The sequence below is a fragment of the Arthrobacter sp. Dra40 genome (genome assembly GCF_059091905.1).
In genome coordinates this window covers 1-57,671 of sequence record NZ_JBNHHB010000027.1, presented here as the reverse complement: position 1 = coordinate 57,671, position 57,671 = coordinate 1, and the positions used below count along the sequence as shown (strand labels likewise).

The window sequence follows — 57,671 nt, the reverse complement described above, 5'->3', positions numbered from 1 at the left end:
TTGATGCGGTCTTGTCCGCCCAGTACGAGAGCACCCAGTCCCCCGCCGCCGCGGCCATCACCGGCGTGGTGTGCGTGGCACGGCTAACCGTCTCTGGCTCGAACCCGAAGGACGCGCCACTGATCTGCGCTCCGCGGTAGACCGTGACTGCCAGCGAACCACGCATGACCGCAGCGGTGCGCACTGTCACCGTCGCCCCGGCATCCTGGGCGGTGGCAACCTTCGAGTACAGCACGGAGCGCATCGACGTCGTCCCGGCCTCCGCAGCCACGTTCCATCCCGTGGGAGCAGTCATTTCGACTGTGCCCGAGTTCGCCGAGAACGCGGCCACCAACACGTCACCGGGTGCTACTTGCGCCGGCAACTGAACGCTGTGGCTGGTGGTGGACGCTGTATTGGAGCTCGCCACCGAACCCACGAAGCCTACCTTGGCAGTGGGATTCGGTTCCGAGGAACCCGTCACTGTCACAGTCCGGGTCACCGAATTGGTTGCGCCGGCCGCGTCCGTGACAGTCAGCGTCACTCCATAACTTCCCGCCGCAGCGAAGGTGTGCGAAAACACCTCGCCCGTGGCCGAAGGACCACCCGTGACCCTCCAGGCGTATGAGGCGATTGCGCCGTCAGGATCCGTTGAACCGGTCCCATCGAACACGCAGGTCAACCCCTTGCATTCCTGCGTGAACGCCGCCACCGGCGCCCGGTTGGCTGGTGGAGGCGTCGAAGTGCTGGTCCTGGCGATCAGCGACTGCCCGGCCCAGTTCGTGCCGTCCCTGCCCGGGCCGCTGACAACCGTCGTGGATCCGGACACCCTGCCGTCCAGGCCGGCTGATTCGTTCCAGTTCACGGCATTAAGGTTGCCGTTGGCGGAGGCCCAGTAGAGCGTATTTCCGGCCAGGAACATCCCGCGGACGTTGCTCCAGTCCACGCCGCCCACCGGTCCGGTGATGACGTGCTGCTGGGCGCCGACCGTGTCCGTGTCCAGCTCGAAGTAGCGCATGAACAGGTTTGGCTGGCCGGCGACCGTGTAGTACATCCGGCCGTTGGAGTAGAACAGTCCAGTCATACCCTGGAGTTCCTGCCCCAAGTTGGCCAGCTTGTAGCTGGAGGTTTGCCGGCCAAATGCAGCCAAATCCGTCCTGTTCAAGTTCCGCAGGTTGAGTTGCCCAGCCGCCCCGATCTGTGTTCCGTTGAAGGACCGCTTTTGCAGGGTGCCGTCGGACATGGCCAGGAACAGGGAACCGTTGGCCACGAATCCGCCGCGGACGCCGTCCCACCCGACGTTGCCGGAGGGCACGCCAGCGCCGGGGACTGCCCTGGTGCCGTCGAAGTAGAGCTGTTGCACGTTGCCCGGGGCGCTCTTGATCACGTCAACCGGAAGCTGCGGCGCGCTTGCCGTCGCCATTTGATACCCCGACGCCAGCGGGAAGTACGCGATGCGGCCGCGATACTGGCCTCCCGCGATCCGGTCGGTGTCTGATCCGGCCCAGAGGCCGGTGGCGGTGGCCAACAGGTCAAAGACGCCGCGTCCACGGTCGCGGCCCGGGTTCCACGCCAGTGCCATGCCGTTGACGGCATTCAGCACGCCGATGCCTTCCCGGTTTTCCGCACCGGGTCCGGCCGCGTCGCCGACGAACGGGTTGTTGGTCCAGCGGTTGTGTCCTCCGAAGTAGATGTGCGTGCCGACATTTTCCAGGGCGTAGATGCTGTCCCCGCCTACCCAGTTGATCCAGGTCGGATCGAGCTGCTGGCCAGTGGCTTTAGTTTCCCAGCGTGTGATGCTGTCACAGAGGCTGGGCGGTCCCGAGCCGTAACCGCCAAACGTCGAAACGGCCACATGTGATCCGTCCGGGGCGAAGTCCAGGTCGTTCACGTAGTAGGCCCGTTGGAAGTTGCAGCGCGCGTCGTACCGGTCCGTGTGCCACGTTTGGTCCACCGTTGCGCTGGTGCCGCCCAGGTTGATCTTGGCAATCTGGTTCCGGTCCGCTCCATTGACCGTGGCGAAGTGGCCGGTGATGAACATCGAGGCGCCGTCCGGTGTCGTATCGAACTTGTGGACGAAGACGTTGACGCCGGCATCACCGCTGCCGGTGGCGCCGCCGACGAATTCAAAGTTTACGGCCGGGCGCAGCGCCCCTGTCGTTGGGTCCAGTTCGGCGAGTTTGCTGCGCTGCTGGCCGCCGATGCTGTCGAATTCGCCTCCGATGAACAACCTGTTGCGCACCAGTTTCATGTCGTGCACGACCGAGACAATCTGCCCGGGATTGAAGCTGGTGATCCGCGCGCCGTTGTTCAGCGCAAGCCTGGTGACTTTCGTGACGCTGGCTCCGTTCAAGGTTCCAAACTGGCCGCCGACGTACAGCGACTGCCCGTCGGCCGACACCACCAGGCTGCGGACCGTGCTATTGAAGTTCGGGGCAAAGGTGTTGCTGATTGCCCCTGTGTTCTTGTTGAACGCGACGATGCGGTTGCGGGTCAGTTCGGGGCCGCCGGTGCTCGCCTGGACCCGTGTGAACGAGCCGCCGAGGATGATCATGTCCCCCGCTTCCGCGATGGAGAACACGATGCCGTCGAGCACGTGCGGTGTGTAGTTAACGGGATTTGCCCGAACAATCTGGCGGTTGTGGTTGACGTCCGCGGCCGTGGCCGCGCCGGGCGCTGCCAGCCCCATGCCGGCGATCAGCAACAGTCCGGAAAATACCGATAAGAATCTTCGCATTGTTATTCCTGTTCTCCCCCCGTACCGCTATCGCGGCGGAATAGCTGCGGTCCCTCATCGGCGAGCCGGACAAAGAGCTCCGAGACCAAAGAAAAGACCCTAGGCTGGACCAATATTGCCCGGGAATAAAGAGCGGGGAAACACTTGGCGGCGCTGTCCCCATACCAGTTCTTCGTCCGCTCTACTCGGATTCCCCTGACCGGGTACGGGCCGGATACTTGCTCCCCAGCACCCCAGTAACGGCATTGGGGATAACGGGTATTTGAAACCTTTATTCTGCCGCGACTCCCGCCTTACGATCGGGTCAGTTTCGCCGTCGGTACTTTCCGGGGGTCGGTACACGCGTTCTTGAGGTTCATCTGGGGGGAAGCATGAAAAGAACGATTGGCCACGCTTGCGCCGCGCTGGGCTTGGTTTTGGCTATGTCCGCTTGCAGCAGCGATGCTTCCGTCCGCGCGCTGGGAAGCCAGCCAACTACGGACGGCGCGTCCGCCGAAACCTTGCCGGAAGCGGCCGGCTCTGATGCCACAGTCGGCGCAAAAAGCGGAAAGGGCGCCACGGCTGCACCCACCCCCTCCACAGCGCCAAGCGCTGCCGCCCGTCCAACAAACCCTCCTCCATCGAAAGATCCATCGCTGGGGCTGAAGCTCAACCCACACGGCAATCTCCCGGCCAAGGTCGGCCAGGCAGGCGTGCTCGGCGAGTCAACCGGCGACAAGTTCGCCGAGATGGAGGCCCAGGAAATTCAAGCGGACTTCACCTGCACCGCCGACACGGCCCAGCCGAGCATTAACGGCCAATTCGTCGCCATCCATTTTTCCGTGAAAGCGCACCCGGAGTTACCTGAAGCAGGCTGGCCCTATTTCGCGATGTCAGTCCATGATTTCCGCGCATGGGACGGCGACGGCGAGCAGATTGCAGATCCGGTGGGCAACAGCGCCGGCTGTGTGGATGAGACAGAACTCCTGCCCAGTCCGGTGGATCCCGGCGGTGACGCCGAGGGGCTGATCATTTTGGATGTCCCGGAGGGCGACGGCTCAGCGTCGTTCCGGATGGGAGGCTTCGAAGGCGCCTACGGCTGGGAATGGGCCTGGTAGAAACCACATACGGCACGGGGGTGCATTTTGGAGTTGGGGACAAAATACAGGGGCGGGTTGTTGCGCCCCGTCGGCAGTGCAACGTCGAATGGTGTGCGCCGAGGAGGGCTGCCGCCAGACCATTCCTGGCCGTTTGTGCTGTTCTTTGCAGGCTTTCCAATCTGGTGGCTGATGGGCTTCGGGGTGCTTGGCTTCCTGCTGATGGCCGTTCCGCTGTCTTATTACTTATTGCGGCGGCGTGCAATCCAGGTTCCGCACGGCTTTGGGATCTGGTTGTTGTTCCTCGCGGTGCTTGCCATGGGGGTCATCGTGCTGTGGATACCGGTGCCCGGACTCCTGCCGGAATCAGGAGTAGAAAGAATTTTTCCATGGGCTTATCGTCTGGCGTGGTTTGTGGCCGTGACTGCGGTGATGCTCTACATCGGCAACACGACTGAGCGTGAACTCCCGCGCAAGCGCATTGTGCTGCTGATGGCCTGGATGTTCGTCATCACCGTTGCCGGCGGGTACGCCGGAAAGTTCTTGTACGGGTTGGATTTCCCGTCACTTCTGGAAATCGTGTTGCCGAACCAGCTCACCTCGAACACCTTCCTCCACAGCCTCATCAACCCGGGGATGGCCCAGGTGCAGGACATTCTAGGGTTCGACAACCCGCGGCCGAAGGCCCCGTTCGAGTATGCAAACTCCTGGGGAGCCAACTTCGGACTGTTCCTGCCGTTCTTCGTATTGTCCTACACCTATGCGCGCTCCTGGATACAGCGCGCTCTTTGGGCCGCAGTGCTTGTGGCTGCCGTCCCGCCCGTCATTTTTTCGCTGAACCGGGCACTGTGGATGGGGCTTGGCGTCCTGGTGCTGGTGGTGGGTATCCGGCTGCTGCTTTGCAGGAAGCTGATTTATGTGGCTCTGCTGGCAGCTGGCGGGCTTGCTGCCGTGGCGGCGCTGGTGCTGACGCCGTTGGGACGGCTCGTGGTGGCTCGGTTGGACACCCCCCACAGCAACAAGGGCAGGGGCAATTTGGCCGAAATCAGTGTCACAACTGTCCTGGAGAACTCTCCGGTCATCGGTTTCGGTGCCCCGCGGACGCGGCAAAACAACTTCAATTCGATCGCCAGCGGGGCTACCCCGGACTGCAGCCAGTGCTCGCCGCCGCAGCTGGGCACCCAGGGTGCGCTCTGGTACCTCATCGTTTGCACCGGGGTGCTCGGGCTCCTGCTGTTCCTCTGGTTCATCGTGCACCGCTATCTGCCCGCGCTGCGAACGCGCGACAGGGAGTCCGCCGCCATGCTCTACGTCGGCGTGTACTTCCTGTGCGTGCTGCCGTTCTACGACACGATAGCCGCGCCGCTCATGACGCTGATGATCGGCATGGGGCTGCTGTGGCGGCGGGAACTGGATCAGCATCCGTTACTTCCTGCACTGCCCGAAACAGGTCGCAGGACCCCACCGGAAGAGGACCTGTCATGAAGACAACACGCCGCAGCGCGGTGCTGCAGGATCTGGTGACCACCCTGGAGCAGCTGTTCCCTGGCTCGGTGGTCACCGCTGGCCTGGCCAAGGACGGCCAGCGGGCCTTCCGCCTGGTGCCCGGGCCACGCCGTCCGCGCATGCTGGTGCCGGCCGGTTCCCGTGCGGCCGCGGCCGACTCGGTCAACCGGCCGAGTGCACACGACTCGTTCCGTCGGTCGCTTCAGCGGCGAATGCTTTCAACCGCGCTCGGGTCACCACTGGGCGGGGCTCTCATGCCCTTCGGGCTGAACGTGACACCAGAGACCGGTTCAATCAGCGACTATCTGGCGGAAACGCTCGGTGTCCCCGTGGTGCTGTCCCTGATGGTGGGGTCCCGAAGGGCCAATCGCAAACCTGTGTTGAACGTGCACACTGAGGACGGGCTGGAAATCGGATTCGCCAAGGTCGGGATGAACGAATTGACGAACCATCTTGTGGACCACGAACACCATGCGCTGCAGACACTGGCCACCGCCGCGCCAACCGAATTCACCGTGCCCGAAGTCATCCACCACGGCAGGTGGCGCGGCAACGCTGTGCTCTTGATGACCGCGCTACGCCCGGTCGGGAGACGGACACAGCGCGGGGTCCCGCTGGAGGCTGCAGCAGCTATTGCAGCTACCGCGCCGGTGCAAAACTGCGCTGTGGAAGCCAGTGAGTGGTACAACACGCTGCGTCAGGACGTGCTGGTGCTGCACACCACCAGGGAGAGCGCGCTGCCGGAACTTCTTGCAGCCTTCGGTGAGCGCTTCGCCGGCCTTGAGCTGCCGTTCGGCGCGTGGCACGGCGATTTCGGTGCTTGGAACATGGCCGCAACCTCCGGCCCGCCGCTGGTGTGGGACTGGGAACGGTACGGCCAGAGAGTCCCCCTGGGCATTGACGCCGTCCACTACGTAACCCACCCCGCGCTGCGGACCATTGACGATCCGGGCGCCGCGCGCCACAGCCTGGTCCGATGCCGGCCAGCCCTTGCACGGGTGGTCGATGCAGCCGCGGGCCCGGCCCATGCCGGCGACCCTGCCGTACTGGATGCGCTCGTGCTGGGCTACCTCCTGACCATCACCGCCCGGTTCACCCTCGATAGCTTGACCACCGACGGGGCGGCAGTGCGCGCCCTGGCGCGCTGGCACTTGCGGGTCCTGGCCGATCAGATGGGGCAACCTGCCCTGACCTTCCACAATTGAGGAGAGCATCTTGTTGACCGACCAACTCCGCCGAACTGCTCGGGCGGGTGCCCGCACCGCCGCCGCATCAGTGGGCCGGCTCAGCGCCGATTTGCGTATGGACCCGTCCTTCCTCATCGTGGGGGCGCAGCGCTGCGCAACCACCAGCCTGTTCCGGATGCTGGCGCGGCATCCACGGGTTCGGCCACCAATGCTGAACAAAGGCATCCACTACTTCGACACCGCGGACCGGTTTCGGCGTGGACCACGGTTCTACGCGAGCCATTTCCCGTTGCGGCGTGCGGGTGAGCAGGCGATCACCGGAGAAGCCAGCCCGTACTACCTCTTCCATCCGCTTGCCGCCGGGCGGATCGTTGAGCAGTTGGGATCGGTGAAGATTATCGTGCTGCTGCGCGACCCGGCCGAGCGTGCCTATTCGGCCCACAAGCAGGAACAGGGCCGCGGATTCGAGCCCCTTGGCTTCGAAGAGGCACTGGAGGCTGAGCCACAGCGTCTGGCAGGCGAGGAGGAGCGGATCATGAGCGACCCTGCCTACCAGTCATTCGCCCACCAGCACCACGCCTACCAAGCCCGCGGGCGGTACGCGTGGCAGCTGGAACGAATGTTCGCCGCCGTCGGCCGGGAGCAGGTGCTCGTGCTGGACGCCGATGATTTCTTCGTTCCCGGACTTCCACAGTGGGACCGGCTGTTGCACCACCTGGGTCTGCCGGGCTGGCGCCCGCCCGCTACGGTGCACACCAATGCCCGGCCCAGCAAACCCATGCCCGGGCGGCTGCGCCGCCAGCTTCGCGCCGAATTCGCCGACGACGACGAACGACTCGCCGCGCTGCTGGGCGAGACCCCGAGTTGGCGCAGGTAGCGCCATGGCACAGACCCACACGAGCCTGGCTCGCCCCAACTGGCTGACTAGTCTGGCAGTGATAACCGCGTGCCTGGGCATCGGGCTTGGATTCCACTTCGCCAAGGAGCCCGAATACAGCGCGCGCACCGACGTCGTCGTGGTCGCCGTATCCGACCTTGCCCTCAAGGGTGAACGCACCGTCGACGTTTCAATAGACTCTGCGGTTCAGCTGCTGCTGTCCGATCGGGTTCTCGGGCAAACTGCACGCAGCCTGGACTACCCTGGCGGCGCTGCCGGCCTGCGCGAGGATGTGACAGTCTCCCCCATCATCAACTCGCGGATTTTGCGGCTCTTCGTATCCGCACCTGATGCACGCAGCGCCCACCGTGCCGTCTCCGACCTGGCAGACAATTTCCTGCAAATGCGCAGCAATTCGCTCGCTGCCGCGGCCCGGGACCGAGCGGAGGCAATCAAGGCACGGCAGGCAATACTGGAGCGGAGCGTTCAGCCAGGGACTGACATCGACGACGGATCGGACGCCGACCTTGACATCGGCAGGCTCAGCCGCGAGCGCGTCCAGCTCGAAGCCGAGCTGACCGCCCTCAACATTCACGAACCAGATCCCGGTTACATCTCCAAGGCAGCGGTGGTCCCCGAGAACAGCCATCGCGAGGGACTTCCGGTCCATGTCGGCTCCGCTCTGGCTGCCGGCCTGACCGTGGCCGCTGGGCTCGCCGGACTGAAGCAGCACCGAAACGCACCGCGGCACCGCAAGGAGGAAAAGTCAGCGTGAGTACTCAAACCGAAGTGGGGACAGACGCCGCCGTCGATGTCATCATGGCCACGCATAACCGCCCCGAACTGTTGCGCAAAGCGATCGACAGCATCCTGGCCCAGGACTACCCAGGAGATGTCAGGGTGACCGTTGTCCATGATCGCTGCCCGGAGGACCCGGCCTTGGCCCGGACTGAAGCGCGCCGGCAGGTAAGGGTGATGAGCAACCGGCGCACACCGGGCCTGGCTGGTTCACGGAACACCGGACTGCTCGCCGCCCAGGCCCCGCTGGTGGCCTTTTGCGACGACGATGATGCGTGGCGGCCAGAGAAGCTCCGGCGCCAGGTGCAGACGATGGCCGCCCAAAACGCTACCGCCTGCGTGGCGGCCATCGAAGTCCACTACGGAGACAAGCGCCTGGTGCGCAACCCGGGAGTAGAAGAGATCACCCCCGAGCAGCTCTCCGGCAGCCGGCTGACCGGGGCACACCCCTCGACCTACGTGCTGCTGCGGGAACACCTCCTAACTAACGTCGGCCTGGTGGACGAGGATCTGCCGTACGGCTACGGCGAGGACTACGACCTGCTCCTGAGGGCAACCCAGCGGGGCAAAGTAGCCGTGCTACCAGAGGTGGTGGCCGATGTGCTCTGGCACCCCGGCGGCTCGTATTTTTCGACCCGTTGGGAAGCAATGGCCGACGGGCTGGAGTATCTGATGGCCAAGCATCCGGCCATCGTCGCCAACCGCCGCGGCCGGGCCTGGATGCAGGGTCAGCGTGCCTTCGCCTTGGCCGCCTTGGGACACCGGCGCGATGCCGTGCGCACCGCGGCTGATTCTCTCTCAGGCAGCCTGATAGAGCCCCGCGCGTACTTGGCGCTGGCCTTGGTGCTCAACCTCGTCAAGGCCCCCGCGGTCGTCCGGGCGCTCAACGCCCGCGGACGCGGTATTTGAGTGCCGACCAACTGCGTGTTGCAGCATAGGCAGCGCGCAGCGGAGCGCTGAGCACACTGGCGATCCGCCGGTCGCGGGCCGGCATCTGCTGCCGCCAAGCGGCGTCCTGACGGATCGGAAGTACCCCTGTTTGAAAGCGCATCGGATTCCCCGCCACTGTGTGGTGGGCGGCCAGCTCGACCGTGCCGGGACGGATATGCTGCGTCGCAGTGACGTTTTGCGCGCCGGCGAAGCGCAGCACCTCTTCGACTGTTTCCAAGGGCCGGGCCATGAAGTCCTCGTAGTGGACGACCATAACCGGGACGCGCAGCAATGACAGAGCATGGAACAAGACGCCATAGAGTGCCCAGCGGGCAACTGCCGCAGCGGTGGAATACCGAGGCATCAGCGATTCCCCGCCCGCAGTCTCCGGGCGCTTGACGACCTTTGCCCAGGAGTACGCCACGCCGCGCGGATCACGGACCACCAGAACGCATTTGAGCCGGACCTTAGCCGCCCGCAACAGGTACGCATAGGCTGGGTGCTTGCTGGAATCGATAATCAGGTTCCCTTCGCTGACCTCGCTGATGCCCCGATACAGCGACCCCAGCCGATCCAGCAACCGCCGCCGCGCCATCCTCCGGCGCGGCAACGGCACCTTGCAGGCCAATTCCGGCAGGTAGCGGTTGCGAACGACGTGGACGCGGTCTCCCACGGCCTCGGTGGCGTTAACCCGGTCCCAGCCGCCGTAGGCCGCTGCACCCACTTGCAGCCAGAAAGGGCATGCGGAGAAATGCCGGCCGCAGCCGCACAGTTCGTCGTCACGCAGGCCGCGCTCCCACAGATGGAGTACCTCGCCGACGCCGACTGCGCCCTGACACTGGGCCAGGCACCTCTCCAACAGGGTTGAGCCGCTGCGGCCGAATCCGCCGAGCATCAGCACAACCGGACGTTCCCGCGGACCCCTCGAATTACTGCCGTTCCTGCTGGCCCCGGTCCGCGCCTCGGCGTGTCGTGCAAAGCCGCCTTTAACACCGTTGGTCGCAGCCCCCGTCTCCGGGCGCTGGCCAGTCACGTTGATCCCCATTCGAAATTCCCCCATGGCTGCGAGCGGGTCCCGCGACTAAACGCCATTGCGCCCGCCGCTCGCCCCCAGACTTTCCCAATAATCATGGCGGCACGGAAACCTGTCAAGGATTAGATCCCGTTGGCTGACGGAAAAAGATGAAAGCGTTCATTTTTCCGTCCCCGGGCTGTTCCGCCGGCTCCGGTTGTGTGCAAGACTGTGCTGCAGCGCACTGTCTTGGGGATTTCGGCGGGGCGAATTGGGAAAAATCTGGGGGCGCCGCCGGCGAAAGCCGGCTGGCAAATATTGGGGGGGTTACTTGTGGACGATTCATCCACGCGTCCTGCATTTCTGGGCCGGGCTATTCGGCGGCATTGGTTGCTGCTGCTGTCGGTGGTGCTGCTGGGAGCCTTAAGCGCGGCAACGTTCGTCGCCGCCCACGTGCCGAAGTACACGTCGACCAGTGTGGTCTTCCTGCAACCGCTCTCGGGCAATCCATTTTCTCCGACTACGCCGGCGACACGCACTGAGCAGTTGGCGGCCCTGACGACAGAAGCGGGACTTGTCCACACGCAAGCAGTGGTGGAGCTCGCGCGGAAGTCTTCCGGTGAAGCATTGGAAGGCGATGTCCTGCAGCTCATTGATGCCCAGGTGCCGCCGAATTCGCAGGTGTTGAACATTACCTACACAGCATCCGCCCCGGACCAGGCACAGTCCGGCGCGCAGGCACTGGCCGAGGCGTATCTGGCATATCGGAGCAGCCGTGCCGCCGACGTTTCGGCAGCACAGGCGGCGGTGCACGAAGAGCAGATAAAGTCGGCCGAACAGATGCTGGACCAGGCGACGACCGCCCTTGGCACCGCCCGGTCGGCTCAAAATCCGGACCGGGGCGCGATCTTGGAATCGGAGCAGCAGGTGACGCTCTATGCCAACCAGCTGGCCCAGCTCAAGATCGAACAGTCCGACGCCGTGTCCGCCTCCGCAGCGCCTGGGGATATCATCAACCCCGCCAGCCTGCCCGAGGGGGCGGACGGGATGAGCCCGCTGCTGATCGGCGGAGGCATCCTGCTGGTGGCGGCGGCGCTGGCCCTCGGCTTGGCACTGATGCGCGAACACTTCGACCAGCGGATTGTTGACGTGGAAGATCTGCGTGCCTCAGGAACCGGCCCGGTGCTGGGCGAAGTCGAGGCGCTGGCAGCCGACCGGCATGACGAAACCAGCCGGGAAGACTACCGCCGGCTCAGCAACGCGCTGCAGCGCGTGACGTGCCTGCCGAGCAATACGCTGCTTCTGACCGGGGTTTCCGAACATCCCGACAGCGGGGAAATCGCCCGGGCTCTGGCTCACGCCTTGGAGGAGGCCGGCATCCAGACGGTCCTGGTCATGGCGGACCACACGACTGTGACCGACCATCGACCTGGAGCTCTACGGCAGCCTGGACTCACCGACCTGCTGGACGGCAACGAGGCTGCGGCCCAGGCCTCCGGACTGCTGGTGCCGGTATCGGAGCACGTGTCGGTGCTGCCCGTGGGGAACCACGCTGACCGGCTGTCCGCACTGGTTCAGCACAAATCCTTGGGCAGGGTCCTGTCCGAACTGAGCCATCCTTCCCATCTGCTCCTTGTAGCTGGCCCCGCAGCGGGTTCCGCCACCGGGGGCGCACTGATCCGAGCCTGCCGGGAAGCTGTTCTGGTGGCTACGGAGGGCACAGCAACGATGACCGAGGCCTCCAAGGCCAGCGCAGCGGTTGTGGGCGAAGGCGGGGCCGCACTGCTGGGATCCGTGCTCGTGCGACGGGCATCCCGAAAGCGCAGAGCTGCAACGGAAATCTCCGCGCACCGGAAGCAGGATGCCGGCGCACCCGTGCCGGCGGCCACCTCTTTACAGACCGCCGCAGTGAGGCTAAACGCCGGTGACTCAGCCGGGCCGGAGGAATCCCGTACCCGGAAGACGGTTCCAGACCGGGCCGGCGGGGCGGACGCCGACCAGCCCGTGCCGCTCACCAGCAACTAACCGCGGCGGGGGCATGGCCAAGCAAGGAAGCCCGCGCGTTCGCAACGATCACGAGGACGGCCACGCGGCCGTCCGCCGAATAGCCCGCGCGGGAACCGCTAACATCCTGGGCAGCGGCGTCTCAGCCGGCGCCAACTTCCTGCTCATCGTCCTGATTTCCCGGCTCTGGGACCTGGAAACAGCTGGTTCCCTCTTTGCCGTGACATCGCTGTTTCTGATCGCGCTCGCACTGTGTCAGCTCGGCGTGGACCAGGGACTGGTGCGGTTCATCGCTTGGAACAACGCCAGGTCCGAAGGCATGCACAATCGACGGCTGGTCCTCGAAGGCCTCGGTGTCGCGCTGGCGTCGAGCCTGTTGGTCATGGGTGCGGGCATGCTCGTGTCCGGGCCGCTGGGTCAGCTGCTCGGCGGCGTACCGGCGACCCCTGAAGTAATCGTTGTGTTCGCCGCTGCGCTGCCGGTCGCCGCTGCCTACGAGCTTTTGCTGGCCGTCGGCCGGGGGCTGGCACACATGGGACCAACGATCGTCGTCGAACGTCTGCTGCGCCCCGCTGTCCAGGTCACCTGTGTTTTGGTGGCCGGGCTGGCAGGGACCAATGCCGTGGCGCTGGCCTGGGCGTGGACGCTGCCGTATGCGCTCGGGTTGGTCGTGGCCGCGGGGTGGCTGTTCCGGATTTTGCGTGCGAATCCGGGCATTCTCACAGGGTGGGCTCACGAAAATGCCAGCGCCGGAACCTGGTCAGTCCCCGCCAAGGTCGACACCGTCGTCGTGGATCCGAGGCACGTTGACCAGGCACGGACGGCTTTCTGGAAATTCACTGTTCCCCGCGGCCTTTCAAGACTGGCGCAGGTAGGACTTCAGCGGGCAGACATCGCGCTCGTTACCGTGCTCGCCGGCCCGTCGGCCGCAGCGCTCTACACAGCTGTGACTCGGTTCCTGGTACTGGGCCAAATGGTCAACAGCGCAATGCAGCAGGTTAGTGAACCACAACTCGCACGGCTGCTGGCACGCGGACAACTGACTCAGGCCAAGATAGTGGCGCGGAAGATGACGCTCTGGGCCGTAATGATGACGTGGCCGGTGTACCTGTTGACTGCTGCCCATGCGGAGTGGTTACTGCAGATGCTGTTCGGAGCGTCCTTCGCCGCGGCCGCCGGAAGCTTGCAACTGCTGGCTGGCGCCATGCTGTTGGCGGCGGCGATGGGTCCTCTGGACGTCCTCCTGCTGATGGCCGGACGCAGCAGCCTGTCGCTGATCAACGCCGTGGCGGCGCTGGCTGCCGACGTGATGCTGTGCCTGCTGCTCATTCCGGTACTGGATGTCTTGGGTGCGGCAGTGGCTTGGGCATCGGCGATCGTACTCAAGAATGTTCTGTGCCTTGTTCAAGTGCACCGGACGCTCAAGATCGTGCCGACCTCTCGGGAGGTGGTGGCGATGGGTGCTTTCCTGCTGGTGGCCTTCGGTGCCGCCCCGTGGCTAACCAATCATCTGTTGGCTTGGCCGCCGGCTGCCGAAGTGTCGGTGTTGGTGGCCTCTGCCGTCTCCTACGCGGCGGTAGCGTGGCGGCGGCGGGCGGGACTTTTGGCCGGTGCGATGGGCCAGGAAACGCCGCCGGTCGGGGCGGCCAACTCCAAAGCTCTGCGGGACGACCAATGGCAAACAGCCCGCCCGGCACAGCCAGCCACTCAGCCCGAGTAATGTCACGGCTAAGTTTGTGCATGCAGCCTTCAGGAGGGCCCGGATGACACCGCGCGGGCTCATTGCATCCGTCATCGCAATGGTGTTCCTTGCATCCTGCTCCTTGCCCTTACCGCAGGTCGATCGGTGGGCGCAGCCGGGTTGCAACGTGCTCCTCGGCGTTGCACCCAACCCCCTGCCGGATCAGACCTGGGACTCGGCACTTACCGATTTCGAAGCTGCAGTAGGACGACGTGTAGACATGGTGCGCTACTACAAGCGCGGTCAGGAGAAAGTGTTTCCAGACGCATCTGAGCTCGCCCGGGCCAGCGAATCAGGGCACAACAGGACCCTCTTCTACAACTGGAAACCTGAAGGATTAACATGGCGGCAAGTGGCTAAAGGCGCTGCGGACCAATACCTCGTGCAATTGGCTGACCACATAAACGCGCACGTGGATCGGCCGTTCTTCCTATCCTTGAACGCGGAGATGGAAGACGAGGTCAGCACCTCCCGGAAGTCCGGACAAACTGCTGATGATTTCCGACGTTTTTTTCGCCATGTCGTGTCGATACTGCGGACTAACGGTGTGGACAATCTGGTCACAGTGATGAACTACACCGGCGCCGAAAAGTGGTATGCGCAGGAGTGGTTCGGCGACCTGTACCCGGGCGACGATGTCGTCGACTGGATCGCCCAGGATCCGTATGCATACCCGGGGTCCGGCACCACGGACCTGCACGGACTCGTCAACCGCTCCAGCGGCGGGGACTGGCCCGGCTTCTATAACTGGGCAGCAGAGAACTACCCGGACAAACCTCAGATGCTCGCCGAATGGGGAGTTGCGGCAGGAATTCCACCTGCAGACGCGAAAACCGCCTTTTTTCAAAACGCCGCTGAGGACCTGGCGGAGCTGCCGAAGCTGCGCGCGTTGGTTTACTGGAACCATTCCGGCCGGACCGAGGAAGGCGATAGTCCGGTGGGAGACACTTCCATCGATTCCCATCCGAATGAGCTGGCCGCTTTCCGTAACTTTGCGAGTAATCCGGCAGTGCGCTCCCCCGCTGTATGCCGCCTCGCGCACGAGTGAACCGGCGTGCACGTGGCCTAACGCTCCTGGAAACCGCGGCAATGGCCCTCACATCGCGATTCTTTGACTGCCACGGACAGTGAAGTCCACATTCCAGTAGGGACATTGGAAATTACTCTATTTCCGCGTCATTACGACTGCCAGAATAACGTTCCATGGACCAATTAACCATTGTATTTGCTGCCTTCGGGATTGGCATCATTGTTGGGCTGACGGGAATGGGCGGTGGCGCCCTGATGACTCCGATGTTGGTGCTCTTTTTCAATGTGCCACCGCTGACTGCAGTCTCTAGCGATCTTCTTGCCAGTGCAGTAATGAAACCGGTTGGATCTGCAGTCCACCTGAGGCGAAAAACCGTGAATCTACAGCTGGTTAAATGGCTGGCTCTGGGGTCCGTACCGTCGGCTTTTTGCGGCGTCCTGACACTCAAGGCGCTAGGCGATGACGCCCGTGTCCAAGATGGAATCAAGCTCGCCCTGGGTTGCGCTCTGATGCTCACCGCTGCGCTTTTGGTGGTCAGGGCCTACATGCGGCTGATCGAACGAGCCAAGACACGCAACGGGCAAGGCGCTAAGCTGCCGCAGGATCGACCGGAAGTTGCCGCCCGAATCCTACCGACGGTGCTGCTCGGCGTCATCGGTGGTCTGATTGTCGGTATGACGTCCGTGGGGTCAGGTTCGATCATGATCATCGGTCTCATGATGATCTACCCGGGGTTGAAAGCTTCTCAACTGGTGGGCACCGACCTGGTCCAAGCCGTTCCGCTCGTTGTGGCGGCTGCCGTCGGACACATGCTTTTTGGTTCTCTGGACCTGGGCCTCGCCCTTCCACTCATCGTGGGCAGCATTCCGGGCGTCTGGGTAGGAGCACAGATGTCGTCCCGGCTCAGCGGCGGTTTCGTCAGGCGCGCTTTGGCCTTCGTGCTCCTCGCATCGTCGCTGAAGATGCTCGGTGTGGACAACACCTCAACGGGAGTGATCCTGGTCGCAGCACTGCTCATGGCGCCACTGATCTGGATGTTTATCCGCCGCCAGCGGGGTTTCCCTGCCTTGGCCTGGACCGAAAAGCAGGAACGAGCCCGTGCCATGGCAGGCCAACGATCATCCGAGGTGGGGCCGTGACTGACTGGACCGGGTCACTGCACGAGCCGGTTCTCGCGCTGTCCGGCGCCGAACTGGACGAGCTTGAGCTGCTCGTCGGCGGCCTTTACGCTCCGGCTGACGGCTACTGCCTGCCCGGCCAGAACCCGCGTGATTGGCCACGTGAGTTCAGACTGGCTGTTCCCTCCTTTCTTGCCGGCCGAGCGATCGCTGGCCGTGGGCTGCTGCTGTCGGACCAGGAAGGAACCCCGCTGGCCCGGCTCGCGGTTGCACAACATGACAGCGGGCGCTGCCCCGCTGGGCCAAACCAGGCAGGCATGGTTCACTTGGCCGGCACCTTGAAACCGCTGCAACCAGCCGAGCACCCGCCGGCCCGGGAGTTGCGCCTCACCGCTCCCCTGTCCCAGCGCGGCGGGCCATATGTTGTCGCTGCGTTCGCTGCGCCGCCTCACCCGCGCCAGGTTGCCAAGGCGGTAGCGGCAGCCCATGCCGAAGAGTGCCGTCTGGTGCTGGTTGCAGTCGATCGTTCGGCCGCCGGCGGACGGAGTTGCCGGCCGCTCTTGGCCAGCCTGCAGGAATGTGCAATGCAGGTGCCTGGCGCTCTGGTCCGGCTGTTGGTCGTTCCCGACGCGGACGAGGGGACACGGGTGTTCGGGAGTGTTCTCGCAAACCTCGGAGCTGCCGTCATTCTTGATTTCACCGAGGAGGTCGCTGAGATCCTGCAACCGGCCGGCGCTCCAGCGGCACCTGTCGCGCTGTCCCGAGTGCCGCGCGATGGGCTGGTGGTTCTCTTCACCGGGCTGTCCGGCTCCGGCAAATCGACCCTGGCCCGCCGGCTGGTGGAAGAACTGCAAGCCGCTGACCACCGAGAGGTCATCCTGCTTGACGGCGACGAGATGCGCCGGATGCTGTCGGCAGGACTGGGTTTCTCGGCCGCAGACCGGGAGCTGAACGTCCGGCGGATCGGTTGGGTGGCGGCACAGATCTCACGGGCAGGTGGCATAGCCGTTTGCGCCCCGATTGCACCCTTCCAAGCTACACGCAGCGAGTGTGAGACCATGGCCCGGGAGTCGGGCAGCTACTTGCTGATTCACGTCTCGACGCCGTTGGAAGTCTGTGAGGCCCGTGACCGGAAGGGACTGTATGCCAAGGCGAGGGCGGGCCTTGTCCCGGAATTTACCGGGATCAGTTCACCCTATGAGGTGCCGCGGAAGGCCGATTATGTGGTGGATACCTCCCGTGTCGAGGTAGACCACGCTGTGGCGGAGATTCTCACTCGCGTGAGATCCGCGCAGATGCCCGCTGCCGCCGTGGCCGGCGAATAGCCGTCAGCATACTCAACATCCCTCAAGGATCTGTGGCGGAACCTAACAGCCCCACCCGTGGCATGAGCGCACGGGCGGGGCTGTACGGTGCAGGCACGTCGGTCAGGCAGCTCCTACGATCATGCCGGCACCGACCGTCGCATTGGTTGCTTCGTCGATCAGAATGAAGCCGCCAGTGTGCCGGTTTCGCCTGTAGTCGTCGGCAAGCAACGGCGCAGTGGTCCGCAGCCGGATCCGTCCGATTTCGTTGAGGCCCAGCGAGTCCGGGTCGGGATTCCGATGCAGACTGTTGATGTCCAGCCCGTACTGCAATTCCTTAACCAACGCCCGGGCATTGCGGGTAGTGTGCTTGACCGCAAGCTTCTGTCCCCGTTCCAGCGGTTTCTCGCTCATCCAGCACACCATGGCGTCAATGTCTTGGGCCACGGCTGGCTTGTTGTGTGGCCGGCAGATCATATCGCCACGAGAGATGTCCAAATCGTCCTCCAAGCGCACAGTTACCGACATGGGCGCGAAGGCCTCGTCGATTGGTCCGTCAGGGGTATCAATGGCGCAAATCCGCGAAGGCAGGCCGCTGGGCAGGACGATTACGTCGTCGCCAACCCTCATCACGCCGCCGGAAACCTGTCCTGCGTAGCCGCGGTAGTCGTGGTTGCGGTTCTGGTGCGGCCGGATGACGTACTGTACCGGAAAGCGTACGTCCACCAGGTTGCGGTCGCTGGCAATGTGGACGTTCTCAAGATGATGCAGCAGAGACGGCCCCTCGTACCAAGGCATGTTCTCCGACCGGGACACAATGTTGTCGCCCTGCAGCGCTGACACCGGGATCACCGAGAGGTCGGCAATTTCCAACTTGCTGGCGAATCCGCTGAAATCATGCCGGATTTGCTCGAATACTTCCTGCGACCAGTCCACCAGGTCCATCTTGTTGACGGCCAGAATGAGGTGCGGCACGCGCAGCAGCGACACGAGGAAGGCGTGGCGCCTGCTCTGTTCCAAAAGCCCCTTCCGGGCATCGACCAGAACGATCGCGACGTCCGCCGTCGAGGCCCCCGTGACCATGTTGCGGGTGTACTGCAAATGGCCTGGCGTGTCGGCGATAATGAATTTTCGCTTGGGTGTGGCGAAATACCGATAGGCAACGTCAATGGTGATCCCTTGTTCCCGTTCGGCGCGGAGACCGTCGGTCAGCAGCGCCAAGTCCGTGTATTCGTCGCCTCGTTCCCGGCTGGTACGTTCGACGGCCTCCAGCTGGTCGTTGAAGATGGACTTCGAGTCGTAGAGGAGTCGGCCGATCAGGGTGCTCTTTCCGTCGTCGACCGAACCCGCAGTGGCAAAACGCAGCAGATCCATCAGAAATACCCCTCTTTCTTGCGGTCCTCCATGGCCGCCTCGCTTATTTGGTCGTCGCCCCGGGTGGCGCCTCGCTCGGTAATGCGTGTCGCTGCCACCTCCGCGATTACGTCTGCAGCCGTCGAGGCCGTACTTCGAACAGCCGCAGTCAGGGTGGCGTCACCGACGGTCCGGTACCGTACGTGCGCACTGAAGGTCGATTCGTTGTCCTGCGGCTGGCAGAAGCGGTGTACCCCGAAAAGCATGCCTTTGCGTTCAAATACTTCCCGCTCGTGGGCGTAGTAAATCGAGGGGACGTTAATGCCCTCGTGCGCGATGTAGCTCCAGATATCGAGCTCGGTCCAGTTGGAAATCGGGAAGACGCGGATGCTCTCCCCCAGGTGGATCCGCGGATTGTAGAGGCCCCACAGTTCCGGGCGCTGATTCTTCGGGTCCCACTGGCCGAATTCGTCCCGAAACGAGAACACCCGTTCCTTGGCCCGTGCTTTTTCCTCATCGCGGCGTGCCCCGCCCATCAGGGCGTTGAAGCCGTATTTCTCCGCCGTTTCCAGCAACACCGCGGTCTGGATGCGGTTACGGGATCCGTTCGGTTCCTCCTGCACCAGGCCCCGATCAATGGCGTCTTGCACCGAGCCCACCACCAGGTTCACGCCGAGTTCCCTGACCAAGGAGTCACGGAATTGCAGGACCTCGTCGAAATTGTGGCCGGTGTCGATGTGTACTACGGGAAACGGTATCGGTGCCGGGGCGAATGCCCTCGCCGCGAGATGCAGCATGACAATCGAGTCCTTGCCCCCGGAAAACATCAGCGCTGGTTTCTCCAGTTCGGCGGCAACTTCGCGGATAATATAGATCGCTTCCGCCTCAAGGAGCTTCAGGTGGCTGACGCTGTAGCGCGGTTCCGTGTTCGTTTCGTTCATCTCGTTTCTTCCCCCTCTAGTCATGGCCGCGAGTGGGTCGCGGGTTAGATCGGCGACAGCCGGGTGAGCCGCTGCAATAGGTCGTCCGCCAGGTCCGCCCGGCAGACCAACAGGTCGGGCAAGTAAGCGCTGGGCTGGTTGTAGAGCAGTGGTGACCCGTCGAGCCGGCTGGTGTGTAGTCCACGGCTGCGGGCTATCGCGACGGGAGCCGCGGAATCCCACTCATACTGCCCGCCGCTGTGCACGTATGCGTCCACCTCGCCACGAATGACAGCCGCGATTTTGTAGCCGGCGGAGCCCATGGGCAGCACTGCCGCACCCGTCTCCGTCGCCAGTTGGCTGACGACGGCGGGGGGACGGGTCCGCGATACAGCGATCCGCAGTCGGCGGCCCGGAGGAAAACGTGTCTGCTGCAGCCGCACTACGGGGTCAGCCGTGTCCAAGGTCATCGCAAGTGCCGGCAATGCGACGGCGCCGGCCCGCAAGCTGCCCCGGCACCACAAGGCCACGTGGACCGCCCAGTCCCGGCGCCCTTCCGCGAATTCGCGCGTGCCGTCCAGCGGGTCGACGATCCAGACGCGTTCAGCGCTCAAACGGCCCGGATCGTCCTCGCCCTCTTCGGAAAGCACAGGGTCGTGCGGCCGTGACCGCTGCAGCGCTGCGGTCAGCAGCTCATGCGAGCGCGCGTCACCTTCAGCCTTCAGTCGTTCCGCTGTCCAGCCTTGGATCGCAGCGTCCCGCTGTAGCTGCCGCAGCATCGCGCCGGCTCTGCCTGCAAGTTCCGGCGCAAGCGCGGTGTCCGGAACATAGCGTTCCAATTCCAGGCGGTTCAACGCCTGTGTCTCTGCCCCCATCAGTTTCCCCTTCCACTGTTTTAGTTCGGCTGTCCCTTCGGTGTGCCAGCCTTCGGGCAAACACTGACCCCCTGTCAGTACGCGCCCACCGGACGCACCATCACTTTCACCGTGCGCCACATGATCATCAGGTCACCGGTCAGCGACCAGTTCTCCACGTAGTAAAGATCAAGCCGGACGCTTTCGTCCCAGCTCAGGTCGGACCGTCCATTGATTTGCCACAGGCCGGTCAGCCCGGGCTTGATGTACAGCCTGCGACCAACGTGGCCCTCGTAGCCGGCCACTTCGGACGGCAACGGCGGCCGCGGGCCGACCAAGGACATTTCACCCCGCAGGACATTAAGGAACTGCGGAAGTTCGTCCAAAGAGTACTTGCGCATCCAGGCGCCGACCTTGGTGACACGAGGGTCGTCACGGAGCTTGAACAAGGGCCCGCTGCCTTCGTTGTGCGCCTTGAGCCCCTCAAGTTCGGCTTCGGCGTTCACAGTCATGGACCGGAACTTGAACATTTCAAAGGTGTGTCCGCTGCGGCAAACCCGCCGTTGCTTAAAGATGACATTGCCTGGCGTGTCCCAGCGGATCAGGCAGGCGAGCAGAGCGAAGACCGGAAGCAGGACCAACAGTGCTGCGGTCGAGGCGACGATATCGACGAGCCGCTTAAGCAGGTACCGGTATCCGGAAAACTGAGGCAGGTCGACGTGCATCAGCGGCAACCCCTCCACCGGACGCATTTGAATGCGCGGACCTGCGACGTTGGTGAGCGACAGCGCGACCACGAGTTCGGTGGAACTCTCCTCCAGTCGCCAACCGAGTTCCCGGAGGTAGCCGCTGTGCTGCCCCACCTGTCCCGCCACGATGACTGCGTCCGCCCCGAGGATTTCCACGGCACGTTCGACGTCGTCCAAGCCGGCGACCACGGGGACCTGCCGGGCCGCGAGGGCGCCGCTATCGGCCGGAACGCCGTCCAGCGCTGCACCCACCACTTGGTACACCGCCCCCGATTTCTTGGTGATCTGGTCAATCACGTAAACGACGTCGTCATAAGCACCCAAGACGACGACCTTCGAGAGGTAGTGTCCTTTCTCCCGCTGCTTCGTCAGCCACCGCCGCCAGCCCCAGCGACCCGCCAGCAACGCGACCATGCCGACCGGCACCCCCGCCACAAATGATGGTGCCAACTCGTCTGCTTGCAGGATCAGGAGCACGACGGCGAGCATTCCGAAGGCGCCGGAGCCTGCCCTGATCACTTTCTTGTACTCGCTGGCTCCGACACCGATCACACGCAGATCCCGGGTCTTGCCCACGGCGAGAGCACAGGCCATGACGGCTCCGGTGATCAACGCAAAGGCGATACCGGCCCTGGTCAGTTGATTCCCCACGAGCAGCAGCGCCAAGCCCACCGACAGCATGATGATGGCAGTGTCCGTTGCGAGCAGCTTGGCCTGGTAGCGGCGGGCCCACGGTTTGGGCCTGCCGCGACGCGTGCCGAGACGTGGCACCGCCGGTTTCAGGAGCGTCGGTAAAGAAAGTTTCGACGCGGCTGTCTCGAACTGCAGGGTTTCGGTGCCGACGCCAGCCAGGGGAGCCACAGCGCGTCGCAGGTAACCTTCTGTGGACACAGGGACATCATGCATTGCTGGCGCTCCCCTTCATCGACGCGGACATCCGGTTGTGTTCGTTGGCGGGCATCGGCTTGCCAGGTACTAAAAGGAGCCGGCGGCGGCTGGGGTTGGCGCCCAGAGGGGCACCACGCCGCCGGCTCCGCTTTGAGGGTCTCCGGAGTTCTCCGCGCTTTGCGGAGCGGACGGCCGGATGATCCGGCTGGACCGGGTGTGAGCATGCGCACTTCGGAGACGAGTAATGCCTTCTTGTTGCCCTCATGGCGTGTTCAGCAGGGCTGAGGCGGCAGCCAGTCGCTCGAAAGCCGAGCGGTCGGCTCCTTCCCGTACGCCGTGGCCCGCGGTGGTACCTGGCAGTTCCTCAAGGTGCGCCACCTGGCCGAGGGCTTGCTGGACGCCGGAGCCAGCCAACGGGCGTGCCGGCACGCCTGCCCAGCTTTGTGCGGCCGGGACGTCGCTCAAAACTGCGGACCCCATGCCCACCTGCGCCTGCGGGCCAATGGCAACATCGGAGGCAACACTGCAACACATCTGAAGCCAAGCACCGCGCCCGACCTGCACGCGGCCGGCGAGCGCCGCCCCCGCCCCTATCGTGGCGAACGCGGAAACCACGACGTCATGCGCTAGCGACACCCGCGGCATCACCACCACGTGTTCCGCAACGGTGACCCCCGCAGTCAGCACGCTTTCCGCCAGGATGAGACTGCCTGCCCCTATGGTGAGGCCTTGCGGAAGCGGCCGGCGAATACCGACAAACGTCGCGTAGCGCTCGGAACCGACGCCGCAGTCCGCCAACTCGTCTACCAACCGTTGCCGGACGGCCGGAGACTCGTGGCATACCAACAGTTGGCAATCCGGGTACCGGCGCACCGCCGGTACCGGGCCGAGGACTGGTACTCCGTCGACCTGACGCCCGCGCAACCCGGGGTCGCCGTCCAGCATGCCCACGACGTCCCAGCCGCCTGAAGAGCGCATCGATGCCAGAACTTCCCTGGCCAATCCTCCTGCCGCCACGAGCAGCACTCGAGTCGCAGAATCCCCCATCGCGCATCTCCCCCCAGAAATGGCTTTCAACTCTCTTGTCCGGCAGCGGTTGCCGCAACCGTCATTTTCGTATGAGGCCCACCCGTCCACTGCGGTCTTGAGACGCCCCGCTTCTGTGCTTGGCCCGTGCTGCCCTACCCTCAGAAGCCTACGGAAGCGCACGGACAGGTGGGCGCGTAACGGCTACCTGATCCTCTGCCGCACCTACTCAGGTATAGGCATCCAGGCTTCAGCTTCTGCTCATGGCAGCGGGTGGGAAGTGCTTGCGTTGCCGGTGGGGCGCCACCTGGTACTCACATGCAGGACGACCACTACCTGCGGCATACTGGCCGAGCGGCAGTGGTCGTCCTGATGCTGGCGGCTACAGGTGTTCCCGCCCCAGCTGTTCTCTTCGGTTGATGCCCAGCTTCTCGAAGATACGGTAGATGTGGCCTTCAACGGTCCGGACGGATAGCGACAGTGAGTCCGCGATCTCTGCATTGCGCTTGCCGGCTATGACCAGGGCCGCTATGTCTCGTTCCCGCCGCGTCAGCGACGTGGAGGTAGGGTTCTCGCGGGCTACGGGTGCCGCCTCCTGCCATTGCCCCAACAATGCGTTGATGCGCCGCTGCACCGTCCTGTCGCGTTCGGTCTTGGCAATACGCAACGCCTCGGAAAGCGTGTTAATACCAAGGGAGAACAGCCCTGTGGAATGGACTTCCTCGGCCATGTGGATCAGCTGGTCAAGCTTCCCTGTGGCCACAGCCTCGCAGTACTGGGCTGCCAACAAAGCTTCGCTCCCCTCGATGCCGGCGGCCAGCGTTTGGACCTCGCCGACTCGGTTCAGATTGCCCAGTTGAATCGCCAGAAACCGCAGGGCTAATTCGAAGGAGCCCCACCCGCGCCTTCCTGCGAGGTCGGCCAAGGACTGCAGCTCGGACAGTGCCTTGGTACCGGGGAACCGCAGCAGCCGGGCTGCCGCGGCCACACCCTCGCTGAACAGGCCTGAGGGCCTGTCGCTGTCCGTTCCTGCCGCCGCGTAGTCGGCGAGGTACCGTTCGGCAAGCTCGTCCTGCCCACTCAACATGGCAAAACATGCCCCAACAGCCAGTGCCACCGGGCGCAGACCGTCCGGGTCGTGATGTTCGAGTTCGCTCGCCGCTCCGGCCACTGTGTGGCATGCCTGCGCATACAGGCCCCGGCGACCAAGGATGACTCCGGCGACCAAGTCGACGGCTCCGCCCTGGTAGATGAGACCCTGTGGTCTTGCCGTCCGATAATCTGCCACCGCATCCGCAGCGTCATCCCACCGCCCCGCGGTCAGCAGCGCTCCGATATGTCGAACAGTGACAAAATCCCAACTCGCAACCCTGAGCTCATGCAGCTGAAACATTTGCAGCGCCTTGGTCGTTTCAGTCACCGCAGTTTCGGCCCGGCCGGTGACGGTATGCACCTGTGCCAACAGCGCACCCGCCACCACCGCACAGTCGAGATCCCGGGCCGAGGTCGCCTCTGCGACGAGCACCTGCAGCGGCTCGCAGGCTGCTGCGTATTCGCCGTCGGCGAGCACCTGGCGCAGCCGAAGCAGGCGGAGACTCCGGTTCACCATCCCGGCCGCATCGATACCGGGGACGGAACCGGAACTTGTTGGCAAGCCTTCGGCCTCCTTGATCCAAGTCTCCAGACTGCTGCCGGTCCAGACGTCGCGGGGGCAGCGCTGTTGTGCCGCCAGCAACGCAGCTTCCCTTGCCTGTTCCGCATCACCTGCCGCGACGGCCAGCCCTTCGAGCAACGGGCCACATGTGGCACCGGATTGGCAGAGCGCTCTGACCTTCTGCAGCTGAGCCGCCCAGCGGAACTCTGCGGTCGTGACGGCATCAGCAAAACGCTGCGCCAGCTCTGTCTCTCCTGCGTTGTTGGCCGCCACCGCCGCCGCCAGCAGCTCCTGATCCGGCAGTTGGACGCCGCTGTCCAGCGCCCAGGCCGCACGCCGGAAGAGCATCTCGCCCGTCCCTCCACCAGGCAAAATTTCCTCCATCTTCCTGTACAGCCGCAGCCTCCGAAACACGGGTACCAAAGTCGGCAGAGCACGCGCGTGAACCGGATTACGCAACCGCACGAGGGGCTCCGGCGGCGGTGAGATTTCGACAACCCTGTGTTCCATCAGCCGGTCGATCGCCTGGACGTCCCCGCGCTCGAACATCACACCAAGCGGGACTGCTCCGAGAAGAGCCACAAAGTCGAGTACCTCACGCTCTTCCCCGCTCAGTCCACAAAGCTCCCGTTCGACCAGCTCCGACAGGCGGGCATCCGCCGCAGGCAGCACATTGCGCAAGAACCACACGTCGCGGGTTCTTATCAAGCGCCCCGCCTGCCGTGCCTGTGCGAGAAGGCTCAACAGGAACAAGGGGTTGCCACCGCTGGCTTGAGCGAACGCTGCACTTGCGCTTGCCGCCAGCTCCCCGTGAAGCACCTGGCTGCACAGCTGGTTCACCTGCTCAAGGGTCAGCGGCTCAAGTGAGCGGCGGTGAAGAACCCCCTGCACCGCTTCTCCCAGCAGGGTCGGCGGCTCTGCCCGGCTGGGCCGACTGAGCAACAGAGCTTTGACCTGCATTGAACCCACCAACTGACCGAGAATCTCTGCACTTCCGGCGTCCAAGTCGTGAGCATCGTCCACCACCACCAGCGCCGGCTGGATGCCGGCCCTGCCGGCCTGAAGCCTCTGAGTGAGAGTGCGCATTGTGGAGAATTGCGATTCGAGCTGCCGTGCCGTCAGGTTTGTCAGCAGCGGGGCCAAGGCGCCGTACGGGACCGAGGCAAAGGTCCGGGCGGCATGGATGCGGAAGGGCCGGACGTCGTCGGCCAATTCCTGCAGCACAGCCGTTGCCAATGCGCTTTTGCCCAGGCCGCACTCAGCAACGATCCATGTTCCGTTGCCACTGCGGATACTCTCCGTCGCCGCCTTGACGTCGGAGTCCCGCCCCACCAGGGGGCTGCCTTTGATGGAATCGATCACGACGCCGACCCCAGTGCTCCCAGCAGCTCGCTGAGGTCCGCCCGCCCGGAAACATGGAGCTTGGCAAACATCTTGCCCAAGTGCCAATCAACGGTCCGGGGCGACAAGTGCAGCCGCCTGCCCAGCGCGGCGCTGCTGCTGCCCTCGGCCGCCAACTGCGCCAAGTTGAGCTCAAACGGACTCAGCGAGGCCAGCATGGCCACGATGGTGCTGGTGTCCTGCAGCCTGCGGTAGCCTTCGTTCTCGACCGCTCGCGCCTTGCGGGCCGCGGCGCGGTTTCCTCCGATGACCGCCGCGGTCTGGGCGGCACGGGCAGCATCGTAGCTGAACAGGATGTCTCCCAAGGCCGCCGCGCTGTCAGCCGCCTTGAGCAGTATCTCTGGGTCTTGTGACAGTAGACCATCGCTGAACTCAGCGCAGAGCCGAGCTGTTTCACCATTGCAGGCGGCTGCGGATGTCTTTAGATTGCGGGCGAAGGATCGACCTCCGGCTCGCGTGGCCGCCGCGTGGAAAATCATCGCGACGCCGACGTTGCCGGCGGCTGATTCTTCGGTGCCTGTGCGATCCAAAGCGGCGGTGGCTTCGTCGCTCTGCTGTATCCGGTGGGAGGCCAGGAGGGTGAAGTACTCTATGGCCCGCTGGGAGATATGCCGCAGACGTTCCGGGGAGGCAGCGGCAGCTGCCAAGTGCCTCCGGGTATTGTTCTCGTCCGACATCAGCGCGTACGAGTAGGCGGCTGCAGCGTGGGCAAGACCCATGCCCCCGCCGTTGCCCGTGGCCTTCAGCTGGCTGGCGGCCGGCAGCAGGGCGGACAGGGCTTTCTCGGCCCGGCCAGCGCGGGCGTGAACGAGTCCCAACGCGAGTTCTCCGCCGACCCCGTACGGGGACGTCCCCGCCAGTCCTTCGAAGGTCTCGCAGTAGCCAAGACAGGAACCCAGGTTCCCCGCCAAGAAGAGCGAGATGAAGACACTTGTGCCCGCTAGGTTACAGAGCGCGTTGGGCAGGCGCGGATCCCCCAACTCGGCCAGCAGCATGTGTCCCAGACTGATGGCTTCCTTTTGCCGGCCCACGACGGTCCATGCTTCACAGAGAAGAGTCCCCGCACGGAGCCGAATCTGCGGCGGCTTGTCCAAGTCGTCCCGCAGCAGCTTCACCAGCCCCGGTACTTCCGCGTAGCGCCCCTCGAAAGCGGCCTGCTCTGCTTCGATCAGCAGGGCCTCATCGAGCGCGGTTTCCAGCGTTTCGTTCCTGCGAACAGCGGACGAGAGCCCCCTGACGCCATGGTTGGGCACTGTTCCGCTACCGGACTGCGAGACGAGGTCCTCGCGAAGAGTCTTGAGCTCACACAAAGAGGCACCAGTGCCCCAGCCGTTCGTCCGCGACACAGCGAGGCGTTGACCGGCCAACGCGATGAGGGCCGCTTGAGGCTCATCATCGTCCGGAGAGAAGGCGGCCAGCAAAGCCTCAGCCTGGATCGGCTTGCCCAGCAGGAGCAGAGCCCGCGCTTCTTCCCGGAGGGCGACAGCTCCGCGCTGCTGCCCCTTTAACGCCCTGACCAACTGCAGAGCACGTCCCGGCTCCAGCATGTCGTTAGCGGAAGCGGCAGCTTGCACGATCTTCTCCGGCGGCAATTCGGCGCCGCACTCCAGTGCCCAAATGCCGAAATCTGGCAAATAGCGGTCGGGCACCTCCACCAGGCGCACGAATTCGGCGATCTCATTCCATAATTCGCGGGTCCGCCCCGGAGTCAGGATGCATCTGACGACCCCTCGCAGGAACTGCCCTCCCACCCGCACCATGGGCTCAGATCCCAGCTCAACAGTGATGATTCCACATGCCTCCAAATGTTCAAGATCCAGAGAGTCGGCCATCCGCAGCAGGCCGGAGAGCGAAATTCCGCCCGCGAGAGACAGTAGTTCAACGAGCCGCCGGTGTTCGGGCGACAGTTGCAGCAGCCGCGGCCGGATCACTTCGGCAATGTCCCCGGTGAAAACAAGGGGGTGCACCAGCACCCAGGTGCCGTCGTGCTCCACCAAGGTCCCCGCCGCCGCCTGATCCCGCACCAAGACCTGCAGGTAGCGCGGATTTCCGCCGGTGTTCTGCCACAAGGACCGCGCGGCTACCGAAGAGATCCGTCCAGACAGGATCTCTCCCAGCAACGCCTCGCTGTCTGTCGGATCCAGCGGCTCAACGTCGAACCTGCTGAGCTCGCCGTCGATCCACAGTTGCATGAAGGCCCCGTCGCCGGCATCCACACACTGGCTGGCCACAAACAGAGTCACGACTCCAGCACGTGCCAACTGTGCCAAGACGGCGGAACTGGAGGCATCCAAGTTCTCGGCATTGTCCACGAACAGGACGATCCGCTTGCCGTGTGCACGGTCCAGAAGAGTTGCTGCAATTCCTTCGAGAATCAGGGCAGGATGCTCCAGCACGTCATCGCCCATCCGCCCGAGCAAGATGCCCAGTGGGCCGTAAGGGGTACGGGAGGATGCGTGGCTGCCCCGGACATACTCGACGTGGGTATCGGGGCCAAACCACTTCAGCACATGTTGCGCGATCGTCGATTTTCCCAGACCGGGAGCACCGACCACCAAAACGCCGCGGTGCCCTGGTTGCAACGCCGCATAGATGTCCTCGGCAAGGCTGCGGCGCCCCGGCGAAACCGAATCCGTAAGCGGGCCGTTGATTGGACCATTAAATACAGCAGTCATAAGCGTCTCCCCCAAAGTCGCTCTCAGACACAGCGGTGCATTAGCACCGGCCATGCAGTCGCACCGCTACGAGCCGCGTTCCCCCAAGGTCTGCAACCCGATCCCAGCCGGTGTGGTCCACAGTCTAAAGCCGATTTCCGGCCGCGTCTACGTCCGGAAGCGCCTTCCGTTGGCAACACTCAGGTAGCAGCCGGGCGCTCGGGCCAAGTATTGCCCGTAGCAGAGGCCCTGGAGACGAGTGTCTACCTACCCTGCCCGGGGGAAACGGCAGGCTTCCTCACGCGAATTTCCCGGGAAGCCGGTAGCGGCAAGGATGACTGTTGGTGATGCCGTGGGATCCCGGTAAGCGCCACTCGTGAATCCGCCGCCACCTCTCAATAGGCTCGCTTTATCGCCGGAAAGGTCGGGGATCCTGGTGCCTTGGGGCGCGTCGTGGAGGGGAGGATCACGCATGAAAATCATGTTCGTGACGTCGGCAGGAGGGCACTTGGCCCAATTGCTGCCGTTGGATAAGTGGTGGAGCCAGCATGCCCGTAGTTGGGTAACGTTCCAGCGGCCCGAAGTTGAAGCTGCTCTGCGGAACGAGAGTGTTACCTGGTGCTTTTATCCGACCACTCGGAATGTCCGTAACGCCTTGAGGAACCTGCTTCTGGCGTGGCCGACGCTTCGTCGCGAGCGACCGGATGTGGTCGTTTCCGTCGGCGCCGGCGTGAGCGTCCCGTTCTTCCTGATCGCTCGCCTTCTCCGCATCCACACCGTCTACATCGAGTGCTTCGACCGGATCACCATGCCCACCCTGAGCGGCCGCCTCTGCTACCCGTTGTCCGAAGTCTTCTGCATCCAGTGGGAAGAACAAAGGCGCTTCTACCCTGAAGCCGTGAACATCGGACCGGTGCTGTGAACACCCCGCATTCCGCTCCGCAGATCGTGGTCTCTGTTGGGACGGACCATCACAAGTTCGATCGCCTGGTGGACTGGATCGACGACTGGCTAGCCCGTACGCCCGATGCACCATCGTGCTTGGTGCAGTATGGTGCCAGCCGCGCGCCCCGCCACGCCGACGGGGTCACCAGGATGCCGCGGGAGGAGTTACTGGCTCTGTACCGAACTGCCACTGTCGTGGTCGTCCAAGGCGGCCCAGGATCCATCCTTGACGCCCGCGAAGCCGGTCATCTGCCCATCGCGGTGGCTCGGCGGCCGGAGCTGCACGAGGTAGTCGACGGGCATCAGATGGCGTTCGCTGAGACGATGGCGCAGCACGGCGATGCGATCCTCGTGCAGGACCAGCAGTCATTAGACGCCGAGCTGGAGAAGGCGCTGTGCGACCCCTCGTCTGTCCGCACAGCGCCGCGGGCCTCTTTGGCCGCTGAGGCTGCCGACAAACTCAGCGCTGCTATTGAAGGGTTGGAGAAGGCACCCACGGGTCCTATTGCCCTACGCCGTATCCGGCAGCTTCTGGCACTGCGGCAGACAGGGGCTCAACCTCACGCGGGGGCCACGGCTACCCGCGTTGTCCAAAACCAGGGTCTGCTGCAGTCCGGCTAGAACCGGACCGCATTAGTCCCGCTTGACGGGGACGAGCCTGCCCTCAGCAGGTGGGTAGATCCCTGGCCGACGGGTTGCGCTGCGTTTCTGCCCCCAACGCGGCGCAACCCTAGGTTTAAAGATTGAATGCCAGCCAGTACCGGAATCGGCGATGGCCCGGATACAGCGACGTGCTCCCGGAACAGTTGAACGACGCCTGAGTATCCGCCGAGGACCGACGGGGCCTGGGGGGAAGGTTCCGCATGCGCGGTTCCTCTGGTGTTAACCAACCCCGCCGGTCCATTGTGCGCTTAGACCTGGCGCACTGTATTGCTGCACCGCGCATTGACGGCGTAACAACACTTCTCAGCGTATACAGGGGCGGATATCCTGACACGAGTAATCACCACTCGTTCTTGAACGGGTTTCCGTGCCAGTAACCGGTGCGGTACCCCGGTTCTGCGCGCGACCATCCGTCGTCCGCCTGCTCATCCGCTGCGCATCCTTGCGGTGTCACCCGAGGCAGGGCGCTCACTCACCAATCGAGGAGTTCCGGACGCCCCATTAGATCCTCACGCTTCTCGACTCCCAGTTTCGGGTAGATGCGGTAGAGGTGGCCTTCAACGGTACGGGTCGACAGCGTCAGGGCCTGGGCGATCTGCTTGTTTGAAACGCCTTGGCAGACCAGCTGCGCTATCTGACGCTCGCGCGCAGTCAACACCGGCCCCATTCTCAAAGCCAGGGCAGTGGCAGGAATAGTAACGCCCTCCAACAGCGGAATGGTCTGCCGGAGCCGGTGCAGGACCGCCTGCTGCTGGCGCCGCTGCCCCAGGTCCTCGTAACAGCGCGCTGCCCAGTGGAGGGCAGTGGCCGCCAGCAGGTGCTTGCCAGCCGCAGTCGCCAGGTCCGCTGCTTGCACCAAAGGTTCCGCCTCCTGCGCCAAAAGACTCCGTGCGAAGGCATGCAGAGCCTGCGCGTCGGGAACCTCCAAGGCCGCTGTAAGCTCTGCCAACCGCCGAAGACCGGACACCTCCCCTTGCAGCACCTGCAGCTCCAAGATGTCCTTCTCTGCGCTCACAAGCCCCGCAGACCTCGCTGTAGCAGCGTGCTCACTGAGTGTTGACATATCAGAACTTGCTTGTGACTGTGCCACCAGTTGCCGGGGCTTCGGCCCGCGGTATGGCAGGTCCGCCAGTCCTTGACGGTAAAGCCGTGCTTCTTCGTCGCGTCCTAGGAATGTGGCCGCAGCTGCAGCTGCCCCTAGCGCGCCGGGAAGCAGCAGCGCTGGGTCGTCACGGCGCAGGCCCTCAATCCCCTCGGCCAGCAGTTGCAGTGCGGGCTTCATATGGCCTTGACGGAACAGGAGCATTCCGTGCAGAGCAGCTTCCGACCCGGAGAACCAGCGGTGCCGGCTCGGTGCTTGGTCCTGATATTCCAGCAAGGCACGTTCAGCGTCCTGATACAGCCCTGCGATGAGCAATGCTTCCATCCAGCGCGAGAATGCGAAGGGGTGGAAAGCCCACAGCGCCGGCGCGGAGGCGGCCAGTGCCGCCGCATCTGCGGCCGCCTCGCTGGCAGCCGGTGATCGGCCACTTTCCGCCAAGCAAATTGCTATGGCTGCCCCGGAGACGATTCTTGCCGCCGCGTTGTCTGCGTTCCGAGGCGGGGCATGCAAGCTGGCCAGCGCCTGTTCGTGCTCGCCGTCGAGGATCTGGCTGTGGATGGAGAGCAGCCACGAGCCAGCGGGCGGTGCCAGACAGCTTTCGATGCTCGCCTGCCCCGTCCCGCGTTCAACGGCGGCTGAATCCCACTGGCCGGAGATCAGCCCTAGCAGGGTTCGCCGCTCCTGGCTCTGTTGAACGATCAGTGCCTGGACTAAAGCAGCGGTCGCCACGACCTGCCCGTTTCCCCCATCGCCTGTCAGATCCAGCGCGCGCGCAGCCCCTGCCACGTCCCCCAATCCCAGATACGCCCGAGCTTTTTCCGCCTGTGTGGCGGGGCAGGCACCGGCCACATCCATGGCCGCGGCGATGCGCAGCGCCAGCGGATAAGCGCCTTCGTTGTTGGCCCGCCGGAGTGCCTTCAGCAAGTCATCCTGTGGCGCTGGGCGGCCAACCTCAAGCCCCCAGCTCACCAAACGCAGGTTAAGCCCATCATGGTCCGCTAATCCAGACTCCTTGACTGCTGTCAGGATCTTTTTGAGAAGCTCGGCGCTGCGGCCGGCATGCACCATGCTGCGGACGACGTCCTGGTACGGGGGAAACCGCAGCATCAACACGTCCATGTCTGGCTCTCCGCTGGGTCCTGGGCTTGATTCCCGGCCATAGGTCACCAAACCCCATTCTTCCAATGGCTGCACCGAGGTGACCTCAAGCACACGCCGCGCCACCACCATCGGCAACCCGCCGGCGAGAGCCAAGATCTCCAGTGCGTGCCGTTGCGGAGCGTCCAGGCCCTTGACCGTCCCCTTGATTAGGTCCGCTACTGCCGGAACGATGGCCGTGGGTTCCCGCTGCAAACGCCAGATCCCGTTGCGCAGCACCATGTCACCGTCCGCCACGCTGCAGCTCACCAGCGACGCGAGGAGCTGCGGATTGCCCAGGGACTTCTGCTCCAGAAGGAGGACGGTGCCGTCTGCCACCGCCCCGCCCAGGAAATCTACTGCGGATCTGCGGACTTCTTCACGGGTTAGCGGCGTGAGTTCAATGGCTCGCAACAAACCGTCTTGGCACATGCCCTGAAATTCCCGCGGTTGTGATCCCGGGCTGAGGCAGAGAGCAAGAATCCGGGCTGTCCCCGTCATCAGGAGTTGTCCGATCACGTAACAGCTGGCGTCGTCCAGGTGGTGAAGGTCGTCTACGATCAGCAGCAGGGATGCCTGATCGTCATCAGATGCCAGGGCCGTGCGAATGGCATTGAGGACTGAAAGGGGAGACTTCAGTTCGTCCACCGTTAGTTCGGTCAGGTATTCAAAGAGAGCGCCATAGGGAACGGAAGCCAAGGAATGTTCTGCCTGGATCCTCCGCACCCGGAACTTGTCCTCCAGCCTTTGTTCCACGCGAGTCGCGACAGTCGATTTGCCCATGCCGGCATACCCATAAAGGACTACGCCATGCGCATTCCCGGCCAGCAGGCCTTCGATAACAGCATTAACCAACGCCCGGCGGGTGCTCCCCTCGCCGGGAACGCTCATGCTCCAGGATCCAATGCCCCGTGCGCCAGCAGGTTCGCCAACTCGCTCCTGCTCCGGACCAGCAGCTTGGCGAAGACCTGATACAGGTGCCCCTCAACGGTTCGGGTGGACACGCCCAGTTCTTCCGCCACGGCTCGGTTGCTGTGGCCTCGAACGACGAATCGGACCACGTCCTGTTCGCGTGCTGTCAGCCGCTCCCAACATGATCCTGATTCGGCCAGTGCCCGGTGTTCCCGCATGACCGCGCGGGCACTGCGCCGTACTCTGCGCAGGTTGTCATCGCTGCCCGTCTTTTCGGCAATACTTTCAGCTTGGCCGGCTGCTTCGCGGGCCAGCTGGACATTGCCCATCCGTTTGGCGTGCTCCGCCGCCTCCAGCAGCACACCGGCGTCGTTGGCCACCAGTCCTTGGGCATACAGCTGACAAGCGGCTGCGAAGGGCCCTTGGCACTGCACGGCAAGGGCCAGCATCCGTTCCGGCCCCTCCCTCTGGAACCGGGCAGCGGCCGCCAAAGCCAGCAGCTCGGTCGCTCTGTTGCCTGCCGCCCTGTCAGCAGCTGCCTGCTGCTGGAATTGTTCTGCAGCAGCGCCTATATCGCCCCGGGCTGCCAGAACAAGTGTGGCGAAGTGCCGCTCCAGGCGGCGTGTGAGCCAATGAGAGGTGACGGCCGGCGACCCGCTCATTTGCTGCACCTGTGCACGCCCCCCATGCATCTCACGGCAATATCGGGCGACAGCGACAGCCAGAGGTGCCAAGCCGTAAGAGTCGATTTCCTGCAATTGTGCCTCGACGGAATCGAGTAACGACACTGCTTCCAAGTGTCGCCCGGACACGGCCAGCGCTATTGCATCGGCCAACTCCTGCCATGTGCCCCCCGGATCCGCGCTGTGCACGAATTGGCGGATGTGCCCATCGGCGTCCTGCCACGCGCCCGTCAGAAGGTAGGCCGAAGCCCTGTGATACTCGATCTCTTCACGCATGTCCTCCTCCAGCGACAGGTCAGACCACCCATCGGCCAGCATGAGAAGGGCATCGTTTCCACGACCGGTCGCGGCCAGCGATTCGCTCATCAGCGCCCGGGCAAGCAAGCGCTCGCCCGTGGTGATACCGGCTTCGAGGTCATTACGCTGAAGCAGCGCCAACGCTTCAACATATTTGCCCTCGAGAACCAAGAGTCGGGCAGCCTCGATCGATGACGCCACCGCATGTGTATTTCCCAAAACCTGGCCCCTGCGGGACAGCGGCCGATGGACGACGTGCGGCTGATGCCGGTGTTCAACAAACAACGCCGAGCGCAATGCCTCCGCCGTCAGCCTGTCGGTGATCTCGACGACGGGCAGAGGCCGGTGCCTGATCGCGGCTATCCCGCGTTCCTGGAGTTGGTCCAGCTCCGCGCCGTTGCCCATGTCCTGTACTCGATCGAGGGAAAGACCGCCGCTGGCCGCCAGCCGACGGGCCAACCGTACCGTCCCTTCCTCCCATCCGTTCAGGTCGAACCCAATGTCGGCTAAGGTTTGCGGACTTACGCGGCAGGGAGCGCCTGTGGAGACCCAGATGCCGCTGCGCTGCCGTAAAGCTCCGCTGGCCACGTAGTCACGGCACAACGATCTAAGAGAACGAGGGTTCCCACCGCTGTGCCGGTGCAATACGCGCGCAGCTTCCCGCGATAGAGGGCCCCCCAATTCAGCAGCGGCCAGGCGGCTGATATCCACCTGCTCGAGCGGTCGCATGTCGAAGCGCTGCATGGACGATTCTTGCCACAGGTGCCGGAACGCTGGTGGGGCAGCAGAGAAGTCCCTCACCAACAGCAGAAGGCGCACAGTGCCGCTGACTGTCATTTGTCTGAGCAACGATGCCGATTGATCGTCGAGATCCTCGGCATTGTCGACCAGCAGTACGATGTCCCTGTCCGCTGCCTTTGTGCGCAGCAGTTTGGACAACTCACCGAGCATCGGCATGGGATGAGCCAGGGGCGTCTCGTCCAGTTCCGCCAACAGAAACGTCAGCGCACCGTAAGAGAGATCACGGGCATAGGCTGCTCCGCGCAAAGGCACTGCCAGCAAGTGGTGATCCAACGTGCTGAGGACATGCCGAGCGAGCGCCGTTTTTCCGAATCCGGCCGGCGCAACCAACACCGCCCCTGCGGATCCTGGCTCCGTGAGGGCTAGAGTCAGCCGAGCCGATATCTCTTGTCGTCCAACAAACACCGTGTCCGGCCGTCCGGCCGCCGAGTGAAACCCACCAGGATAAGCCGCGCTCATGAAGACATCGACCCTCTTTCCCCAACCCCGGGGTTTCGCTCCCCTTGGGAAACCCCCAGCTTCCACCCGCAGGGTGGATGCCTCCCACTACCCTATTTTTCAGCCGGACCCCGCGCATGAGTAGCGGCTACCGGTCCTTCACCGACTGTCAGATCCGTGCTACGGGCCGCACCCGGGTGTGCCTACTGCCCTTGCGCAGGTGGCGCCTGGACGGCACCGGTGGATGGTGGTGGATTGGTTTCCTGCGCTCACGCCTGCTTGGCGGTGGCGTGGTATTTTTGCTGCGCGGCCAGGAGCCCGTCGGCCAGGAGCAGTTCGACGGCGTCTGCTGCATCGTCCAGAAGGAAGGGCAGGTCCTTCTTTTCCGCCGTCGAAAAGTCGCGCAGCACGTAGTCCGCCGTGTCCATGCGGCCCGGCGGGCGGCCGACGCCTATACGGACGCGGTAGTAATCTTTAGTCCCCAGCGCTTTGGACATGTCGCGGAGGCCGTTGTGGCCACCTTCTCCCCCGCCGATCTTAAGCTTGACCGTATTGAAGGGAATGTCGATCTCGTCGTGCAAGGCGACCACGTGATCCGGTTCGATCGAAAAGAACTTGCACAGCGCCGACGTCGGCCCTCCTGACAAATTCATGAACGACAGTGGCTTGGCGAGCACTACCCTGGGACCGCCAAGCCCCAGTCGTCCTTCCAGGACTTGAGCATGGGGCTTGTGCGACTTGAACGTGCCGCCGACCCGGCCGGCGAGCTCGTCAAGGGCCATCTGGCCGACGTTGTGTCGATTGCCGCTGTAGCCGGGGCCGGGATTGCCCAGACCGATTATCAGCCAAGTGTCGCTGCTCACGTGGACAGGTGCTCCTTGGAGAGTAGGATCAGGGGACTCTGGATCATCCTAGGGATTAAAGGAAGCCCCCGGCGAATGCGGAGGCAGTCGCCGGGGGCTTCAACACACCAGTTATTACTCAGCGGCAGTCTCGGCCGTCGGTGCGGCGGCCTCGGCGGCCGGCTCCTCGGGCTCAGCCACTGTCGGGGCGGAAACCGTGGCAATCACGGTGTCTTCAGGGATCAAGAGGCTCACGCCGGCAGGCAGTTCAATCTCGGTCGCGTGGACGTGCTCGCCGACCTCGCGGCCTTCAACGTTGATGGTCAACGCCTCCGGCAGGGCGGTTGCGTCGGCTTCGACCAGAACGGTGAACTCTTCCAGGTCGAAGACTGCACCGGGGGCGACTTCGCCCTGAACGTGGATGTTGACCTCGACGTGGACCTTCTCGCCCTTGCGCACGGTGAGCAGGTCAACGTGCTCAATAATCTGAGCGATGGGATCGCGCTGGATGTCCTTGGCCAAGGCCAGGTGCTCTTCCCCATCGACGTCCAGGGTCAGCAGCGCGTTGGAGGTTCGCAGTGCCAGGGTGGTGGCCTTCTGCGGCAGCAGCACGTGAAGCGGCTCTGCACCGTGGCCGTAGATCACGGCGGGAATCTGGGCGTTGCGGCGGGCGCGGCGGGCTGCGCCCTTGCCGAATTCGTTGCGGACTTCAGCTGCGAGCTTCTGCTCGGACATGATGTTCTCCTTTTGCTGGGTGGTTTTGTGGCGGGTGCCTAGAGACCGGCCGCCGCACCGATACCAGCGCAGAGAAACGAAGCTGCTAGCCACCGTCGATAACGGAGGGCCGGTTCCGGCCCTCCCTCGCCTAGGCAATGCGTCAAGTTTATCAGGGTCAGGCCGAGGGCCCCAATCATGCACCGGGAGTAAACGGTGGCGAGCCGCGGTTTACTCGAGGGCGCTGCTGTCCTCAGCCAGGCTGGTGGCCGCGTGTGTGATCGCGTCGGTCATAATGCTGAGCGCCTCCAAATCGACATTACTGATGTCATCGCCTGGCTTGTGGTAGTTAGGATCGCGTGGTTTCCCAGCAGCACCGCCGAAGAGGATGCCCTCCCACGCCGACTTTGTCTCGTTGCTGCCGGTGAACAGGCCGCCCGCTGCAACACCTTCGTTAACGAACGCCACTTGATCGGAATCGAAGTCCCATTCCGTAGACACCCAGCGCTGGGCGCGGGAGTCGAAATAGTCGGTGAAGAACTTCATGATCTCCAGCGAACCGTCGGGCACGTCCCGCCGGGAGTCGCTCTCGGATTCCCGTGGGTCGTAAACCGCGATGACATAGTTGGGTGAAGCGACCATGTCAATGTTCAGATAGGCGGCGATGTGGTCGAGTTCGCCCCTGTCGTTCTCTGCCAGGTCCTCGACATAATGCTTGGAGCCGAACGCCTGAGGAAATTCTTCCGCTCCCCACCATGCGAAGCGTACTTTGTTGCGAGGTTCATTCCGTTGGCCGAGTTCTTGCGCGGCCTCCAGCAGTGCCGCCGCGCCGGAAGCGTTGTCATTGATCGCCGGGCTATTTCGCACCCCGTCGAGGTGTGCGCCAAGCATGATGACGTTGTCATCGCTCCCGCCGACGGTCTCGGCGATGATGTTGAAAGACTTATGGCTTTCGCCGCGACTTCTGAAAGTGAAGTACTGGCGCCTGCTGTGGTAACCAGCACTCTCGAGTTGCTGTTCTACATACTGGGCCGCGGCCTCGTATCCGGAGGTGCCCGTCGCCCGGTCGCCGTGCTCATTGGCGATGGCTTGAAACTCTTTTAGATGCTCGTACGCTGACGCTTTGGAAGCCCGTGCCTGCCGCCCGGAATCGTCCGTCCTCTCAGTGGCCAGAAGAAGTGCCACCACGAGAATTACCAGCCCAACCGCCGCGGCGACCACCATAGATCTCCGGCGCCGGCTTCGGTGCCAGTGCCGTTTCATGTCAACCTCATGAGTCCAACATCACCAGAGCATTCTAACGTCCGGGGCTGTTGGTCAGCGAGCGGCCGATGGCAGGCATGCAGAAGTGGGGATGAAGTCCGCACGGGTGAACCGGGCCCCGAAAGTTGGGCTGGCCGAAGAAGAGCCCAGGCTGCGAGCGCCTGCGCGCGGTATTTCTTCGGGTTCAGGCCGGAAGAACCGCCTTCGGGGGGCAATCGCCGAAGGACTCCGCGGCATAGGCGCGCGGGGCGGAAAGTCCCGAATCACCGGGAAACCGTTCCAGGTGCCCCGGTGGAGCCGGACGATTTGTCGTCCACGATCTGTCGAAAGTTTTTCGTGGCCGCAGCCACCGGTCTTTCCAACGGACCTTGTCCCACCCATCGGCGCCAGATCATCCCGAACGCCACGGCGACCGTCAGGTGCACGATGAACCACAGGAAGGGTGCATCGTAGTGCACCTCAGGGCTGAGCGCCAGCAGGTGCGCGGAGTAGAGGGTCAGCGTCATCGTGCCCATCGCGGCAAGGGGTGCCAGCGAGCGAGCGACCGCCCGCTCGATGAGGAGGAACAGGCCGGTCGCCAACAGGCCGAGACCCAGGCTGCTGGCGATCGCCAGCGGCATGTTGGAGTGCGGTGTCGCAATGGCCAGCCACCATGGTGAGGTGTCCGGAATGATCCCGGGCCCAAAGACAAGACCATGGTCCAGCTCTTCCTCGGCCTTCCCGCTGGTGGCTAACAGCTGCTCGTAGCCTCCCATGGCGTACAGCAGGATGGCTGAGGCCGCGTTGGCCAAGATCGCCAGACCCGCACCTATACCGGCGAGAGATGTTTGCACCGCGGGCTTTCGCAGGTCCAGCCGCCCGATCCCCATGCCGGTCAGGATGTAGCACATGTACGGCAGCGCCGGATACGATCCGGTCAGCAGCAGATCCGAGGCCACACCGGCCGGCTCGTAGAAGAGATGCCCCAAGGCCGGGTTAAACGTCGACGATGTCGGCAGCAATGGGTCCAGCTTCTGCAGCAGGATCGGCGAGACGATGCCGAAGACCGCCGCACTGATGAACAATGTCTTTGGCCCCAGATGGAGAAAAGGAATGGCGAGCAGGAAGAACACGGAATAGTAGAGCAGGATGCCGTTGGCAGGAGGATCCTCCTGTTGCATGAAGACGGCGATCACCAGGGCTATGGCTCCGATCAGGAAGGCCCGCACGGCCAGTCCCAAACGGTCCCCCACCAGTCTCTGCCCCGAGTGCGGTCTCTGCCCGCCGGAGGACAGGGCCAGGCCCACTCCGGCCAGGAGCGCGAACAGCGCAGCGGAGTCGCCGGCGAACAGGATCCACGCCAGGGTCGGTTTCCCGGTGTCCTCGTTCTCGTCCGGCAAGATGTGGATGGCGATCATCCCGATCAGGGCCAGGCCGCGGGCAGCATCGATGCCGATCAGCCGCCTCCGGTTCTGCATCAGCGTAGCGCCTGCAGGGCCGGCCTCGCGTCCCTGCCTGTCCTGAATAGAGCCCATCTTCGTCCTTTTCTTTCGGTGTCTAGACGATCTCCCGCGCAGGGTTGCCCCCGTACCGCGCGCCTTCCGGCACTTGGCTACCCTTCATCAGGAAGGAGTCGGCCTCCAGCACCGAACCATCGCCCATGACGACGTCGTAGAGCAGGTAGGCTCCGACGCCCAAGGTGACCCCCCGGCCGAGGGTGATGGCGTCGAGTTTAAAGACGCCGTCCTCCATCGAGTGGCACTGGACGACGCTGGCGATATTGAGAGTAGTGTCATCGCCGATGGCCACCAAGGTCTTCTCCGGGATGACGCAGCCGTCGTCGAAGACCCGCTTGCCCATCCGCACGCCCTGCAGGCGCCAGAACACGGGCTTGAACGGGGTGCCGTCGAAGAAATACAGCGGATACGTGATGAACTTCCAGAACCGTTCGTGTCGCCAGAATTTCACGTCATAAATGGAGCACACGGTCGGGACCATGGCTTTAAATCCCTGGGCGGCACGCTCGAGCACGATGGAGAATGCGATCATGAAGGCGCAGAAGCTGACGGTGCCCACGTAAAGCCCGAGGCCCGGAATACCCGGGAACAATATGAGGGCGAGTGAGAAGGCCAGCATGCCGGCGAGGACGAGGGCCCAGCGGCTGGCCAAATACAATCCAATCGAGATTGCATTGTGCCGGTTCTTGGCCGGTAGCCCGCGGACGATTTCTTCGCGGCGGTCATTCTTGAGGAACGCTGTGTCCCGATCGACCGACCGGGGAATTTCGAATGCCGGTGAACCGAGCAGGCCGACGTCTTGCCGGACCTCGCCATAGATGGGAACCATGACTTTGCTGCCGAAGAGAACGTTGTCGCCGGCACGAGCGCGAGCGGGATACGGAATGTCGTTGCCGAAGAAGTTCTTTGCCCCGATTTTTACCTCGGAGACGCTGAAGGACGTACCTGAGTAGTTGGCGTTGCTGATTGACACCCCGTCGGAGATCATGGTCCCGGATCCCACGGTAGTCAGATAAGGATTGTCGTGGTCGAGTTCCGTCCCAAAGTTCGATCCGGTCTGCTGCAAATTGGGCTGCTTGTAGCCCAGCAGACGGAGGTAGTGCACAGCCAGGGAACTGTCGCCGCTGATGTGCAGGAACTGGAAGACATTGGTCATCCGGAAGACTAGTCGGTGAGCAGCATAGTGCAGACCATACAGAGGATAGGTCTGCCCCGGTTTGATCAGGAGGTTGAGCAGCCGAGGAATCGTGAACATTACGGCCAGACCCACGAACATGCCGCCGAACAACACGGCGAAAGAAGTGAAGACCAGATCCGCGTAGAACCCCGGGTTCGCATGGTCCAAATGGCCGGCTTCCACGTAGGCCGGCAGAAGCAGCGCGATGGCCAGTAGAAGCAGCGGGCCGAAAAGGACCGTGTTGCTGAACAGGAGACACGCACTGTAGGTGATCCGTCGCCGTCGGCTGCACGGCAGCGGCTCAACGAACCGGTAGTTCACGTCGGTTGGCACCGCAGGAGATCCGTGCCAGCTTTCGCCTGGGGGTACGGACTGCAGCCGCTGCAGCGACGACGAGTGGCCCAGTTGCGCTCCGTCACCCATCGTGGAGCTGATGTCCAGCACGCACCTCTCGCTGACCAAGACGTCCTGGCCAAGTGTGACCCGGCCGGTTTGAATCCACCCGTCATGGGCCCGGTAGCACAGGAAGAACGTATCCCTATTGATCACCGTCCCGCTGCCGATCGTTAAGAGGTCTGTGCACACCGGAGTGATGGGGGTGAGGATGGTGACGTTGGCGCCGATCTTGGCTCCCAGCAACCGCAGGTAGAAGGGAAGGATCGGGGTGCCGACGAAGAAGGCCAACGGGTTGAGTCTGACCAGTGCACGGACAAACCAGAACTTGACGTAGGCCAGGGACCAGATACGAATGTTCTGCTCTTCCCAGCGTCCGAGGATCAGCCATTTGAGCAGGATCGGCAGGATGCTCAGGGCCAGAAAGAAGCTCACCGCGACGACGACCGAACGTCCCCAGATCTCCAGGACGCCGGCCCCTGCAGTGACCCAGTTAAAGCCAGCCCCGATCGCCGTGAGGAAGGTGTACGAGTAGCCGATGGCGAGCACCGCTTGCAGCGCGCCGCAAAGCACGATGTCGAAAGTGGCGATCCGTCCTCGTTTGGGCCGGGGGTTCGGCTCCAGTTCCGCCCAGGCGTCGGCGGCGGCTGGAGAAGTGATCGCCGCGGCGAGCGCCCGGATCGTCGGATGCTCGTAGATTACCTGCAAATCGACCGGCGGCAGGTCGGTGTTTTTGCGCAGCGCAGCGGAGAAGTGCGCAATCAGCAGGGAGTTAACCCCAAGATTGTCGAAGATGTGAGCCTCGACGGAGACGCGTCCCAATCCAAGTACGGCAGCAAGCTGCTCGGCCAGAGCCGCCTCGGCGTCCGTCTCCGGCTCGCAGTACCCGGCGTCGTCCGAAGCGCTTACCCGCTTGCTGGGCGTCGGCAGGTTCTTTCGGTCGGCCTTGTCGCTGGGGAGCATCGGCATGGTGTCAAGCTGCTCGTAGAAGGCAGGGATCATGTAGCTCGGCAGTCGGTCGCGGAGCTCCTCCCTGATCATCTCAGGCGCGAGATCGGAGACGCCATTGCGTAACGTATAGAACGCGGCGAGTTCTGTCATCCCGGGTGCTGATTCATGTGTCTCGACCACTGCCTGAGCGATCCCGGGCACTTGCAAAAGGACCGATTCAATCTCGGACAGCTCAATACGGTATCCGCGAATCTTGACCTGGGTGTCGATTCGGCCGTGGTACTCGATCAAGCCGTCGTCCGTGATGCGGCCAAGGTCTCCGCTGCGGTAGATCCGCCCGGAGGGGTTGTTCGGAATGCCCATGAAATCGGGGATAAAGACTGCATTTGTCTTGTCGGGCAGGTTCAAGTATCCGGCTGCGAGTCCGATCCCGGCGATGCCGATCTCACCCATTTCGCCCCGCGGCAGGGCCCGCGGCTGGTCGGGATCGAGGATCATGATCGTGTAGGTCGGCAGGGGCTGACCGAGGGTGATAGGCATGTCGGGGTGCAAAACGTCCCAGGTAGCAGTCACGGTCGCTTCGGTAGGTCCGTAAACATTGAGGAACCGCCGCTCCGGCCGGTGCCAGCGCTCGGCCAGATCGCGGGGGCAGGCCTCACCGGAGACGAGTAGGAAACGCAGGTCGGGGAGCTCACCCTCCAGCGTGGCCAGCAAGGTGGGGACACAACACATCGCGGTGATGCGGTTGTCGATTAGAAAGCGTTCCAAGTCGGCTCCGAGCAGGCTCTTCGAACTCGGCTTGGGCACCAGAGTCGCACCGACCATCCACGGCACCCACATCTCCTCGACGGAGAAGTCGAAGGCGATCGTGAGGCCCTGATAGACACGGTCGTCGCTCTGATATCCGTAGACCTCGGCGGCGACACGGACGAAGTTGCAGATACTGGAGTGTTCGATCCCCACCCCTTTGGGACGGCCGGTGGACCCCGAGGTGTAGATGATGTAGGCCAAGTCCTCGACCGGATCGGGCTTCTCGTAGTCCGTAAGCCGGGAGCCGGGCAGACCCGCAATGCCCGGTGCGGCGGCGTCCAAACTCAGGGCGCGGCAGCGTTTTTCCGGCAAGAGGCTGGTCAGGTGGCTCAGGGTCAGCACGCGGCTGGTCCCGGAGTCCTCCATGATGTAGCTCATCCGGTCCGTGGGGAAGCCGGCATCCAGCGGCACATAGGCCGCCTGAATCTTCAGCACCGCGAGCATCGCGACGTAAGACCATAGCGCATCGTCGAAAAGCAGCGCAATACGGTCGCCGGCCCCTGCTCCGTCGGCCAGCAGGTGACGGGCCAGCTGGTTGGCCCGCGCCTCAAGCTGATCGTAGGTCAACCTCGAGTCCCCGGAGTCGACCGCCAGCTGGTCTGCCCGGCCTTCGCGGCGCAACGAGTCGCATCGGCTCTCGAAGAGGCCTTCCAGCCGCTCACCCGGAGACCACCGGACACTCTGGCGGTGCGAGGACTGCAACAGCAAAGGGTCCAAAGTAGCTGCCATCGCCTGATGCGCGTCGGCTGCGCGTGCCGCATCGTCCGAGCGCAACTCGTACGGCGCTGCGCTGAGGTCCGTCTCGCTGAAGTCGACGCTCCGCCCGGCCGGTTCGGGATGCTCGTCGACCCGGCCAACAAACACCAGGCCTTCGTGATCGGCGCGGCCGAGATTTTCACTGCGGTATGCCCGAGGCCAGCCGAGGGTATCCATCGGAGCATACTTCTCGGCGTCTTCTCCCGGATCGGTGTCCTCCGATCCAAAGTACGAGTCCTCGCCTCGAGCCATTGTTACCTCCCGTATCGGCGGTGCTTTCGGTGTGTGGGATTACTGCGGTGAGTCCCTACTCACGTGGCGCAGAAAGGAAATGTCCCTTGCGCCGGCTCGGCAGAGTGTCTGCGCCTGCGCCTTTCTTCCCAGCCTGATGTCATGCGGAAGGTCCTGGGCGCGAAGTGGCGGCCGCCTGAGCAATGAACGGCGGAAGCGTGTCGTGCATGAGGTCCCCCGATGCTTCCTTTTCCAGCGACGTCAGGCCAAAGGCGATCCGCAGAGCGCGGACAGCATCGGCAAGCTCATCGGTGCGTGCCACAGCCGCAATGCAGAGCTCGGAAATGGAAATCATTTCCGGCCTGATTCCGGCGTTCGAGAGCGCCTTGAAGAACGTGCTGAAGGTAGAGGGTGAGGAGCGCATCCCGAGTCCAGTGAGCGAGACCTGGCCCACTTCGTCATTGTGATAGATCGCTTCGAATCCGAGTCGGCTTTGAGCCTCATCCAGAATCGCAATGGCTGCCGGTGCCTCCGCGGACGGAACGGTAAAGGTGATGTCGGCGGTTTCGGCGCCTGTATCCCGCGGATGTTGGGCGATCATTTCGATGTTCAGCCCCGATGCGGCAAGGTCCTGGAGGAGCCGGGCGGCGGTCCTCGAGCAGGCTGGGATACCAGCGACGGTTACTTGTGCCGCAGAGTTGACGCTTGCCACGCCCGAAATGAGAGTTTGTTCGCCAGCGTGTGCATTCGGAAGAGGCTGGTCGAGACTGGGCAGAATCATTGTTCCCCGCTTCTGGACGAACGAGGACCGGACATGAATCGGAACACCGAAGCGGCGAGCGTATTCGATGCATCGGAGGTGGAGAACCTTTGCTCCCGCGGCTGCGAACTCAAGCATTTCCTCGCTGGCGAGCACGTCGATCTTGCGGGCGTTGGGAACGATCCGCGGATCCGCCGTAAAGATACCGTCGACATCCGTGTAGATCTCACAGACGCTTGCACCCAATGCTGCGGCGAGCGCGACGGCGGTAAGGTCCGAACCTCCCCTTCCAAGAGTGGTGACTGCCTCCCCTTCGCAGCTTTTGCCCTGGAATCCTGCCACGACGGCGATCTGACCGTTCTTCAAACAGGCCCTGATTCGGCGCGGATCGACATCGATAATGTGCGCTTTGCCATGGGAGTCGTCGGTGATGAGGCCTGCCTCGCTGCCTGTGAATGTCCGAACATCAGCTCCCAAATCCGCCAACGCGATCGCCAGCAAGGCCGCGGAAACGAGTTCGCCGGTCGTCAACAGGGTGTCGAGTTCGCGGGCAGGAGGATGAGGCGAGACACTGGCCGCCAGATCCAACAGCTCGTCGGTGGTGTCACCCATAGCGGACACCACCGCGACTACTTGACATCCAGATGCCTGTGCCTCAGCCACTCGCTGAGCCGCCCGTCGAATGCCTGCGGCATCAGCCACCGACGAGCCCCCGTACTTTTGCACTACGACGTTCGTCCATCGTTCCGCCGCGCCCATCGGCACCGGCAATTTGCCCAACGGCACCGGTCCGCTGATCGTCCGGGCGCTGCGCGGCAGCGCGAATGAGTCCTTCGCCATGCGGACAGCAGGTCCATCTATGCGCTTGAAGTTTTCCACTCTGGCCCCCCAATCTTCGTGGACTGCCGCTGCACCTCAGTGCGGTGCGCTGCCCACTCCCCACAACTCCGGTATGCTCTGCTGCGCGCGCCTCCTCAGCCTTATCCGCCCGTTTGCCAATGTGCTCGGTTCCGCGTACTGACTGGCTGGCGCAAGACCGAGCCGGACGCTCGTGGCCTCGGGACTTCCCCGCCGCGGTTGTTGGGTACTTCGTCTTGCCGCTCACAGGTAACCGATCTGACCGCCTCCGCTAGAAGGCCAAGCCCGCGGGTCATATTTTCCGCGCTGATAGTCAGGGCCGGCATGGCTTTGACCACTTCTCCCTCCGGTCCGGAGGTTTCTACCAGCAAGCCGCGGGCGAAGGATTCGGCGGCGACTTTCCGTGCCACTGTCGGGTCCGGGAAATACAGGCCGGCTAAGAGCCCTCGGCCGCGGACTCGGGCGCCGTCGGTACCGGCTGCCATCGTTGCCAGAGACGCATGCAGCTGTGCGGCCCGCGCAGCGATGTCCCGTTCGAATCCACGGCCGTTCCAGAAGTGCTCCAGCGCAGCGGTCCCGGTCACGAAGGCCGGGTTATGGCCGCGGAAGGTGCCGTTGTGCTCTCCAGGCTTCCAGATATCCAGTTCAGGCTTTAGCAGCATGAGGGCAAGCGGCAACCCGAAACCGGAAATCGATTTGGACAGGCAGACGATATCGGGGTAAATCCCTGCTTCCTCAAAACTGAAGAACGTACCGGTGCGCCCACACCCGGCCTGCACATCGTCAACAATAAGAAGCACGCCGTGCTGGTGGCAGAGATCGGAGAGTCGCCGCAACCAGCTTCCACGGGCCGCTCTGAGCCCTCCCTCGCCCTGAACAGTCTCTACTATGACTGCGGCGGGTTTATCCATTCCGGACCCGCTGTCCTCCAGCGCATGTTGCAGCCACAGAAAATCTTCTACCGGCTGGTCAAAATAGCCATCGTAGGGACTGCTTGAGGCGTTATTAAGCGGAACTCCCGCGCCTTGGCGTTTCATTGTATTCCCCGTCACCGCCAGGGCGCCGAGGGTCATCCCGTGAAACGCATTGGTAAAGCTCAGTACTTGGTGCCGGCCAGTAACCTTGCGCGACAGCTTCAGAGCGGCTTCGACGCTATTCGTTCCGGTGGGTCCGGTGAACATCACCTTATAGTCCAGCTCCCGCGGGATCAGGATAAGTTCCAGGAAGGTCTCTAAGAATCGCCGCTTCGCCGTTGTCTTCATATCGAGCGAATGAATCACCGAGCCGGAGCGCAAGTAAGTGATCAGCGGCTCCAGCAGAAGCGGATTGTTGTGCCCATAGTTGAGTGCTCCTGCGCCGGAGAAGAAGTCCAGATATTCTCTGCCGTCCTCGCTATACAACGTGTCCCCGGCGGCATAGTCGAAAACGGTATCCCAGGTGCGGCAGTAACTGCGGACCTCCGACTCCAGAGATGCAAAAATATCCATTAGTTGTCCGCCTTAGCTGTCGCGGACCGCCCCGGGCATGAGATTGCCGGAGTGCCGGCCCGGACAACCTCGGCGTCCACTCCTGCTGCCTCGCACGGTGCAGGGCCGTCGTCTATGTGTCCACGCGGGTGGCGGGCCCTTAGGCCCTTGACAAGTTCTTCGATCAAAACCATTCCCCCCAATCCGTTCAACCAGGTCCACAATCCGTGCAACCAGACGGATTCTGAGCGCGACCACCCGCGCCTGTGCTACTGCGGTTATGCAACGCGCGATGCTGCCCGTGTTTGTGCGGCCTGTCCCCCATGCGGTGTCCGGGATGGATGTCACAGCCCACCGACGCATGCCTGCGGACCGTCCCGGTGTCGATAGCCGCCGAAATCCCCAATGCTTGTCCGACGCTTTCGACACTTTCAGCTTAGGAAGCGCCTACGTTGTTTGCCCAAGTAGCCGATACTCGACTTAAACCATCAATGCGGCTTATTCCCGCTCAGGCCGCCGACTGACTACGTGCTGTTTCTCGGACAGTACTTGGATCCGCGCGGTCAGACACTTGCTGTTGGCCCTCACTGATTGAGCAGAACGGCCGATTGGATTAACGATCTGGGGTTCTCAACGCCGAAGTTCGATATCCGGTTAGGGTGCCCCTCGCCGTCGGTCAGGGTGCCCCTCGGCAGTCCGGGAGAGATCGTCAATGACTGCGCGGTCTGCTTCTGGTGGGTCGTGGCGCTCCCGGGAAGAGCCCACGACAGTGCCGCTGCTGCCGCGGCCGCGAGTGGAACTTTGCCCCGCGTCCCCCTCTCGGCTGCTGCCATGAGGCCCCGCGGAACCAACGAGGCCGGGCCGAACGGGACAGACCCCCCCAAAGCCAGGGCGTCCGGGCCCATCCAAGGGGTGCACACGTTAGCTAGACGTGGCGCCCCGGGAGCCCCGCTGGACGGTGCAGATCACCGGTCAAGGCCAGCACGACCCCGTCAACCAGTCCAACCCACGTACCGCCGGCTCACTCACTGTCGCGGCCACGCTGGCGGGCATGTCCACGAGCCGGACAGCAAGTAAGCTGCTGCCCGGACCTGTTGAATCTCCCGGCACATTCTTCAGACACCAAGGTCCGGCCAGGTTCGTCGGCGACGCCAGTGCATCAGCACGGCGTGCGGTGATTTCCAGCGACTCGCAGACCAGGGCCGGCTTAGCCCCTTCCCGGTCGGACAAAGCGGTCCTCTGCACACCGCCGAAGCAGGCCCACTCCCGATCGCATCACCGTGGAGACCATGGACCGCTGTGTCCAGCGGCACCGAGCCGTGCTTGACCGGCTGTGGCTGGTGCTCCAGCCGCCACTCCCCTGCGGCAACCACCCCAGGGCACGGAAACCCGTTTTTCAGGCCCGTCGCCGGAGCCCGCTCAGGAACCCGTGAAGGGTGGTTGAAACGCAGTCGGGAACGCGGGTGTCAGGCTTTGCCGTCGAAGAGGCTCGTGACCGACCCGTCTTCGAACACTTCGCGGATGGCGCGGGCGATCAACGGCGCGATCGACAGGACAGTCAGTTCCTTGAAGTACTTTTCCGGTGGGATCGGCAGCGTGTTCGTCACCACCACTTCCCGTGCCCCGCTCTCGGACAGCCGGCGGGCGGCAGGATCGGAGAACACCGCGTGCGTGGCGGCGATGATGACGTCCTTCGCACCGGCGTTCATCAGCACCTGGACCGCACCGGAAATCGTTCCGCCGGTGTCGATCATGTCGTCAATCAGCACGCAGGTGCGGCCGGCCACCATGCCGACAACCTGCTTGGACACGGCCTGGTTAGGCACGTTGACATCACGGGACTTGTGCACGAAGGCCAGCGGAGCCCCGCCCAATCGTTCGGCCCACTGTTCGGCAACGCGCACGCGGCCGGTATCGGGGGACACGACGGTCACGTTGTCCAGGTCCACCCGGGTCCGGACGTATTCGGCCAGCAGAGGAATAGCCATCAAATGGTCGACCGGACCATTGAAGAAGCCCTGGATCTGAGCCGTGTGCAGGTCCACGGAGATCAGCCGGTCCGCGCCGGCCGTCTTGTACATGTCCGCGACAAGACGGGCCGAGATCGGCTCCCGGCCGCGGTGCTTCTTGTCCTGCCGGGCATACGGGTAGAACGGAGCAACCACGGTGATGCGTTTGGCCGAAGCCCGCTTGAGCGTGTCCACCATGATCAGGTGCTCCATCAGCCATTCGTTGATGGGAGCCGGATGCGCCTGGATGACGAACGCATCGGTGCCACGAACGCTCTCCTCGAACCGGACGTAGATCTCGCCGTTTGCGAAGTCGTAGGCAGACGTCGGCAGCAGTTCAATTTCCAGCTCTTTGGCGATCTGCTGCGCCAGTTCCGGATGCGCACGCCCGGAGGCCAGCACCAGCCTCTTTTCGCCCTGTGCCTTGATTCCGCTCATGAAGGATCACTTTCTACAGTTGGGGATTGCGTGGAGGAAGTTCTGGAAGCAGCCTCTGCAGATGAGCTGCCGGGGCGGTTCTGCAGCACCCAGCCATCCAAGTTCCGCTGCGGTGCCACGTTGACGGCAAGCGCCCCGGCCGGCACATCCTTGCGGATCACCGTGCCGGCCCCGGAGTAGGCACCGTCACCGACGTGCACCGGAGCGACGAACACCGTGTTGGAGCCGGTGCGCACGTCGGAGCCGATGACGGTCCGGTGCTTCTTTTCGCCGTCGTAATTGGCGGTGATGTTGCCGCAGCCGATATTCGCATTGTCACCGATTTCGGCATCGCCTGCGTAACCCAGATGGGAAAGTTTGGCGCCCTTTCCAATGGTCACGTTCTTGGTCTCGTAGAAGGCGCCGATCTTGCCCTTTTCGCCCAGCACCGTGCCGGGGCGCAGATAGGTGAAAGGTCCCACTGTGGCACCTGGCCCGATCTCGGAGTCGGAGCCGTGCGACCTGACCACTGATGCCCCTTCGCCCACGGTTACATTCCGCAAGGTGGTATCCGGCCCCACCACCGCGTCGGAGGAAACATGCGTGGCTCCGTGCAGTTGGGTTCCAGGCAGCAGCGTCACGTCGGTGCCAAACGTCACCGTGGAGTCAATCCACGTGCTCCCCGGATCCACGATGCTCACGCCGGAGCGCATGGCAGCGTCGAGGACCCGGCGGTTGTGCTCTGCGCCGAGGGCCGCCAACTGCACCCGGTCATTGGCGCCCTCCACCTGCCAGCAGTCGGCCGTGACGACGGCGTCCACGCGCCCGCCGTCGGCCCGCGCCAGCGACAGTACGTCTGTCAGGTACTTCTCACCTTGGGCATTGTCGGTGGTGATCCTGGACAGAGCGGTGCGAAGGACACCCGCGTCGAAGGCATAGATGCCCGAATTGACCTCGCGGATGGCGCGCTGTTCGTCGGTGGCGTCCTTGTGTTCCACGATGCCTTGGACGCTGCCGTCGTCTGCGCGGATGATCCGCCCGTAGCCGCCCGCGTCGTCGAGCACCGCGGTCAGCACTGTGACGGCATTGCCGGCGGACACGTGCTCCTCGACGAGTTCTTTCAACAACCCCGTGGTCAGCAGCGGCACGTCGCCGTAGGTGACCACAACGGGTCCCTCCAGCCCGGCGGGCAGCGCTTCAAGGGCTACTTCCACGGCCCGGCCGGTGCCGGGAACCTCATCTTGGTCAACAATCAGGACGTTCGGGTCCAGCGAAGAAATGTGTTCCGCCACCCGGTCGCGTTCGTGGCGCACGACGGCGGCCAGCACCGTGGGTGCCAGACCGCGTGCCGCGGCGAGCGCATGGCCCACCATCGAGACGCCGCCGATTTCGTGCAGGATCTTGGGCTTTTTGGACTTCATCCGGGTGCCCGCCCCCGCGGCCAGGACGATGACCGCTGCCGGTGTTGAAGCGTTTTTGACGTTTTCTTCAGGGACGTCCTGGGGGCTCACTAAGTAGCACTCCTCGCTGCGCTGATTCCGGTGTAGCCGGTGCATTCGGTTGACGGCTTCTTTCCCGCCGCAACACCGTCCGTTGCCGGTCGGTGATCGTTCCGCCCATAGGATTCGAACCTATACTCCACGGCTCCAAAGGCCGGGGTGCTGCCATTACACCAGGGCGGAATGTGCTGTTAGGACGGTTGACCTGCCGGCACAAGTGTCCATTTTGCCACGTTTTCCGACCTCCGTGCGACTTGGCGGCACAGGCCGCCGCCACAGGCTGCCCAAGCAGCCCGTCGCGGTGCCGTCATGCACTTGAGCTGCTGGTCCGGGCATTCTGCTGGGGCTTCGAGCGAGCCTCGCTGTGTCGCAGGCTCTGCCGGGGCCGCAAAGCCCCTGGAAGGGGGCGATCGGCTACAGGATGGCTGTTGGCCCGCCGGCTGTGGCGCCTGCGTCGAGAGCCTCGTAGGGAGGTTCGGCAGTCACCGGCAGGCAGGCTCCGCTGCGCAGCAACTGGGTGATGCGTGCTGCCGACACTGGTTTGCTGAAATAGAACCCCTGCCCACCGGCGCAGCCAAGGTCCCGTAGCTGTTCCGCCTGCTCCCGCGTCTCGATCCCTTCGAAGATCGCGTCCAGTCCCGCGGCGCGGATAAGTTGGAGGACGGCGTCGATGAACTCCTGCTGTGAGCCGTCGGCCGAATGGGTGGTGATGATGGACCGGTCCACCTTGACCAGGTCGACGGGCAGCCGGCGCAGGTAACTAATCGATGAGTACCCGGTGCCGAAGTCGTCGATTTCGATCCCGATGCCGAGCTTCCGCAGTGCAAGCAAGGAATATGTTTCTACTTCCCCGCCGGTGACCAGACCGGTCTCGGTGATCTCCAAAACCAAAGACTCGGCGGCTATCCCCGAGTCGCGTAAGACGCCACGAACATGCTCCACCAAATCGATCCGCTGCAGCTCGGCCACCGAAAGGTTCACCCGGATCTGGAACCCCGGGTCCAGGTCCAACTCCGCGGACCACGCCGCGAACTGTCGGGCTGCTGCGGACAAAGTCCACCGGCCGAGGTCAACGATCAGGCCAGTCTGTTCAGCCATCGGAATAAAGTCGCTGGGCATGACACGCCCGCGGACCGGATGGTTCCAACGGACCAACGCTTCCACCCCAAGGGGGCGTCCGGTGCACAGATCCACCACCGGTTGGTATTCAAGCTCGAAGCCGCCGGCGGCTATGGCACCGCGGAGCTCAGACGCCATTTGGTTATGCATTTGACGCGCGTGGAGCATATGGGATTGGAAGATTTTGATGCGGTTTTGAGCGTCTTTCTTCGCCTCGTACATCGCTGTATCCGCGTCCAGCAGCAGGCTCTGGGCGCTCTGTCCTGCGTCCGCCACCCGCACGCCGATGCTGGCCTGCGGCCATACTGTGACTTCATCCAACTGGATGTCATCCTTGAGCACGCCGAGAATCCGGTGTGCCACCTGAAGCGCGAGATCCGTCGTCGCACGGGGAAGCAGGATCGCGAATTCGTCGCCGCCCAGCCGCGCCACGGTGTCGCCGTCGCGCACAATCGACCTCAGCCTGTTTGCCACCACGGTCAGGACACGGTCCCCGGCGTCGTGGCCAAAACTGTCGTTGACCTGCTTGAAGGAATCCATGTCCAGCAGGAGCAAGGCCGGAGCCCGCTGGCCGGACCGCGCGTCGTCGAGGGCTGCGTCCATCTCGTTGGCTAATGCCGTGCGGTTCGCCAGACCGGTCAAAGCATCCTTGAGCGCCATTCGGCTCATGTCCCGATGTGCCTGGCGCAGCTCGGCGGTTCGTCGTTCGACGCGCTCTTCCAGCTCCATGTAGCTGAGCTGCAACTCCTCGGCCAAAAGGTTGACGCCGGTGATCACGGCATCAATCTCGTCGCGTGCCGGCGAGGGCTGAATTCTGGTGGTCAGATCACCGCCGGCAAGGCGGACCATACCGTCGACCAGCTGCTGGAGCCGCGGGTCGGGGTTATGCGGCATTGTCCCGTTCCAGCCACGCAAGGGCCTGAGGCTCTGAGTCAAAGTAGCGGACCGGACACTCCGATGGTTCGGATCCCAGAACGAAGTTGGCGATGACCCTGTCCACGGGCGACTCGCCGACGAGGGCAATGGCGGAAGCATTAGTCTCCCGCCCCAGCATTGAACGCGCCATGCGGGAGATGGATGCCACTCCCTTCATGCGCATGAGCACGCGGCAGCGCTTGCCGCCGGAAAGTACCCGAAGCTGTGAGGAGGTGGAGACCGCCACTTCGTCTGTGAAAGCCAGACCACTCGGAAGGTCGACGCTAATGATGTTGTCGCCGGTGCTGCCCACATTGGCAGCAACGCCTTGAGTCATATTGACCAGGCTCCTCATGCGGCCGCGTCGTCGTGAGATACCGCTCCTAAAACCCTCACGGGCCATTCATGACCTAACACGTGCATCCGCTCCCCAACGATTCGATGAAAGCTTCCGCTTCCGTCCAATAAATCCAGAACTTACTGCTCCCGAACTGCCAATTGTTCATAGCGTAAACGAACAGCGTTCACGACACGCCTAGTGACACGAAGAATAATTTGTTACGAAGCTTTCGGGAACACGGCGATTTCTGCAGCCACCTGTGCCGCGCGATCCTTGGCGCCAGCTTGGGTAAAACAAGCTTGGCTATCCTTCAAGTGGCGCAGGGCAGATGCACAATCGCCTTGTTCCCGGAGCGCCTTGGCAAGCAACATGTTTGCTTCACCTGCAGTCTGGTGTGCCATCCTTGCAGGTTCCGCGCATATGGACGTGAGCAGCCCTATCGCACTGCTCATTTCACCGTTGAGGAAGTGCCAATGGGCGCGATTGAGCATGTTCTTGAAGAGGTCGCCATCATCGGTTCCGATAATCGTTGCTGCTAATTCAGCTCGTTCCATGCAGTCGGCTGTTTCGGTGTCGGCAATACCTGCCGTTAGTCTCATTGCTGCCGAAGCGCGGTTAAACCATGCCCAGAGTGCGAGGTCGTTCGAAGGCGACAAATGTTCGGCTGCTAGCTTGTGGTACTTCACACCGTCCATAGGCTGTTGTCTCAGGAAAGCGACGTTTCCCGCGACCCAGTAACACTTTCCTGCCGTTTGGGTATCGATAGTGGTGTCAAGCAAACTGATAAGGTGTTGGCTTTCCTGCCAGGCACGATCCAGTTGGTCACTCTCTGCGAGTGCTGCGATAAGGGCTAGCAAGGAGCCGATTCGAAGGTCCTGGGGCACCTCTCCCCCGCCGGCGATGCTGACCGCCCTGACGCCGTATTCAACGGCCCGTGCAAGTTCTCCGACAGCTTGGCTGACGTCAGACAACAGGTTCAGTGCGCGGCATTGGAGCTCGGCGGACCCGACTGTTAAAGGATGTTCCAAAAGCAGCAGGCCGGTATCAATGCAGGGACGATTGAGCCCCATTTCACGCTGGCACTCTGCTATGAACATTGTCATCTGCCACCACGTGGAATCGTCACCGGCAGTTCGCGCCCTTGAAGAAACATGCTGCGCAAGGCTCAGCGCCTGCGCATATTCCCTCCGGCCGAAGGCTTCACGAGCCCGCAATTCAGCAAGGACTCCACTACCCTCAGGACTAACCGACACCATGTGCGAATCCTCCAAACGCTGATGGCCGCGGCGATGAACCAGGCATCCCCCGAAATCCGATCATATTCTGCTGCCGAACGTTATAGGGGCATAGCCGTGTGTGTCGTTTAACCTCTAGCTCCTTAGGTATCTATGAATGTACACTAAGCGATGTCACCACCGCGTGCATAGATTTGCTAATCTATGCATAACCTAGAGGGAGCCCCATGAAAAAGTTTTCCGCATCCGTACTTCTTGCAGCAGTACTGGCTGTTACCGGCGCTACGGCTGCCTCGGCCGCTGACGAAGCATACACTTCGGTCACCATCGTTAAGTCCGCCCCGGTTCAAGGTGGCTTCACGATTCAGAGCGGCAACTGGCCGCACTAGTCGTTATATGGAGCGGGCTTTTCTGCTTTCCGGCTGAGGCCGTGGCGTACATCTTCGGAGGCGCGCCACGGCCTTTGTGTTTTTAGGAGACGCTGACAGCGTCCGAGGACCCGGCCCCTAGGTGCACCGGGTCTCCCACTGGCAGGGTCACCGTGAAGGTCGTCCCGGCTCCCACAACCGACTCCACGGAGACGTTCCCGCCGTGCTGCTCCACCATTCCCTTGACGATCGCCAAACCCAGTCCGGTGCCTTGAATGGCGTGGGCATTTGACGCCCGGTAGAAGCGGGCAAAGAGCTGCGGCAGGTCTTCTTCCGGGATACCGATTCCGCTGTCGGCAACCTGGACGACGGCGCAGGGAACCCCGTCGTCGCCCTCGGCTCCGCGGGAGACGGACACGCGCACCTGGCCGTCCTGCGGAGTGAATTTCACGGCATTGGACATGATGTTCGTGAAGACCTGCTCCAGCATCTTGGCGTCGCCGTTAGCGGCGAGCGGGGTGTCCAGCCCTTCGCCAATTAGCTTCACGTTCTTGGCTTGGGCGACCGGTTCGAGCGCTGTGGAAATCATGCGTAAAAGTTGTGACAGGTCCACCATCTCCGTCGTCAAGCCGCTGCTCTGGAAGTCCATCCTGGACAGGGTCAGCATGTCTTCGATCAGCTCGCGAAGCCGGGTGGCATTCCGCCCCACGATTCTCAGCATTCTGGCAACGGACTCCGGGATTTCGCCGGCATCTCCGTCCAGCACCAGCTCCAAGTAGCCGGTGATCGAGGTCAGCGGAGTACGCAGCTCGTGGTTGACCGTTGCCACAAAGTTGGACTTGGCTTGGTCCAGCTCGCGGAGCTTTTCCACGACCTGTTGCTGCGCTGTTATCAGGTGCCCCTGAATAAGCCCATGGGCCAGATTGCCCGCGACGTGCTGCAGCAGCGAAATCTCGGCCGGCGACCAAGGCCGCGGCCGGCCCGAGCGGATCAGGCAAATCAGCCCGAGAGCATTGGGCCCCTGGCCCAAAGGCGCCAGCACGGAAGATTTTCCCGGCGCGCTGGCGAACCATTCGGCCACGTCAGGGTGGGCAGCGAGGTCGACACCGCCCTGGTCGGCCGACGTGATGACGCTGGCCTTCGCCCACAGCGCAGAGGCGATTTTAGCGATTTGATCTTCACTGCGGTAGGGCATCGCATCGGGCTCCTGCACAGAATCGCCCACCCATTGTGCTGCGGTGAGGGGCACCCGTTCGTCGTCCAGGGTCCGCACCCAGACCAGGTCGGCGTCGAAGGCCTGGCCAATCCCGTGCAGGGCCAGATTGATCATCTCGTCAGGGTCATTCGTGCTGCGGATGCCGTCGGACACCCGCCGGATCTGCTCCCGGAGGACAGCCACCCCGTTGCGCTCACGCCTCCGGTGTTCCGATCTGGCGAGGGTCACCCGCACCCGGTTGGCCACGTTGGAGGCCGTCAGCGGCTTGATCAGGTAGTCGGAGACGCCCATCTCATAACCGCGTTCAATCAGGGGGAGTTCTTCCTCGCTGGCCATAAGCATCACGCGCCACTGGGCGCCAGGCTGAGTGTCCGAAAGCCTCCTCACGGCTTCCATCCCCGCCACGGACATATCGCCGGCGTCCACTAACAGGATGTCCGGCGGATTGCGCTGCATCTCGTCCAAGACCTCGGCAGCAGTCGTCAAGGTAGAAACCGCCAGTCCTGCATCAGTCAAGACGGTGCACAGGAAGGTGCGCATGGCGGCGTCCGATGTGCCGACGAGTACTGTGGGCCGAACTGCTGCCCCGGGATCACCTGCAACGGTCCGCACTGCAATTCCTCCTGCATTGAACGCGGTCCGGCATCGTCCCGGCTCCCCTGACGTTATGAATGAAGACTAGCAGTGCCCCGGCAGGTACTCCGGTAGCCTGCACCTTCTCATCAGGCGCTTTTCTAAACGCGAATCAGCGCCAAGGCGCGGCGAACCCGCTGGACTATTAGTCCGGCCGCTCGTAGCCAACCGAGGCGATATGCCAGAATGTGCGCATGTCGGTCCAGGCCTTTCACAGCCGCAGACACCGCGCATCTGCCCGGTTGGCGGTGATGTTGGCTGCCGGCACCGCCACCGCGGTCATCGTGGGGCTTACGGGCAACTGGGCCTATGCCCCATCACTGGGCTGGGAAACCAGGGAGCCGGCACTGCGCTGTTCCACGGCGAGCAGCCGCAGGTACAGCGGGTTGCCGCCGGTCACTTGCCACAGCTCGTTGAGGGCGGCACC

Annotated in this window: 38 protein-coding genes and 1 tRNA gene (1 of these 39 running past the window's edge); 14 read left to right on the top strand and 25 right to left on the bottom strand. The window is 63.4% G+C overall.

The window, feature by feature from the left end; genetic code table 11:
- Window positions 1–2,716, bottom strand: partial view of a PKD domain-containing protein gene (locus AC5RWT_RS13900; protein WP_494080697.1) — the 5' portion only. It extends 200 nt beyond the left edge of the window; 2,716 of the gene's 2,916 nt are visible here — the first part of the coding sequence; its start codon is at window positions 2,714–2,716; its stop codon lies beyond the left edge, outside the window.
- 371 nt (window positions 2,717–3,087) lie between these two features.
- Between AC5RWT_RS13900 and AC5RWT_RS13895 the strand changes: the two genes are divergently transcribed.
- Genes AC5RWT_RS13895 through AC5RWT_RS13870 form a run of 6 tightly spaced genes read left to right on the top strand, consistent with a single transcriptional unit; the run spans window position 3,088 to window position 9,069 of the window.
- The gene (locus AC5RWT_RS13895; RefSeq protein WP_494080696.1) at window positions 3,088–3,813 is read left to right on the top strand and encodes a hypothetical protein; all 726 of its coding nucleotides are present in this window, start codon (window positions 3,088–3,090) and stop codon (window positions 3,811–3,813) included.
- 57 nt (window positions 3,814–3,870) lie between these two features.
- Window positions 3,871–5,277 carry a hypothetical protein gene (locus AC5RWT_RS13890; RefSeq protein ID WP_494080695.1) on the top strand — a complete coding sequence of 469 codons (1,407 nt, stop codon included), beginning with the start codon at window positions 3,871–3,873 and terminating at the stop codon, window positions 5,275–5,277.
- A complete protein-coding gene (locus AC5RWT_RS13885; protein ID WP_494080694.1) occupies window positions 5,274–6,503 on the top strand; it encodes a hypothetical protein in 1,230 nt (409 codons plus the stop codon). Before AC5RWT_RS13890 ends, AC5RWT_RS13885 begins: the two co-directional genes overlap by 4 nt.
- 10 nt (window positions 6,504–6,513) lie before the next feature.
- A complete protein-coding gene (locus AC5RWT_RS13880; RefSeq protein ID WP_494080693.1) occupies window positions 6,514–7,362 on the top strand; it encodes a sulfotransferase in 849 nt (282 codons plus the stop codon).
- 4 nt (window positions 7,363–7,366) lie between these two features.
- Window positions 7,367–8,137: a YveK family protein gene (locus tag AC5RWT_RS13875; RefSeq protein WP_494080692.1), complete on the top strand. Its 771-nt coding sequence runs from the start codon at window positions 7,367–7,369 to the stop codon at window positions 8,135–8,137.
- Complete coding sequence (locus AC5RWT_RS13870) at window positions 8,134–9,069, top strand: glycosyltransferase family 2 protein (protein ID WP_494080691.1); 936 nt, start codon at window positions 8,134–8,136, stop codon at window positions 9,067–9,069. The genes AC5RWT_RS13875 and AC5RWT_RS13870 overlap by 4 nt, the downstream gene beginning before the upstream one ends.
- On the opposite strand, the gene AC5RWT_RS13865 is transcribed toward AC5RWT_RS13870, so the two are convergent.
- Entirely contained in the window at window positions 9,044–10,135 is a 1,092-nt protein-coding gene (locus tag AC5RWT_RS13865) for a sulfotransferase (protein WP_494080690.1), read from the bottom strand. The two genes, AC5RWT_RS13870 and AC5RWT_RS13865, sit on opposite strands and share 26 nt — an antisense overlap.
- Before the next feature lie 300 nt (window positions 10,136–10,435).
- Between AC5RWT_RS13865 and AC5RWT_RS13860 the strand changes: the two genes are divergently transcribed.
- The 5 genes from AC5RWT_RS13860 to cysC all read left to right on the top strand — a co-directional run bounded on the left by AC5RWT_RS13860 (window position 10,436) and on the right by cysC (window position 17,320).
- Window positions 10,436–12,127, top strand: a complete 1,692-nt coding sequence (locus tag AC5RWT_RS13860; protein WP_494080689.1) for a hypothetical protein — start codon at window positions 10,436–10,438, stop codon at window positions 12,125–12,127.
- Window positions 12,128–12,140: 13 nt separating this feature from the next.
- Window positions 12,141–13,826 carry a lipopolysaccharide biosynthesis protein gene (locus tag AC5RWT_RS13855; protein WP_494080688.1) on the top strand — a complete coding sequence of 562 codons (1,686 nt, stop codon included), beginning with the start codon at window positions 12,141–12,143 and terminating at the stop codon, window positions 13,824–13,826.
- A gap of 43 nt (window positions 13,827–13,869) precedes the next feature.
- Window positions 13,870–14,895 carry a glycoside hydrolase family 26 protein gene (locus AC5RWT_RS13850; protein WP_494080687.1) on the top strand — a complete coding sequence of 342 codons (1,026 nt, stop codon included), beginning with the start codon at window positions 13,870–13,872 and terminating at the stop codon, window positions 14,893–14,895.
- 155 nt (window positions 14,896–15,050) lie between these two features.
- Window positions 15,051–16,016 (top strand): sulfite exporter TauE/SafE family protein, encoded by a 966-nt coding sequence (locus AC5RWT_RS13845; protein ID WP_494080686.1) that lies wholly within the window; start codon window positions 15,051–15,053, stop codon window positions 16,014–16,016.
- Window positions 16,013–17,320 carry an adenylyl-sulfate kinase gene (cysC, locus tag AC5RWT_RS13840; protein WP_494080685.1) on the top strand — a complete coding sequence of 436 codons (1,308 nt, stop codon included), beginning with the start codon at window positions 16,013–16,015 and terminating at the stop codon, window positions 17,318–17,320. Before AC5RWT_RS13845 ends, cysC begins: the two co-directional genes overlap by 4 nt.
- A gap of 102 nt (window positions 17,321–17,422) precedes the next feature.
- Here the strand turns inward: cysC and cysN are convergent, their stop codons facing one another.
- The 7 genes from cysN to AC5RWT_RS13805 all read right to left on the bottom strand — a co-directional run bounded on the left by cysN (window position 17,423) and on the right by AC5RWT_RS13805 (window position 28,819).
- Complete coding sequence (gene cysN, locus AC5RWT_RS13835) at window positions 17,423–18,673, bottom strand: sulfate adenylyltransferase subunit CysN (RefSeq protein ID WP_494080684.1); 1,251 nt, start codon at window positions 18,671–18,673, stop codon at window positions 17,423–17,425.
- Window positions 18,673–19,593 carry a sulfate adenylyltransferase subunit CysD gene (gene cysD / locus AC5RWT_RS13830; RefSeq protein WP_494080683.1) on the bottom strand — a complete coding sequence of 307 codons (921 nt, stop codon included), beginning with the start codon at window positions 19,591–19,593 and terminating at the stop codon, window positions 18,673–18,675. Before cysD ends, cysN begins: the two co-directional genes overlap by 1 nt.
- Before the next feature lie 44 nt (window positions 19,594–19,637).
- Complete coding sequence (locus AC5RWT_RS13825; RefSeq protein WP_494080682.1) at window positions 19,638–20,447, bottom strand: 3'(2'),5'-bisphosphate nucleotidase CysQ; 810 nt, start codon at window positions 20,445–20,447, stop codon at window positions 19,638–19,640.
- 74 nt (window positions 20,448–20,521) lie between these two features.
- A complete protein-coding gene (locus AC5RWT_RS13820; RefSeq protein ID WP_494080681.1) occupies window positions 20,522–22,066 on the bottom strand; it encodes a sugar transferase in 1,545 nt (514 codons plus the stop codon).
- A 258-nt stretch (window positions 22,067–22,324) separates the two neighbouring features.
- The gene (locus AC5RWT_RS13815; protein WP_494080680.1) at window positions 22,325–23,110 is read right to left on the bottom strand and encodes an LbetaH domain-containing protein; all 786 of its coding nucleotides are present in this window, start codon (window positions 23,108–23,110) and stop codon (window positions 22,325–22,327) included.
- A 361-nt stretch (window positions 23,111–23,471) separates the two neighbouring features.
- Window positions 23,472–26,075 carry a LuxR C-terminal-related transcriptional regulator gene (locus AC5RWT_RS13810; protein ID WP_494080703.1) on the bottom strand — a complete coding sequence of 868 codons (2,604 nt, stop codon included), beginning with the start codon at window positions 26,073–26,075 and terminating at the stop codon, window positions 23,472–23,474.
- A gap of 26 nt (window positions 26,076–26,101) precedes the next feature.
- Window positions 26,102–28,819 (bottom strand): AAA family ATPase, encoded by a 2,718-nt coding sequence (locus tag AC5RWT_RS13805; RefSeq protein WP_494080679.1) that lies wholly within the window; start codon window positions 28,817–28,819, stop codon window positions 26,102–26,104.
- 451 nt (window positions 28,820–29,270) lie between these two features.
- Between AC5RWT_RS13805 and pssD the strand changes: the two genes are divergently transcribed.
- On the top strand, window positions 29,271–29,720 hold the full coding sequence (gene pssD / locus AC5RWT_RS13800; RefSeq protein WP_494080678.1) for a PssD/Cps14F family polysaccharide biosynthesis glycosyltransferase: 450 nt from the start codon (window positions 29,271–29,273) through the stop codon (window positions 29,718–29,720).
- Complete coding sequence (locus AC5RWT_RS13795; RefSeq protein ID WP_494080677.1) at window positions 29,717–30,364, top strand: glycosyltransferase; 648 nt, start codon at window positions 29,717–29,719, stop codon at window positions 30,362–30,364. Before pssD ends, AC5RWT_RS13795 begins: the two co-directional genes overlap by 4 nt.
- A gap of 514 nt (window positions 30,365–30,878) precedes the next feature.
- Here the strand turns inward: AC5RWT_RS13795 and AC5RWT_RS13790 are convergent.
- The 15 genes from AC5RWT_RS13790 to AC5RWT_RS13720 form a co-directional block, all read right to left on the bottom strand.
- A complete protein-coding gene (locus tag AC5RWT_RS13790; RefSeq protein WP_494080676.1) occupies window positions 30,879–33,536 on the bottom strand; it encodes a helix-turn-helix transcriptional regulator in 2,658 nt (885 codons plus the stop codon).
- A complete protein-coding gene (locus tag AC5RWT_RS13785; protein WP_494080675.1) occupies window positions 33,533–35,797 on the bottom strand; it encodes a helix-turn-helix transcriptional regulator in 2,265 nt (754 codons plus the stop codon). The genes AC5RWT_RS13790 and AC5RWT_RS13785 overlap by 4 nt, the downstream gene beginning before the upstream one ends.
- Before the next feature lie 248 nt (window positions 35,798–36,045).
- A complete protein-coding gene (gene pth, locus AC5RWT_RS13780) occupies window positions 36,046–36,639 on the bottom strand; it encodes an aminoacyl-tRNA hydrolase (RefSeq protein WP_494080674.1) in 594 nt (197 codons plus the stop codon).
- A gap of 114 nt (window positions 36,640–36,753) precedes the next feature.
- The gene (locus AC5RWT_RS13775; protein ID WP_494080673.1) at window positions 36,754–37,353 is read right to left on the bottom strand and encodes a 50S ribosomal protein L25/general stress protein Ctc; all 600 of its coding nucleotides are present in this window, start codon (window positions 37,351–37,353) and stop codon (window positions 36,754–36,756) included.
- 210 nt (window positions 37,354–37,563) lie between these two features.
- On the bottom strand, window positions 37,564–38,556 hold the full coding sequence (locus AC5RWT_RS13770) for a M28 family peptidase (protein WP_494080672.1): 993 nt from the start codon (window positions 38,554–38,556) through the stop codon (window positions 37,564–37,566).
- A gap of 302 nt (window positions 38,557–38,858) precedes the next feature.
- The gene (locus tag AC5RWT_RS13765; RefSeq protein WP_494080671.1) at window positions 38,859–40,109 is read right to left on the bottom strand and encodes a heparan-alpha-glucosaminide N-acetyltransferase domain-containing protein; all 1,251 of its coding nucleotides are present in this window, start codon (window positions 40,107–40,109) and stop codon (window positions 38,859–38,861) included.
- A 22-nt stretch (window positions 40,110–40,131) separates the two neighbouring features.
- Entirely contained in the window at window positions 40,132–44,430 is a 4,299-nt protein-coding gene (locus AC5RWT_RS13760) for a Pls/PosA family non-ribosomal peptide synthetase (protein ID WP_494080670.1), read from the bottom strand.
- Window positions 44,431–44,569: 139 nt separating this feature from the next.
- Window positions 44,570–45,928, bottom strand: a complete 1,359-nt coding sequence (locus AC5RWT_RS13755) for an aspartate kinase (RefSeq protein ID WP_494080702.1) — start codon at window positions 45,926–45,928, stop codon at window positions 44,570–44,572.
- Between the two features lie 221 nt (window positions 45,929–46,149).
- Window positions 46,150–47,514 carry a diaminobutyrate--2-oxoglutarate transaminase gene (gene ectB, locus AC5RWT_RS13750; protein WP_494080669.1) on the bottom strand — a complete coding sequence of 455 codons (1,365 nt, stop codon included), beginning with the start codon at window positions 47,512–47,514 and terminating at the stop codon, window positions 46,150–46,152.
- 1,445 nt (window positions 47,515–48,959) lie between these two features.
- Window positions 48,960–49,940: a ribose-phosphate diphosphokinase gene (locus AC5RWT_RS13745; RefSeq protein WP_494080668.1), complete on the bottom strand. Its 981-nt coding sequence runs from the start codon at window positions 49,938–49,940 to the stop codon at window positions 48,960–48,962.
- Window positions 49,937–51,475, bottom strand: coding sequence for a bifunctional UDP-N-acetylglucosamine diphosphorylase/glucosamine-1-phosphate N-acetyltransferase GlmU (gene glmU, locus AC5RWT_RS13740; protein WP_494080667.1), 1,539 nt, complete (start codon window positions 51,473–51,475; stop codon window positions 49,937–49,939). The genes AC5RWT_RS13745 and glmU overlap by 4 nt, the downstream gene beginning before the upstream one ends.
- A gap of 54 nt (window positions 51,476–51,529) precedes the next feature.
- Window positions 51,530–51,601: transfer RNA gene (locus tag AC5RWT_RS13735), tRNA-Gln, on the bottom strand.
- 231 nt (window positions 51,602–51,832) lie between these two features.
- The gene (locus AC5RWT_RS13730) at window positions 51,833–53,431 is read right to left on the bottom strand and encodes a putative bifunctional diguanylate cyclase/phosphodiesterase (protein ID WP_494080666.1); all 1,599 of its coding nucleotides are present in this window, start codon (window positions 53,429–53,431) and stop codon (window positions 51,833–51,835) included.
- Complete coding sequence (locus AC5RWT_RS13725; protein ID WP_494080665.1) at window positions 53,421–53,789, bottom strand: SpoIIAA family protein; 369 nt, start codon at window positions 53,787–53,789, stop codon at window positions 53,421–53,423. The genes AC5RWT_RS13730 and AC5RWT_RS13725 overlap by 11 nt, the downstream gene beginning before the upstream one ends.
- A gap of 221 nt (window positions 53,790–54,010) precedes the next feature.
- Window positions 54,011–55,048, bottom strand: a complete 1,038-nt coding sequence (locus tag AC5RWT_RS13720) for a hypothetical protein (RefSeq protein WP_494080664.1) — start codon at window positions 55,046–55,048, stop codon at window positions 54,011–54,013.
- Window positions 55,049–55,254: 206 nt separating this feature from the next.
- Here AC5RWT_RS13720 and AC5RWT_RS13715 point away from each other — a divergent pair, with 206 nt between their 5' ends.
- Complete coding sequence (locus AC5RWT_RS13715) at window positions 55,255–55,416, top strand: hypothetical protein (RefSeq protein ID WP_494080663.1); 162 nt, start codon at window positions 55,255–55,257, stop codon at window positions 55,414–55,416.
- A gap of 82 nt (window positions 55,417–55,498) precedes the next feature.
- Here AC5RWT_RS13715 and AC5RWT_RS13710 read toward each other — a convergent pair whose 3' ends face one another.
- The gene (locus tag AC5RWT_RS13710; RefSeq protein ID WP_494080662.1) at window positions 55,499–57,223 is read right to left on the bottom strand and encodes an ATP-binding protein; all 1,725 of its coding nucleotides are present in this window, start codon (window positions 57,221–57,223) and stop codon (window positions 55,499–55,501) included.
- Between the last annotated feature and the right edge of the window lie 448 nt (window positions 57,224–57,671).

Bases quoted from the DNA above. Each gene is read 5' to 3' on its own strand.
- AC5RWT_RS13895 (WP_494080696.1), top strand. From the start codon at position 3,088: ATGAAAAGAACGATTGGCCACGCTTGCGCCGCGCTGGGCTTGGTTTTG.
- AC5RWT_RS13885 (WP_494080694.1), top strand. From the start codon at position 5,274: ATGAAGACAACACGCCGCAGCGCGGTGCTGCAGGATCTGGTGACCACC.
- AC5RWT_RS13875 (WP_494080692.1), top strand. From the start codon at position 7,367: ATGGCACAGACCCACACGAGCCTGGCTCGCCCCAACTGGCTGACTAGT.
- AC5RWT_RS13865 (WP_494080690.1), bottom strand. From the start codon at position 10,135: ATGGGGATCAACGTGACTGGCCAGCGCCCGGAGACGGGGGCTGCGACC.
- AC5RWT_RS13855 (WP_494080688.1), top strand. From the start codon at position 12,141: ATGGCCAAGCAAGGAAGCCCGCGCGTTCGCAACGATCACGAGGACGGC.
- AC5RWT_RS13850 (WP_494080687.1), top strand. From the start codon at position 13,870: ATGACACCGCGCGGGCTCATTGCATCCGTCATCGCAATGGTGTTCCTT.
- AC5RWT_RS13845 (WP_494080686.1), top strand. From the start codon at position 15,051: ATGGACCAATTAACCATTGTATTTGCTGCCTTCGGGATTGGCATCATT.
- cysN (WP_494080684.1), bottom strand. From the start codon at position 18,673: ATGGATCTGCTGCGTTTTGCCACTGCGGGTTCGGTCGACGACGGAAAG.
- cysD (WP_494080683.1), bottom strand. From the start codon at position 19,593: ATGAACGAAACGAACACGGAACCGCGCTACAGCGTCAGCCACCTGAAG.
- AC5RWT_RS13825 (WP_494080682.1), bottom strand. From the start codon at position 20,447: ATGGGGGCAGAGACACAGGCGTTGAACCGCCTGGAATTGGAACGCTAT.
- AC5RWT_RS13815 (WP_494080680.1), bottom strand. From the start codon at position 23,110: ATGGGGGATTCTGCGACTCGAGTGCTGCTCGTGGCGGCAGGAGGATTG.
- AC5RWT_RS13805 (WP_494080679.1), bottom strand. From the start codon at position 28,819: ATGACTGCTGTATTTAATGGTCCAATCAACGGCCCGCTTACGGATTCG.
- pssD (WP_494080678.1), top strand. From the start codon at position 29,271: ATGAAAATCATGTTCGTGACGTCGGCAGGAGGGCACTTGGCCCAATTG.
- AC5RWT_RS13790 (WP_494080676.1), bottom strand. From the start codon at position 33,536: ATGAGCGTTCCCGGCGAGGGGAGCACCCGCCGGGCGTTGGTTAATGCT.
- AC5RWT_RS13785 (WP_494080675.1), bottom strand. From the start codon at position 35,797: ATGAGCGCGGCTTATCCTGGTGGGTTTCACTCGGCGGCCGGACGGCCG.
- AC5RWT_RS13775 (WP_494080673.1), bottom strand. From the start codon at position 37,353: ATGTCCGAGCAGAAGCTCGCAGCTGAAGTCCGCAACGAATTCGGCAAG.
- AC5RWT_RS13770 (WP_494080672.1), bottom strand. From the start codon at position 38,556: ATGGTGGTCGCCGCGGCGGTTGGGCTGGTAATTCTCGTGGTGGCACTT.
- AC5RWT_RS13765 (WP_494080671.1), bottom strand. From the start codon at position 40,109: ATGGGCTCTATTCAGGACAGGCAGGGACGCGAGGCCGGCCCTGCAGGC.
- AC5RWT_RS13760 (WP_494080670.1), bottom strand. From the start codon at position 44,430: ATGGCTCGAGGCGAGGACTCGTACTTTGGATCGGAGGACACCGATCCG.
- AC5RWT_RS13755 (WP_494080702.1), bottom strand. From the start codon at position 45,928: ATGGGCGCGGCGGAACGATGGACGAACGTCGTAGTGCAAAAGTACGGG.
- ectB (WP_494080669.1), bottom strand. From the start codon at position 47,514: ATGGATATTTTTGCATCTCTGGAGTCGGAGGTCCGCAGTTACTGCCGC.
- AC5RWT_RS13745 (WP_494080668.1), bottom strand. From the start codon at position 49,940: ATGAGCGGAATCAAGGCACAGGGCGAAAAGAGGCTGGTGCTGGCCTCC.
- glmU (WP_494080667.1), bottom strand. From the start codon at position 51,475: ATGCACCGGCTACACCGGAATCAGCGCAGCGAGGAGTGCTACTTAGTG.
- AC5RWT_RS13730 (WP_494080666.1), bottom strand. From the start codon at position 53,431: ATGCCGCATAACCCCGACCCGCGGCTCCAGCAGCTGGTCGACGGTATG.
- AC5RWT_RS13725 (WP_494080665.1), bottom strand. From the start codon at position 53,789: ATGACTCAAGGCGTTGCTGCCAATGTGGGCAGCACCGGCGACAACATC.
- AC5RWT_RS13720 (WP_494080664.1), bottom strand. From the start codon at position 55,048: ATGGTGTCGGTTAGTCCTGAGGGTAGTGGAGTCCTTGCTGAATTGCGG.
- AC5RWT_RS13715 (WP_494080663.1), top strand. From the start codon at position 55,255: ATGAAAAAGTTTTCCGCATCCGTACTTCTTGCAGCAGTACTGGCTGTT.